The following is a 57,671-nucleotide window of genomic DNA, read 5'->3' as shown; positions in this document are numbered from 1 at the left end:
TATGCCGGACTCGCCGAGGGCGACGCGCATGTCATTCGTAACGCCGGCGGACGCGCATCGGATGACGCCATTCGCTCCCTCGTGATTTCACACAAGCTGCTTGGGACGCGGGAATGGTTCGTCGTTCATCATACCGACTGCGGGATGCAACTCTTTACGGGAGAGATCATCGGCGACTTGCTTGCGGATAATCTCGAAACGGCGGAGCATGATGGGAAGAAATGGTTTAACCCAAAGCATGGCGGCGGTTCAGTTGCCGGGCAATACGTTCATTGGCACACCTTCGAAGACAACGCGAAAAGCGTGACAGAGGACGTATTGAGGATTCGCCATCATCCTCTCGTCCCCGGACATATCCCGATCTATGGCTTCATCTACGATGTCAAAACGGGACGGCTCGACGAGGTTGCCGATGCCACGGCCGCCGGCAAGCCAAAGGCTTGATCCCGACATCCGCTAAATCTTCACACGACGCGGATTGGCGACACCAGGCAATGGCTGTACGTGGATCCCCGCGCCGAGATGGTTGCGGCGAAATTCTCGTCGCAACCGCTCCCCGTCTGCAACGACATGAAACGTTGGAACCTGGCTCTGTTCGGCACGATCGCAAAAATCGTCTAGACTGGTGGGCTATCGCGCTGAACCAGACCGTTAATCCGTATCAATACATCGATCTAGGTCGTCTTTTCAGCCGCGCCGGTGGCTCCATCATCGACATGTAGATCAAGCATGTCGGCGCCCGCCTAAATCGCCCCAAACGGGATTTAGTCAGCAAATCCCGCTCCGGGCAAAATAGCGTCCGTCTTCCGGAAAATAGGGTGCTTTTTATATCCGGCATTTGCGAGCCAACCGGCCGGGGTCGGTCTTTCTTTCTGGAAACGCCGATACAGCACGCCAAACCAAAGTAACAGGGCGAGGAATGCAAACGGAACGTGGCTGCCGACCGTGAGAAGCTGTGCATAGGGTGAGACCAACAGCCCGGCTACCGAGGCTAATTCAAGCCCGTCCCATCCGTCACGCCAGTTGCGTGCCAGCAGCGGAATAATGGACAGCATCAGCAGCGGCGTGTCGTAAGACAATGAGTACGGCGTTGCAAGCAAGGTCCCCGCAGCCAGCAGCGCCAGTCGAAGATCAAGCCCCCCATCATCTTTTCGCAATTCCGGTTTGTTTGACCTACGCTGCCAGAAAACCTGGATGATTACGGTCAGAACCGCAATTGTTACGGCTGCCTGTAAAACGCCCGCGAGAGCGGCCGGCATTCCAGCTCCCTGCAACGCGACATAGGGACCGAGTGCAAGTTGCCGTATCTGATCGTAGCCCCTGCCCACAAATTGGCCGAATAGCTGGCTCATGCGGAAGTAATCCGTCCAGATCGCGGTCCCAAGCCACATCGTCGAGAGAACAATCAGGGAGAGGACGGTTGTCGCTGCGGCCGCGATCACGCGCCACTGACCGGACGCTATTAGCGCGAAGGGCATCAGCAGCCCCATCTGTGGCTTGATTGCCAAAAGGCCGATGCAAATTCCTGCCAGAACAGGACGCGTTGGCCAGAAATACGCCGCCCCGAGAAAGAATACGGCAATGAACGCACCCGTCTGTCCGCTAAACAGATTGGCACTGAGAAAGGGCAACGAGAACGCGATAAGGACGGCGTAAGCCTGTATTCGCCGCCAGCTATTCTCGCAAGCTGGATTGGTGCGATAAGCCAAGCCGGAGCGTTTCGCCAACAAAACGATCAAAGCAAAATAGAACGCCAGCGGAACGAGCGACCAGGCCAGGACCGCCTCGTTGTACGTCGCATCGCCCAACAGCCATAATCCAACTAAGGTGAATGGTGGATACACGAACCAGGAGATGATGCCTGTCGTATGCGTCGACAGGATTCTCTGCCTTGTATCAGGATCGTAAATAGCGGCGATGTCGCCGTGCCGTACCCGATGTGCCGCATTCCAAAAACAGATGAAGTCGCCGCCGAAGCGCGAGCCATTGGACATTTCGTGGAAATACATGATCAGATTGACGCTGGCCTGTGTCGCCAGGCACATCGCAAACAACAGCAGCAATGGTCTCTGCAACGGGCTCATTGGCCGGAATTTTAACTGCTGTTCCTTGCCGGGGGCTTAAGAAGGCACCTCGAATTGACCAGAACCCTCTCCCGGCAACTTCGTGATGGCATCAATCCGCCAGGCATTTCTCTTCACGCAACGCAATTGGCATTGGTCCCGCGGCTTTGGCACACGACAGAAACGTCGGTACACCAACTTAATAAATTTTAATTCGTGATTTCGGTGCCGCGCCGCTACGAGCAATCGCGATTGATTTTTCTCACGTGTAACGTGGCTTCCCCCGTCAAAGGTCATCAGTCGTCTTGCGTCTGCTTCGGAGCGAACGAAAGACCTATGTCCGGATCGGCGCCGAGCTGATGCTGATCGAGGGCTACGCGCGAAGCCTGCTCCGGTTTCGCAGTCCGACGAAGCCCTGCTGATCTGCCAGCCGATCGAGTGAGCACGGATCAGTTGGCCCCGAACACCGCCTTCCACGGCGGCGCCAGATATTTCGCGAACACGGACGCCGGCACCGCGAGCCGAAAATCGCCGAGCACGTGCGGCCAAGCCTGGCCCGCGCCATACAACAGCACGATGCCGTTGGCGGTGGTCTGTCCCTTGGCGTAGGTCAGCGCATAGTTCTTGAGCTTGTCGGGATCGGCGCCGATGCCGTCCTTGGCGACATCGGCCTCTGGTCCCGGCTGCTGGCCGCTGCGCTGAACATAGGTTTTGGTCCAGGCTTTTGCGGCGGCATCCGCGATCGCGCCGAGCGCCGCTTTGACCTGATCCGGCGCAAACAGCGCCTCGACCGGCACCGCACGGTTGGCGTGTTTGTCCCAGACCAGCGTCTGGAAGGCCTCATTGGGATGCGCGCCGCCGGTATCGGCGTTGGTATCGGCCGAAAGGCTCACGACCGCCTCGCTCTCGAAGGTCACGCGCCACACCGTGTCGATGCTGTAGGGATGGAAGCTCGGGTTGTCCTGCTTGTCCTCCTTGGCGTCGCTCTTGGCCTGATCGGCATCGCTCTTGTACAGCGCCAGGATTTTTTCCTTGAGCGGCGCGATCGTCATCGCGGTCGCGGGTATCCGCAGATGCAGTTCATAAAGCGGCGACTTTTCCGTCGCGTCATAATCGGCGCCGAACGCGGGCGCCGTGGCCGATGCCAACAAGACAAAGGCCGCGGCGAATGATTTCATCATCAACTAAGTCTCCTCAGGGTCCGACCGAAAAGCGGTCGATAGAATCGGGTCACCGAAAAGTTCGTCATGCCCGGGCTTGTCCCGGGTATCCACGTATTTGCCGAAGCAAAGCAAAAAAGACGTGGATGGCCGGGACAAGCCCGGCCATGACGAAAGCGATTGATCGGCGCGATCAGGAACAGGTCGTGTCCATATTGGTGCAGGCCTGTCGGGTCCAGCCGCTGCCTTTCCTCACATGCACTTTCAGAAACTCGCCCCAGCAGCCCAGCAAATCCACTTGCTGTTCTCCCGGCGCGTGGAGGTCGACCGGCTCGCTCTTGACGTCGTGATCGCGATAGATCGCGCCATCATTTTGCATCCCGCTGACGCCGACCACGCTTTTATGCAGATACCCCTTGCCGTGGAAAAGGGCTTTGCCGTCCGGCCCGAGATCGGCGTTGATGAGGTTGGCGCGATCAATCTCATACCAGTCACCGAGCTGGCCGGTGACGTGCACCGCGATCCAGCCCTCGGCATTGGGATTGCTCAGCGACGCGATCACCGTCCCGCCGGGGGTGGCCCTGACATGGGTGCCCTTGGGATCGGTGTCGATGATGTCGACGTGGACGTCGCAGGCCTGCCGCTCGGGGGCCTGGGCCAGACAAACGGCGGTTGGCGTCAGCGCCAGAAGCGCCGTGGCGAAAGCGGACAGAAGTTTCATTGCGATGTGATCATCCAGAGTTTCGATCGGCCCGCGGCGGTGCTACCTTCCGTTGGTCGGCATCCGCCGCGATCCGGTTCGAAACGCGCACCAGAAAATTCAATGCGCCAATCGCACGGTCTTTCGGCGCAGCGTCACCGCCTGCGCCAGCGTCTCCAGCACCTTGACCGTGGTGTCCCAATCGATGCATCCGTCGGTAATGCTCTGGCCGTAACGAAGCGCCCGGCCCGGCATATGCGTCTGCCGGCCGCCAACCAAATTGCTTTCGATCATCATGCCGATGATGCAGCGGTTGCCGGCGGCGACCTGATCGGCCACCGCATCGACGACGTTGGGCTGGTTTGCCGGATCATAGCCGCTATTGGCATGGCTCGCGTCGATCATGACGCAGCGCTGCAATCCCGATGCCTGCAGCGCGCGACAGGCGGCTTCGACCTCCGCGGCACCGTAGTTGGGAGCGTCGCCGCCGCGAAGAATGACGTGGCAATCCGTGTTGCCCGTCGTCGAAGCGATCGCCGATTGACCGTCCTTGGTCACCGCCAGGAAGTGATGCGGCTCGGCCGCGGCCTTGACCGCATCGACCGCGATCTTGACCTTGCCGTCGGTACCGTTTTTGAATCCGATCGGACAGGACAATCCGGAGGCCAGTTCGCGGTGAACCTGGCTTTCGGTGGTACGCGCGCCGATCGCGCCCCAGGCGACCAGGTCGGACAGATATTGCGGTGCTACGATATCGAGAAACTCCGAGCCGACGGGCAGACCGATCTCGTTGACCTCGAGCAGCAGCTTCCTTGCGATCCGAAGGCCGTCATCGATCCTGAAACTGCCGTCGAGATCGGGATCATTGATCAGTCCCTTCCAGCCAATCGTGGTTCGCGGTTTTGCAAAATAAACCCGCATCACGATTTCGAGTTCACCGGCGAGACGATCTCTGAGGACTTTCAGGCGCTGTGCGTATTCCATCGCCGAGAGCGGGTCATGGATCGAGCAAGGGCCGACGACGACCGCGAGCCTGTCGTCGTTGTGATGCAGTATACAGCTTAGCGCGGCGCGCGAATTGGCAACCGTCTCTGACGCGAGAGGCGCCTGCGGGAATTCGCCGATCACCCGTCTCGGCGTGATCAGGGCCTTGATTTCTCGGATGCGGACATCGTCGGTGGAGGGGGTCACGTGAAGTCTCCTTGGGGAGCGGCGGAGTCTTCCGGCGGCACAAAAAAGCCGCCAGGAAACCGGGCGGCTGGTTGAACACGATTGGCTTGATGTCAGATCAAACGCGTGCCTTCCGCTGCCCGGGGCTTTGGAAATAATAAAACCAGCTATAAAACAGGTTTGCGGCGTTGATCATGACGGGCGCTGTCTATCGCACGGCGAGGCCGCTGTCACGGCTTTTTATGGCGGGAGCAGTCGGCGCCTCTAAGGTGTCACTTATGCGCCACCGGCGGCGTGCCGTGGGTATGGAACGACTCGATGGTCTTCAGCCCCCAGGCCTGGCCTTTCTTGCGCTCTTCCTCGGTCCACACGATCGGCTTCCAGTCCGGCGCCAGGATGAGCCGGGCCCCGGCATTGGCGACCTCGACCCGGTTGCCGCCGGGCTCGTAGACGTACAGGAAGAACGTCTGCTGGATCGCGTGCTTGTGCGGGCCGGTCTCGATATAGACGCCGTTCTCCAGGAAGATATCGGCGGCGCGCAGGATCTCCTCGCGGCTGTCGAGCGCGTAGGTGACGTGATGAAACCGGCCGGGCGTGCCGGAATGATCGCGCGAGTAGGCGAAATCGTAGCTCTTGTTCGACATCGTCATCCACATCGCCGCTTCCGTGCCGTCGTTGAGCACGATCTGCTCGGTCAGCCGCAAGCCCAGATAGTCCTCGAAGAAGATCCGGTTCGCTTTGATGTCGACCGCGAGGCAATTGAGGTGATCGAGGCGGCGGACGTTGACGCCGCGCGCCGGAAAGCGCTGCGCCTGGTTTTTCAGCGCCGGCTTGAGCTCGGGCGGCGGCTGATACCATTCGGTCTCGTAATACAACTCGACGATGTGGCCGTCGGGATCGCGGCAACGAAACGCCGGCCCCTGCCCCATATCGCCATCGGTCCAGCCGATATCGAAACCCGATCCCTTCAGCGCCGCGACCCGCCGCTCCAGCGCCTGCGGGCTTCGGGCGCGCAGCGCCATATGCTCCATCCCGGAGGTGTTTGACGCGGTGAGTTTCAGCGAATAGCGCTCGTAATCGTCCCAGCCGCGCAAGTACACCGACTCGCCCTTGCGCCCGCTGATCGTCATGCCCATCACATCGACAAAGAATTTCAGGCTCTCGTCCGGCTTCGGCGTCAGCATTTCGAGATGGCCGAGATGGGCAAGATCGTAAATCGGTTCGGGATTCATCGTTGCGGCATCCTTTCCAACAGCGGACGCGTGACATCGTCGAACAACTCATCCACCGTAAACGCCCGCGGAATAAGTCGCTGCTGCACGCAATAGTCTATGATCATTCTTAGCGAACGGCGGGTATTGTCGTTCGGATAGCGCGGTGTGGCGTCCTTTGCGGCCTCCTGCAGCAGCCGATGCACTTCACGCACCGCACCGGGATTCCGCTCCGACAACTCCTGGCTCACCACCACCATATGGTTGATCGGCAACACGGCATATCTGGCGAACCAGGACAGCTCTTCCTTCGAGCGGTCAGGGAAGAGCAGCTTCAAATCGGGATGCTCGGATTTCTCGCCCAGCACCGCGTCGAGTTCGCCATCGACCAGCATCTGGAGGATTTCCTTGCCGGCAGGCGCCCGCTTCGTGGTGTCCCGGTATTCGGCAACATGGGCGTCCTCAAACGTCACCCAATCGATCGAATCGAGATCGACGCCATGCTCATTGGCGAGAATCCCGCGAAGCCACGCCCCGGTCGCGGTGGTGAAGGAGCGAATGCCGACGCGCTTGCCGTTGAGGTCGCCGGGTTTCAGCGTGCCATGCTTCGCATTGTAGAGCGCATGTCCGTGCTGGAATCGCGCCACCACCACATTCGGCAACAGCACCATCGGCTTGCCGACCGATTTCGCCATCAGATAGGTAACGATCGCCATCTCCGAAACGTCGAAGGCGCCGTCGCGCACCATCGGCTTGAAGCCCTTATTGGTCGGCGAATACTCGGCGAAATCAAACGAAACCAGATCCGATGTGATCGATCCATCCTTCAGCGCGGCCGTATTGGGGTGGGTGCCAAGCAAGGTGCGCAGCCGCGTCGTCATTTCAATCGGTCTCCGGTCGATCGACATATCCCAGCGAAGTTAATCCACCCCCGCATCAAACGCAAAGTTCGATACAAAATCACGGGCCGAGCCGGCGGCGACGCACTATGGCTGCTCACATTCTAGTCACTTGTCGTGGTCACTTGGCGTTGGCCGGCGCATGCGGATCCCACAGATCGGCGCGCCAGTGCAAGGCAACCGCCGCCAGCATCGCAAGCCCCACGGCGACGTAGAGCGTCGCGGTGGCGACAAACCCGACCTGGTCGATCAGGCTGCCGGCGGCCATCAGCCCGAACGGCAGGCCGTAAATCGTCAGCATCCGCACACCCATCACCCGGCCACGGAAACGTTCGTCGGCGGTCCGCATCAGGATGACCGCGATCGTGATCATGGACATGCTTTGCGAGATACCCGCCAGCGTCAGGCTGACGATCGCGGTCGGAACGCTCGGCATGCGCGCGAATACCAGCAACCCGACGTACCACATCGCGGTCGCGCAGATCATCAGCCGCGCGACCCTGACCCTGCCGATCAGGCTCAGCGTGACCGAACCGATCAGCGAGCCGATCGCGAAACCGGCCGAGAGATATCCGAGTATCGTCTGGTTGGCGCCGTAGATCTCGCGCGCGATATAGGGCAGCAGGCCGTTGGTGAAGGGGTATGCGGTCAGGTTGGTGATGAACGCGATCCAGATCCCCGCCCGCATGGCCGGCGATATCCAGACGTGCGAAACCCCTTCTTTGAGGTCGCGCAGCGGCGAGCGCCGCAACGCCCGAACCGCCATTTCAACGGCAGGGCGGCGTTCCGCAGGCACCACGACGCACAGCGTCAGCAACGTGCTGATCACATACAGGCTGACGATCACGACATAGGCCGGCCCGAGGCCCGCACCTGCGAACAATCCGGCGCCACTCAAGGCGCCGGCGATGCGCGCCAGATCCATCGTCGTGCGCGAAACCGCGATCGAACTGATCAATTGATTCGACGGCATGATGGTGGCGACCAGCGCGCCGCGCACGCCGAGATCCGACGGGCGGACCAGGCCCATCAGCGCCGCGATCACCAGGACACAGGAGGCATCCAAATGACCGGTCAGGACCAGCGTCAGCAGCGTGGCGGCAAGCACGATGTAGGACGCCCGCATCACCGCGAGCAGGTCGCGGTGGCCGATGCGGTCGCCGATCACGCCGAACAGCGGCGCCAGCAGCGTCCCGGTGTAATTGAGCGAGGCAAACAAAGTCAGCAGCAGCACCGAGCCGGTCTCGACCAGCACGTACCAGCCGAGGATGATCGTCTCCATCTCGAACGCCCACGACGTCAGGAGGTCGGACGGCCACTGGAAACGATAATTCCTGATACGGAACGGCGCGAGCGCGGAAGGCCACGCGAACTCGCTCAAAACTCGACGCCGCGGCTCATCGCGCTCCACCCTGCCCTGTTTCTTGTTATTTCAGCAGACCGATTTCCAACGCATGGAAAACCGCCTTCTGGAAGCCGGCACAGCCTAACGTTGGTATTACGCATGTCAATCAGGCCGAACGCTGGTCGACGAGCGCAGTCATGCATGGCCACTTGTCATGCTGTTCATTCGCCACGCCGGCGCAACGAAACGAATGCAGCGCGCTCATATCGGGATTGAACTTCGTTTCACGGGCCGATAGCCTGTTGTCTCTGCACAACCGAGGGAGAGGCATCTATGGCGAAGAAAGCGAAGAAAGCCTTGAAGAAAAAAGCTTCGGCGAAGAAAGCATTGGACGGCCGGCACCGCGACAAGACCGGCCGGATCGACAAGAAGCACGGCAACACATTGGTCGGCACATTGCGCAAGACTTATGGCGAGCATTTCGCCAAAGACCGCCGTTCAACCCTTATGTTAAAAACATTGCTCAAGGAGACCGGCACGGAATCCCTGCATGCCTACCTGGCCAAGCATCACAAATCGAAATAGCCAGGATTTTAAAAGGCAGAATCGAAACAGGAAGATTCCTGGAGGTGTCGCAGACACCTCAACATCTGCTTCCGTGGTATGTCGAAGTACCACGGAAGCAGATGTCTCGGAGCGGGACGACCGCGGCAAGCTCGTAGCTATGACGTTTTCGACTGAAGTAGGTACCGGTTCGCATCAGGAAAACGCGTCACAAAATAAGGTCTAGTCGATCAGTTCGACCTTGCCATCGCTCAGGCGGTAGATGCCGCCGATGACTTTCAATTTACCCTCTGCGACCGCGACGCTTAGGATCGGCGTCGCCGATCTGAGTTTGACGACATTGTCGACGACATTTCGCCTGATCGCATTCTGGAGTTGGTCGCCGGGCTGATCCATGCTCGCCTTCACCGCCGGAGCGATGTTGCTGACAAGCGACGGCAGATGGCCCGGCAGCGTGGTATTGTCCTTGAGTGATTTGATCGTTGCGCTCACCGCGCCGCAGCTTTCGTGCCCCAGCACGAGCAACAGCGGCGTGTTGAGGATCGCAACGGCATATTCCAGGCTTGCGACGGTATCGTCGTTGGCGAAATTACCCGCGACGCGACAGACGAACAGATCGCCTCTGCCGCTATCGAAAGCGTATTCGGGGGCGATGCGCGAGTCGGCGCAACTAAGGATTCCGGCGTATGGATTCTGGCCCCCTACCAGCGCCTCGCGTTCGACCTTGAAATCGTGGCGGCGCGAGACGCCATCGACATAGCGAACATTCCCCTTCATCAGCCGATCCAGCGCCGCATCCGGGGGAAGCTCGTTCTGCGGTTTGGGCAATGCCTTGGTGTCCTTGGCGAACGCCGGCGACCCCAACGCTAAACCGGCCGCCGCCCCGCCGACCGATTGGAGAAAGCGGCGCCTTGAGGTTGCCGCGAACAACATGGCCTCGTTAGCGCGACATCGGGTGCACATGGCAGCGTTCCCCCTGCTGGTCGGCATTCATTGCAGTCAGGACACGATACCCGTTCCAACCAAGACAAGCATCCGTATTTCGCGGTCCGCGAACCGATTCCTACTCGTCACCCAGGAAATGAAGGATGGCGAAATTGAATTGTTTGGGGTCCTGAAAAAACGCAAAATGGCTGACATTCGGCAGGATCAGCAGCCCCGCATGCGGGATCGTCGCCGCGATGGCCTCGGTGTGATCGCGCTTGATGGCCTCGTCGTGATCGCCGTCGACAACGAGGATCGGCGTGTCGATGGCCTTTAGCTGCGCATCGCTCCAATTCGGCTGCTCGGCCCACATTCGGCTGATCTGCTCGACGAACGCGTCGTAGTCTCCAGGCGTTGCCGAGAGCGTCCTGTACTCCCGGCCGGCGCGCTCGATATAGCCGGCAAAGGTCGGATTCTTCTCGACGCCGTCCTTGACGCCCGACACCGTTGTGTTCGCCGCAAAGGCGAAGATCTTGCCGATCCTTTCCTTGTGGCGCATGGCGAGATCGATGCCGAGAATTCCGCCGTCGCTCCAGCCCACAATATCGGCTTTGGGGATATCGAGACTGTCCATCAACGCGACGACATCGTCCGCCATCAGATCGTAGCCATAGGGCCGCGTATCGCGCGTGCTGCGACCGTGACCCCGGCTGTCCATCAGGATAACGGTATGATGCGCCGCGACCTCCGCAACCTGGTTGCCCCAATAATCGGTGTTCGCCAGCCCGCCATGCAGGAAGATCACCGGCGAGCCATGGCCGTAGATCGCATAGTAAATGCTGATGCCGTTGACTTGCGCGTGGCCGGCGCGGTCGGCCACGATCGGCGCAGGCGTCGGCGGCAATGTCTCCCATCGTTCACCGGCCAGAGCGGGCCAATTGGCAAGGACGCCAACCAAGGCGAGCAGGAACCGGTGCATCATCATGGCTTCCTCGAAATCTTGGTAAATCAAACGTTAAGCCGAAACTGCCGCCCCGGTTAAGGATTGGTCGCAAGACATCGGTTTTTTTGGCGATATTCGGCAATAAAGCCGATGGATCGCCCCATCAGGCCATATGCCGACCAAGATGTCACAGATTTTACCGAGTCGAGACCATGCCGACTTAACCGTTTCTCCAACCCCACCCACCATAGTGTGGAGGGCAGAATGCGCATCAGATGACGGGCTTCTTACTGTGACATCATTTGGACGGGTAATTTCGGTGCGCGGATCCCTCGCCCGGGTCGGACTGCTGGCGAAAAACCAGATGGGCGTCTCGGAAGTCAGGGCCACCGTCGGGCGCTTCGTCAGCATCCGCTGCGCGAACTCGACGATCGTCGCCATGATCACCGAAGTATCCTGCGAGAACCTGCCGGCGTCGGACAACTACATCGCCATCGCTTCGGTCGATCTGCTCGGTGAAATTCTCGGCATCGCGGACCGCCCGAAATTCCAGCGCGGCGTCACCAACTACCCGACCATCGGCGATACGGTCGAGTTGATCAGCAATCAGGAACTTCGCACGGTCTATGCGCCGTCCGGATCGGACCAGATCAATGTCGGTACCCTGCAGCAGGATCCGTCCGTCATCGCCTATGTCGATATCGAAGAAATGCTTTCCAAGCACTTCGCGGTGCTCGGCTCGACCGGCGTCGGCAAATCCAGCGGCGTGTCGTTGCTGCTGAACGAAATCCTCAGATCGCGCCCGAACCTGCGGGTTTTCCTGCTCGACGTTCACAACGAATATGGCCGCTGCTTTGGCGACCGCTCGCTGGTTCTCAATCCGCGTAACCTGAAACTGCCGTTCTGGCTGTTCAATTTCGAAGAGATCGTCGACGTGCTGTTCGCCGGCCGGCCCGGCGTTCCCGAAGAGCTCGACATTCTCGCCGAAGTCGTTCCGATGGCGAAGGGCATCTATACCCAGTACCAGAATGCCGATCGGGTCGGATTGAAGCGGATCGATCCCAAGACCATCGGCTATACCGCGGACACGCCCGTCCCCTATCGCCTGGTCGATCTGATCTCGCTGATCGACGAGCGGATGGGCAAGCTGGAGAACCGCTCGTCGCGCATCATCTATCACAAGCTGATCTCGCGCATCGAAACCGTGCGCAACGACCCGCGTTATGCCTTCATGTTCGACAACGCCAATGTCGGCGGCGACACCATGGCGGAAGTCATCAGCCATTTGTTCCGGCTGCCGGCCAATGGCCGGCCGATGACGATCATGCAGCTTGCCGGCTTCCCCGCCGAAGTCGTCGATTCCGTGGTCTCGGTCCTGTGCCGCATGGCATTCGATTTCGGGCTGTGGAGCGACGGCGTGTCACCGCTCTTGTTCGTCTGCGAGGAAGCCCATCGCTACGCCTCCGCCGACCGCAATATCGGCTTCGGGCCGACCCGCAAGGCGGTGTCGCGGATCGCCAAGGAAGGCCGCAAATACGGCGTGTATCTCGGGCTCGTGACCCAGCGCCCCGCCGAACTCGACGCCACCATCATTTCGCAATGCAATACGCTGTTTGCGATGCGCCTCGCCAACGACCGCGACCAGGCGCTGCTGCGCTCGGCGGTGTCGGATGCCGCGGCAAACCTGCTGTCGTTCGTTCCCTCGCTTGGCACCCGCGAAGTGCTTGCCTTCGGTGAAGGCGTGGCACTGCCGACCCGGCTGCGTTTCAAGGAAGTACCGGTGCATCAACTGCCGCGCAGCGAGGCCACCATCTCGACGGTGCCGTCCGCATCCAGCGGCCACGACATGCATTTCGTCAGCGCCGTGCTCGAGCGCTGGCGCGGCGCCACGTCGCATCGCGACGTGCCGAACGATCCCACCATCAATGAACGGCCCGCCGCGCGCACGGTCGAGGCGCCGATGCTGCAACCGTCGCTGGGTCTCGATCCCGACCGCTTCTCGCTTCTGAAGAAGCCGCTGCGCTGAGCGCCCAAAGCCACCACCAAAGCGGCGCGCCCGCCCCTGCGCGCGCTTTGCGGCAACACCGTCATCGACTATGGTCTGTGCGCGCCCGCATCCCGCAGGCCGCGCGCCGGAATTTCCAGAGATGAACCAGACCCCGAAACGCTTCCCAGCGCCCCCGATCGACACGCTGCCGGAGGACATCCGCAGCCGGCTGCTCGCGGTGCAGGAGAAATCAGGCTTCGTGCCGAATGTGTTCCTGACGCTGGCGTATCGGCCCGACGAGTTTCGCGCCTTCTTTGCCTATCACGACGCCCTAATGGAGAAAGACGGCGGCCTGACCAAGGCCGAGCGCGAAATGATCGTGGTCGCCACCTCCAGCGCCAACCAATGCCAGTATTGCGTCATCGCGCACGGCGCGATCCTGCGGATCCGGGCCAAGAACCCGCTGATCGCGGACCAAATTGCCGTCAACTACCGCAAGGCCGATATCACGCCGCGCCAGCGTGCCATGCTGGACTTCGCCATGAAGGTCAGCCTGGACGCGGGCACGATCTCCGAACAGGATTTCGCCGATCTCGCCAGCCACGGCTTTACTGACGACGACGCCTGGGACATCGCCGCGATCTCGGCGTTCTTTGCCTTGTCGAACCGGATGGCCAACGTCACGGCCATGCGACCGAACGACGAATTCTACCTGATGGGGCGCCTGCCGAAATAGCTTGCGCCCGCAAAGTGATTCTTTTTTGACGCGTTTTCTTTACGCGAACCGGTGCCCACTTCGCTGGAAAACGCTTTAATCGTCCGACGCCGGTCCGCACCAGCCGGGCAAATAGATCGCGTCCTTGCTTTTGGCAAAGGACATCGACTTTTCCATCGCCCTGGCGAAATCCTCATCTACGCTCTTGCGCGACATCCTCCGGCGCAGGAAATCGGCCCACAGGAATTCGCTGAATGGCGTGGTATCCTTGGCAAAGCCCCCGGCGCGGCGCAGCTCGCCGGCAAGGCTGCGGAACGGATCATCCTTGAGCCCGGTGATCGATTTCGGAATATCCTTGTAGCGCCGGCGCTCGCCCTTGGCGTCGTAGGGATAGACCCATCGCTTGTCGTCCATCACGCTCCAGAACGCATCGGGTTCGACCATGGTGAGATCGCCGATCACGGTGACGAGAATGTCCTTCACCCCCTCCTCGTGAAGCGCGCGCGCCAAATGATGATGATCGACCACATAATGGTTCTTGTCCGGGCCGAGCACCACCGGGATCATATGTGTCCCCAGCATTTCGCCGCGCTTTTTCGCCGATTTGTGTTCGCGCCAGCGCTTGCGCTTCTCCTTGACCTCCCGCATCCCGACCGTCATCTGGGTCGGACGGAGCGTGAGGATCGGGATCGGCCGAAGGATCGGTTCGCGCGTATTCGCCATAACTTGAACCTCTGATCTAGGACTGGGCAAAATCTCGTTTAAATCGCCGCGATTATGCCATGATGCGACAGGCAATTAAATACCTTTAGAGCGTTTTCGAGCCAACGGGTCGCGCGAATGCGCGCCCGATGACAGGCTCCGTGGATACCGGTTCGCGTCAAGAAAACGCGTCAAAACAAGAGTCTAGAGCCCGGTTCTGATTCCATCAGAACCGGAAATGCTCTAGGCGAGCGCTTCAAGAGATTTGGTCGATGTTCAGGCGGCGGAACGGACGAAAATCGAACGAACAGTTCATTCGATTCGGCGATCGCGAAATCATTATCAGCGAGGGCCTTCATCTCAGTTTCTGGGCCGACATCAGCCATCGTTGCATGACCGCCACATGGCCTGCCTTCGTCGGCGGCGCCGCGCTGGTGTTTGTGGTCTTCAACGCGATCTTCGCCTGGCTCTACTGGATCGGAAATCAGCCGATCGCCAACGTCCCCGGCGGCGCCTATATCGACTATCTCTATTTCAGCATCGAGACGCTTTCGACCGCCGGTTACGGCGACATGCACCCGCAGACCCATTACGGGCATTTCATCGCCGCGGTGGAGTTGTTCACCGGCATCTTCTCGATGTCGTTGATGACCGGCCTGATTTTCTCCAGGTTCTCGCGCCCCAACGCGCGGCTGTTGTTCGCGGACAATCCGGTGATTTCAAACCACGACGGCAAGCCGAGCCTGATGATACGTTTTGCCAACGAACGTCACAACGTCATCGCCAATGCCACCGCCAAATTGTGGCTGCTCAGAAACGTCGTGACCCTGGAGGGCCAAACGCATCGACGGTTTTACGAATTGCCGCTGACGCGAAGCGAGCATCCCGCGCTGGCGCTGAGCTGGACGCTCTACCACACGATCGACGAAAACAGCCCGTTCTATCAGCAGACCGCGAAAGACCTCGATGCAACGAGCACCTCGCTCGTGGTGGTGGTGTCCGGGTATGATGTTGTTGCAGCGCAAACGGTCCACGCCCGAAGATCGTACGACCACGCCGACATCCTGTTTGGCCGCAGCTATGTCGATATCCTCGGCCCCCAGGCCGACGGCCGTTTGAGACTGGACTATGGCCGCTTCAACGAAACCATCGAGCAGGCATAGCTGGTTGTATCTCGATCACCTTTTAGTTGGTGCCCTATAACCACAACATTTTCTGTGACACGCGCCGCGAGCGTGCTAATTTACAAACAGGATTCACGGAGCTGGCAGCAGTGAAAAACCAGCGGCCCATCACGGCGGAAGACGAGCATCGCGTGCTGCAATTCCGGCCGCGTAACCCCGCTCTGACGCCGGGGTGGCGGAAGGATCCGGGCGCCGATACGCCGCTGAAGGGCGCCGGTCGGGAGCCGAACGACCTGTCGCGCTATGAGCGGCCCCGGGATGAGCCGGACGACTTTCAGCATCGCATCCTGGCAAATATCGCAGCACTTGCCTTTACCATCGCCCTGACGGCAATCGGAATATGGCTCGCCATGAGCATCCAGGACCTGCGCCGGACTCAGGATTGCGTCCTGATGGGACGCCACGACTGCGTGCGCATCGCCACACCGTCGATCTAGAACAGCGACCTCGGCGGTCTTTTTGCCGGCCGGCGGCCGCAGCCACACCGGGCGCTGCCGAAGCATCGCAATTCCTGTCACGCGGGTGTCGGAAATATCTCATATCACAGTCAAAACCCGCTTTTAGCAGGGCCTTCACATGCGGCGCATCATCGAGAACCTGAAGCTTGGCGACCGCGCGATGCGGTACAGCCATTTCGTGCCGCGGCTGTATAATTACTGCCTTTCCCTCGGTTTCGAACGCCAGCGGATGATGCCGTCGCGGGCGTTCTGCTCGGACGAAAGCCAGGGCTATCCCGTCATTCTGCTGGCGCAGCATTTCGGCACGTTTCCCTTCGACCACGGCCGGGTCGGCGGCAAGGTCGCGATCAACCGCCACGGGCCGCATTCCCATCACGGCGAGGACCTGATCATCGTCCAGGCCAGCCATGTCGGCTACGACGCCGATACCAGACGGTTCGGCGTCTACCAGCGCCCGCGCACCGCCGGCCGCGAGTTCGGCGACAGTTGCGGCAAGATGTGCGCGGTGCTGCATTGGTATCAGCATGAATACCAGCAGGCCCGCGATCACGTGCTGTGCGGCCGCATCGAGGGCGTGCCGACGGTGTTCATCGACAACCAGTTCCTCGATGAACGACGCCACGAGGGCCTGTTTCTGAATATGGACCGGCTGATCGATCACAGCGACGAGCCGCTCAGGGTGCTGAGCACATCAAAGGCGTTTCCGGCCGCAGCGTCTTTTGTGGGCAGCCTGCCCGCAGAAACCTTTGGCGACAAACCGCAGCCAATCGGCTCCCGGCTGACGCCGGCCCTGTTTCATTTTCGCCGCACCCCGACCGAAGGGCGTGAAGGCCACGACGTCCTCGAAGCCGCTCTGGGTCCGGCGATGCCGACGTTGGTGACGTCATCGGAGCCGGCGCTGGACGCCGCGCGCTACCATACCCAGCTCGAATTCGATCGCACCTATCGCAGCATCCTGCACGAGCCGGCCTACCGCGGTAAAAACCTGCTGTTCATTTCGGGACTGAATATCGACATCTCGCCGCCCGAGGGCTTGCCGTTCCCCCTCACCAAATTCATTCCCTGGGCGGCCTATGTCCGGCTTCGTGACGGCCAGAGCTTCCTGCTCGAACAGGACGAACTGACCGAGACACTGCGGGCGCAGTCGCTGGAAAATCCCGACCGGATGTCATTCGATGCCGCGATCCACAAAATGACCGAGGCCGACGGCGTCACCTTCTCGCCCGGACTTTGACCGGCAAGAAGATTAGAGCAGAAACCGCTTGGCGGAAAAGATGATCAGGCCGACGAGGCCGCCGACCAGCGTACCGTTGATCCTGATATATTGCAGGTCGCGTCCGACCTGTAATTCCAGCCGGTTGACCAGCGTTTCGCTATCCCACCGCTCCACCACTTGGGCGATGAAGTTGCCGATTTCGGCGCGGCGCGGTGCGACCAGGCGCAGCAAGGCGATCGCGACCCATTGATTGATCGCGGTCTTGATCTTCTCGTCCTGCGCCATCCAGCCGCCGAGCGCGGACAATCCGCGTTCGAGCCCGTCAGATAGCGGATCGATATACGATGTCGAGCCCGCGCCGATCCTGGTTTCGATCCGGATCCAGAGCTTGCCGACCTGCTCGGCGACCATCGGGTTGCCCAGCATCTCGGCCTTCAGTTCTTCGCCGCGCCCGATCATCTCCGGATTCTCGGCGAGGTCCTTGATCAGCCGCTCGATTGCTGCGCCAAGCTCGAGGCGCCAAGGATGACCGGGATTGCGCATCTCGTCGAGCAGCTGCGACACCCCGCTCATGATCTTGTCGGCGACGATGCCGTCGACCCATTTCGGGATGAAGCGCGAGGATTTCTTCGCAACTGTAGCCTTGATGACGTCGCGATTGTCGACAAGGGCTGTGGCCGCGATCGAGATGGCCTTTTCGACCAGCGCCTGGGTCTCGCCTTGCGCCCAGAACAGCGACAACAATTCCGACGCGAGGGGTGCTGCCGGGACGGCTTCGATGCCGTGGCGTATCGCGCGGGTCAGGAATCCGCCGAGCTGATCGCGCGGCAATGCCTGCAGCATTTCCGGCAGCGCCGTTGCAGCCCGCCGCGCGATGCGCCGTGTGTTCTCGGGCTCCGACAGCCAGCGGGCGATCCATCCGGCGGTATCGATCTCGCGAAGCTTGGCCTCGAGCACCAATGGAGACAGAAAGTTGTTGGAGACGAAACGGCCGAGCGCGCCGCCGATGCGGCCCTTGTTGTGCGGCACGATCGCGGTGTGCGGTATCGGCAGGCCGAGCGGATGGCGGAACATCGCGACCACCGCGAACCAGTCGGCGCAGGCCCCGATCATGCCGGCTTCGGCGAAGGCCTGCAGATAGGCCAGCCAGGGCCATTGCACCGGCGCGAACGAGGTCGCGATGAAAATGACGAACATCAGCCCCAGCAGCGCGGTGGCGAGAAAGCGCATCCGGCGCAGATCGCGCAGCCGGGTATCGGGGACGGGATTCAACACCGGCGTGCTCAGCGGCGGCTTTCGTTTCGCCGCTTGCGGCGTGTCTGAACTGGACACCTCAGCCAATAGCCTGCGCCGGTCTGGTGGAGATATCGGCATAGAGCTGGCGGACCGTGGCGCTGCCATAGGTGCGCTCGAGCCGGCGCAGCGCGAAATGACCCTGCGCGATCCGCTGGAAGTGATCCATGAAAATCACATTGACGGTCGCCCCGCCGACCGCGCCGAGAATCGGTAACGCGCCCGCGGCAGCCTTGTCGGATACGACGAGGCCAAAGCGCGACACGATCTCGCTGACCAGGCTGGTCACCACGGGGGCCGACACGTCGACCGCGCCGCGCTCGGCGACGAACGCCGCGATCTCGCTGGTGTATTTGTTGAGCAAGGCACGGGCGGCGTAATAGCCGATATCGATTTGCTGCCCGGCCGGACGCTTGGCCCCGAATGCGAACACTTCGAGGCACGCCAGCCGCGCCTCGATCTGCGACAGATCCTCGCCCTCGTGCCGCGCGATCGCGGCGATGGCACGGAGCATGAAGGTGGTGGTCAACGGCAGCTCGAACGGAAGCGCCGCGAAACCGATCAACCCGCTGACCCCGCCGGTGACGCCCGCCAGAAACGACGAGAATCCGGTCAGCGGCGGCAGCGTCGCGTCCTCTTCAAGCGTGTCGATCGCGACATCGAGGCCCTTCATGACCGCGGAGCGTACCATCGCGCTCAATTGGCCGTTGGCGAATTTGGGCAGGATACTGAGCACGCGATTGACCGGCACGCCCGCGTAATCGGCCAGCCGCGCGGCGAAATTCGGGTTTTCGAGGTTGTGCACCGCAAGCTTGAGGGCTTCGCGATCGGGCTGGGAAAGAACCGTGGCGAGTTCTGCGATCATTGGTAGCGCAGGATTGGCCGGATACCGTTCATGCTGGCCAGAATGGCCGAGCCGTTGCTGATCAGCGCTGTGACCTCGGGCGTGATCAATCCTCCGGGCAACGCCAATCCGAGCGCCAGCGTGTTCAATCCGGCGACGATCGCATAATTCTGCTTGATCAGCCTGACAGCGCCTTGCGAAATCTCGACCGCCTTGACGAGGCGCCACAGCGAGTCCTCCATCAGGATGATATCGGCGGACTCGTGCGTCACTTCCGCGCCATGCTTCATCGCGATGCCGACATCGGCAAAGCTCAGCGCCGGAGAATCGTTGATGCCGTCGCCGACCATGGCGACGCGGCGGCCCTCGCGCTGCAATTGCTGGATGATGTCGGCCTTGTCGGCCGGCAACATGTCGGCGAAGTGCCGCGTCAAGCCGATGTCGCGGCACACCGCGCGCGCGACCACCGCATTGTCGCCGGTCAGCATGATCGTGTCCTTGATGCCGAGGGCGTGGAGCTTCTGGATCACGGGTTTGCTCTCGGCGCGAATTTCGTCCGAATATGGCACGAGGCCGGCGAGTTGGCCATCGACCGCGATATAGAGGCAGGAATAGCCCTTCTCGTCGAGCGCGCTGCGGTCGGACGCCGACATATCGATCCTGATGTCGCTCTCGCGCATGAAGCGCGAATTGCCGACATGCATGTAATAGCCGTTGACCTGCCCCTCGACCCCGAGCCCGAGCCGGTAGGTGGTTTCGTCGCATGGCGGAACGTTGACCGCGAGTTCGCGCGCGCGGTCGCGCAGCGCCTGCGCCACCGGATGGGTCAGACGGGTTTCCGCCGCGGCGGCAAGGCCGAGCAGATGGTTGGGGGTGATGTGATTCTGGTAGGAGATCACATCGATCACCGCCGGCGTACCGTGGGTCAGCGTGCCGGTCTTGTCGAACACCACGGTGTCGATACCGGCGAGGCGCTCCATATGGCCGCCGCTCTTGATGATGATGCCGGCGCGCGCGGCGTGCGTCATCGACGACAACACCGACGTCGGCGCCGCGACGCGAATACCGGTGCCGTAGTCGACGATCACAAGCGAAAGGAACCGGTTGAAATCGCCGGTCAGGGCCGCGGTGCCGACCGCGAGCCCGAGCGTCGGCGTCACCAGCCGATCCGCAAAGCGCTCCGCATGGTTCTGAATCCGGGTGTCGCCGATCGGCGCGGACTCGACGAGATGCACGATCTGGCCGGCGGTGGTGTCCGAACCGACGCGCAGCGCGCGGATCGTGATCTGGCCTTCGCGGATCACGGTGGCCGCGAAAGCCGCCTCCCCCTTGCCACGGCTGACCGGCAGGCCCTCACCGGTGATGGTCTTCTGGTCGATGGTGGCATGTCCGTCAATAATTTCGCCGTCGACCGGGATCATCTCGCCGGGATAGACCACGACGAGATCGCCGGCGGTAAGCTCCGCCGCCGGAATCGAGACCACCGCGCCGTCCACGATAATCCAGGCACTCTTGGTCTGGAATTCCAGCAGATCGCTGATCGCCCGGCGCGAGCCCGCCGCGGTCAGGTCACGGATCCAGTCGCCAAGCTTGATCAGCCAGGTGACAATACAGCCGGCGAGCGGATTGCCCTGCAGCACCGAGGCGCTGATCGCCAGCGTATCGAGCACATCGATGTTGAGCCTGCTCTCGGTGTCCCACACCTTCCAGGCGCGCTTGGCGATCGGCCAGGCGTTCCACAGCATCAGCGGCATGTTGGCGGCGAACACCACCGGATTGGCGCTGAACGCCATCACCAATGACAATGTCGGCAGCGCCAACGGCATCTGCTTCGACACCGCGGGCGGCGCGGCGGACGCACCCGAACCGGCGGGGGCGCTGGCCGCGAGCGCCTTGATCTGCTCGACCGAGGCGTTGCGGAAACGCTCCAGCAGCAGCCGCAGCACCGGTTCCTGGGCCGGATCATATTCGAGCAGCAGGCTGGCGCAGTCGTAATTGATGCGCGCGGCCTTGACCCCGGCTTGTACGCCGAGCCAGCGCAACACCGCTTCGGCCAGCGAGCGCTTTCGGCATAGTTCGGGAACATTGAGCCGAAGCCGGCCTGGCATTGCGTGACGGACGGAAAAGTTCATTCAATCAATCCAGATCACGATGCGAGTTCTCAGGTCGTCTTCTCAGGTCGTCGCGGCGGCCGCGGCTTCGGCCGCCTCAGCCTCGGCTTCTTCAGCCCGGGCCTCCGGGCTGTTGGCTTCGATCAGATGGTTCAATCCGAACATCGAGAGCGTGACCCAGACCGGGGTCGCGGCATTGGCGCCCACCTCGAGGATCGTGAAGCCGGCAATCGCAGAGGCCAGCACGATCTTGAGGTCGATGGTGTTGCTGGTGGCGGCCTTGATCTGCTTGTCGGTGGCCTTGAAGAAATCGACGATCACCCTGGCGGTATGGGAATTCTCCGCGAGAAATTCCGCCTCTTGCGAAATCTTGCTGGCGAGCGCGTCGATCTCGTTGGTTGGCGGCGGCTGGTGGTGGCCGCCGGTGTGGTGCTGCAAATGGCCGTGAAATTCATCGTGCTGGTCGACGTCGTAATGCAGCACGACACTGCCGGTTGCCGGGTTGACCTCGACCTGTTCGACCCCCGGGATGACCATGAAGGTCTCCTTGATCTGCTCGAGCAGTTCGGGATTGGCCTTGGCCGCACCGACCTTCATGCGGATCCGGCCCGGTACCTGATGCGCGATCTCCAGTTTCATCTTGGTCATCAATGATCTCAGGCTCGGTAAGGCGTCTCGGTCAGGCAATTCCGCCGACGCCGCTCGGGCATCACCAAGGCAATGTCAGCGGTGCAAGGCCCGCTCCACCGAGCGGACCCTGCTCAGGCGCGCGATCGCAGGATCAGGCGGCCGGACGTGACGCCGCGCCGCTGTTGGCCGCGGTTTCGTTCTCGGCCTTCACTTCGGCGACGACGTCGTGGACCTGCTCGCGAGCTTCCGCGAACATCTCCTTCGACTTCTGCGCGAATTTGTAGGTGCCGCGCACCGTCGACTTGAACAACGGATTCAGCGAGCTCGCAAGCTTGGGCAGATATTTCGGCGCAGCCATCGCGGCCACACCGAGCACGAGGCCGGGCAACAACGCGGCCTCGAACAGCGCCGCGCCGGCTGCGATGACGACGACAGTCGCGACCGTCTTGTTGATGCCCCCCTCATGGGATTCATCGTGCTCGCTGGCGCCGTCCGTCTTGTCCGCTGCGTCGTGACCATTCTGGGCCGGATTCATCCTGAAAGTCCTTATGTTACACAGACCGCCAAAGGCCACAGGCGCGAGAGAGATATGTGCGCGGACCCGACATGGATGGTCTATCGGCCAATTAAAAAAGGTTTATGACAGCGATATGACACCTCTTTTACGTGTGTCCAAATGCCGCCCGGCCGGACCGGGTCGGAGCGGTATTATGAGCTTGGTTTTCAGGCCTTTGCGGCTGGCTCGATCAGATCGAGCGACAGCCGGTGTCCGCAATGCGGGCAGATTTCGCGCGATATTTCGACCGGGACCGGTGCGTGATGCTCGCGGCGTGTCTTGAGCTGTTCGAGAAATCCGACGGTGATGACGCCCGAGAACAACGCCAGCGTGCCAATACCGACGATCGAAACGAGGCCGCCCAACAGCTTGCCGGCGGCGGTCGCCGGCACCATGTCGCCGTAGCCGACCGTGGTCAGGGTTTCGATCGCCCACCACATCGCCGCCGGGATCGAATTGAACACGGCGGGTTGTTCTTCTCCCTCGATCATGTAGGCGAGCGCGCCGCTGACCGTCAGAGTGAGGCAAAGGATGAAGAGCAACGCTCCGATCGATTGCGCCTCGTCCCTGAACACCGACCACAGCAGGCTGAAGACCTTGGAGTGTCGGGTGAGCTTGAGCATTCGCAACAGGCGAAGCAGCCGAAGCACCCTCAAATCGCCGGCACCCAATATGCCGAGCATGGCGGGCAACACCGAAACCAGGTCGATCAGGGGAAAGAAGCCTCGCATGTAACGCAGCCTGCCCCACAGCGGATGACCGAAGCGCCCGCCGTGAAGGTCGACCGCGGTCCAGACCCGAAGCAGATATTCCGCGGCGAAGATCGCGGTGGCGGCGCGCTCGGCGCCCAGGAAAAACACCTCATAGCGGGCGCGGATCGGCTCGACCGTCTCCAGGATCACGGCAGCGACGTTCAGGACGATCAGCAGCGCCAGCAGCAGGTTGAACAACCGTATGACCCGGTTGCGCGGCGCGTCGTCGTCGAACAAATGACTGAGGCGGCGGCGCCAAGAAGACCAATGCCCAGAATTCGGACGCGACGGGATCTGGCAATCTTGCACGCGCGCGCCCTCCCTTCTGGAGCTGCGCGGATCATACGAAACAATTATGACGGCACGCCTTGCGATTGCCGCGTCTTGCGATGGACGTCCTGCGCGGGGGACCCTTGCGGCCTGTCCGCTGCCTGAGAGGCCGTGAAACAATCGACGCCGTCATCCCCGGGATGAACGCAATTGCGTTCATCCCGGGGATGACGCTGCCTGTTGTTCTGTCAACGAAGCATTGTAGGGGTGCAGAAGGCGTCATCCTGAGGCGCACCTCGCTGCGGGCCGGCCCACCTGGTCCGGCGCGGTTGAACAAGGCGAGCGGTGGACGCCGAAGGTTGCTGTCACATCCCCGCAATACAAGTTTTGCAATGGTCGGATACGCGACGTCGCACGACCGCCGAGGGAAGCCACCATGACCGCATCCGAACTAACCGCCGAAGCCGCGCTGCGCGAGCGCATTCGCCAGGATATGGCCGATACGCTTGACGAGGAGCTTGAGCTGGAACTCGACGATCACAGGCTCGACGCCGCCGTCGACGACGCGCCCGATCCGTCCGGCCGCGACATCGTCGACCGCAAGGTCTATTTCAAGGAGCTGTTCCGGCTGCAAGGCGAGCTGGTGAAGCTGCAGGATTGGGTCCAGCACGAAAAGAAAAAGGTCGTCGTCCTGTTCGAGGGGCGCGATTCCGCCGGCAAGGGCGGCGCCATCAAGCGCATCACCCAAAGGCTCAATCCGCGGATTTGCCGGGTCGCAGCCCTTCCGGCCCCCAGCGAGCGCGAGCGGACGCAATGGTATTTCCAGCGCTATGTCTCGCATCTGCCGGCCGGCGGCGAGATCGTGCTGTTCGACCGCAGCTGGTACAATCGCGCCGGCGTCGAGCGCGTGATGGGCTTTTGTACCGAACAACAGTACCAGGAGTTCTTTCAATCGGTGCCGGAGTTCGAACGCATGTTGATGCGTTCCGGGATCATCCTGATCAAATACTGGTTCTCGATCACCGACGAAGAACAGCAATTCCGCTTCACCATGCGGATTCAGGATCCGCTGAAGCAGTGGAAGCTGAGCCCGATGGACGTCCAGGCGCGAAGCCGCTGGGAGCAATACACCAAGGCCAAGGAAGCGATGCTGGAGCATACCCATCTTCCGGACTCGCCGTGGTGGATCGTCGATGCCGTGGACAAGAAGCGAGCCCGGCTCAACTGCATCTCCCATCTGTTGGATCAGATTCCCTATTCCGAGGTGCAGCACCAGCCCGTCGTGTTGCCGCCCAGGGTCCACAACCCCGATTATCACCGCGGACCGATCCCGCTCGACATGTTCGTCCCCAACCGGTACTGAACCGCCGCGCGGATTTCAGCACCCGGGCAACGGCCGGCAAGCTTACAATCGCCAGACTGCCGCTTTCGGGGCCACCCGGGCGGCCTTCCCTTGAATGTGCCCCGCGCCACCCCACGGCCCACCTCCATTGAATTGGGGGCGGGCCTCCGTTATACGGGCAGTCGACTCCGGATGGTGGACAGGGCGTTTTCCGGACCCGGTGCCAGGCCGCTTGGCCGCCATTGAATTTATCCTCAATATATCAAAGGCTTAGTGATGTCATCCACATTCGATCAAGTCGCTACGATTATCGCTGAAACCTGCGACATACCGCGCGACACGATCACGCCGGAGAGCCACGCCATCGACGATCTCGGAATCGACAGCCTCGATTTCCTCGACATCGCGTTTGCGATCGACAAGGCGTTCGGGATCAAGCTTCCGCTGGAAAAATGGACCCAGGAAGTCAACGACGGCAAAGCCACCACCGAACAGTATTTCGTGCTGAAGAACCTCTGCGCCCGCATCGACGAACTGGTCGCCGCCAAGACCCCGAGCGCTTAATCGCGCATCATGCACCTCGAATATTTCAAGCTGATTGACCGCATCGTCGAACTCGATATCGGCGAGCGCCGGATCACGGTCGAGGCGCAGGTTCCCCGAACCAACACGATCTTCGAGGGGCATTTCCCGGGCTATCCGATCATGCCCGGTGTTCTCTTGATCGAAGCGATGGCGCAGAGTTCCGGCTGGTTGCTGATTGCGCTGACGAAGTTCGAGCGGATGCCGTTTCTGGCAGCGGTCAAGGAAGCCAAGATGCGCAGCTTCGTCAATCCGGGCGATCTGTTGAAGATCGATGTGAGTCTGGTTCACGAAGGTTCGGGCTATGCGATTACCCAGGCGAAGGTACGGGTTAACAACGAACTGAGGTGCAACGCGACGATCACGTTCGGGGTTATCCCATTCCCGAATCCCGATCTGCGCGGACACATGGAAGCGGAGGCCAAGCGCGTCGGCTTTCCGCATGAGGCGATTCCCACGACGAGCCCAATTTCCACGGACGAGCCCCGGCAATGACTGAGACGAAATCTTCAAATCCGGGATCCGCGGAAGTCTGGATCACCGGCATCGGGCTTGCCACGTCGCTCGGTGAAGGCCTGGACGCGAACTGGGACGCGCTCAATCAGCGCCGCATCAATGTCGATGAGAGCGGCTTTGCGCCGTATGTCGTTCATCCCTGGGCGCCGGTAAACTTCGACACCCAGATCCCCAAAAAGGGCGATCAGCGCCAGATGGAAGCCTGGCAGCGGATCGGCACCTATGCCGCCGGGCTCGCGCTGGATTCGGCCGGCGTCAAGGGCAACAAGGAAATCCTGGGGCGGATGGACATGATCGTGGCCGCCGGCGGTGGCGAGCGCGATCTCGCGGTGGACACCGGCATTTTGCAGGCCGAGGCCAAGGGCAATTCCGCGCCCGGCTTTCTCAACGAACGGCTGATGAACGATTTGCGGCCGACGCTGTTTCTCGCTCAGCTCTCGAACCTGCTCGCCGGCAATATCGCCATCGTCCACGGCGTGACCGGATCGTCCCGCACCTTCATGGGTGAAGAAGCCGCCGGCGTGAATGCGGCGCGTATCGCGCTGACGCGTATTGCCGCGGGCCAGAGTGACATCGCATTGATCGGCGGCTCGCAAAACAGCGAGCGCAAGGACATGCTGGTGCTCTACGAGTTCGACGATTTCAACCTCAAGGACAAATTCGAGCCGGTCTGGGCACGCAGCCCGAAGACCGGCTTTGCGCTCGGCTCGGCCGGCGTCTTTCTCGTCATCGAATCCAGAACCCATGCGGAAGCCCGCGGGGCGAAGCCCTATGCACGCCTGACCAACGTCGTGGCCGATCAGTCGCGCCGCAAGAGCCCCGGCGAGGTGACGGCAACCCTCGAAACATTGTGGTCGAAGCTCGGCAAGCTTAACGACAACGGCGCCATCATTACCGGTGCGACCGGCGCCCAACCGGTCACGTCCGAGGAACTGGCGTTTCTGCGCCACCACCCGGATTTCGCGGTGCGGGCCATCGGCACCGCGTTCGGCCACACCATGGAAGCGCAGTTCCCGCTGGGCTTGGCGCTTGCAGCGATTTCCGTCTCGCGCGGCGCGTTGTACTCCCCGAACGATCCCACCGCGCTGGAGGTTGAAATGTCGAAGCCTCCGACCCAGATTGTGGTGATCGGAGCCGGTCACTGGCGCGGCGAAGGCATGGCGCTTGTCGAAGCGGTCAAGTGAGCACGACGCGGAATTGGCGGGGAAAACATGACAGCTACGCGCGATAAATTCGGCAGGCCAATCGTTGTCGTCACCGGCATGGGCGTGGTGACGTCGCTCGGCATCGGCAAGAGCGACAATTGGGCAAAGCTCACCGCGGGTGAGTCGGGAATCCGAACCATTACGCGCTTTCCGATCGATGGCTTGAAAACCTCGATGGCCGGAACGATCGATTTCCTGCCGGTCGAAACCGCTTCCTCGACCGATCTTTCGGAGCGGCTGGCCGACCTCGTTACCGAAGAGGCCATCGCGCAATCCGCGATCGGGACCACGGCCGATTTTCCCGGACCGCTGTTTCTTGCGGTGGCGCCGGTTGAGATCGAGTGGCCGCAACGCTTGGAACTCGGACGCGATGCCGGAAAAGCCGAGTATGATTACGACGATCTGCTGAGGGTCAGCGGCGGCGGAAAATATGTCGGCTATCACCGGCGCTTTCTGTTCGGTTCGGTGGCGGACTATCTTGCCGAGAAGTACGGCACCAAGGGATCGCCGATTTCGCTTTCGACGGCCTGCGCATCCGGCGCAACTGCGATCCAGCTCGGCGTGGAAGCGATCCGCCGCGGCGAAACCGATGCCGCGTTGTGCGTTGGGACCGACGGCTCGGTCAATCCGGAAGCCCTGATCAGGTTCTCATTGCTGTCGGCGTTGTCGATGCGAAATGATTCACCTCACACGGCGGTGCGGCCGTTTGCCAAGAACCGCGACGGTTTCGTCATGGCGGAGGGCGCTGGCGCATTGGTGCTGGAAAGCTATGAGGCTGCAACCGCGCGCGGCGCCAAAATCCTCGGCGTTGTCGCCGGCTGCGGCGAATTGGCGGACTCCTTTCATCGCACCCGTTCCAGTCCCGACGGCAAACCGATTATCGGATGCGTGCGCAATGCCCTGTCGGACGCCGGCATTGTCCCCGGCCAGATCGATTACATCAATGCGCACGGCACCGGTACGCCGGAAAACGACAAGATGGAATATCTCGGCATTGCCTCGGTGTTCGGAGACCAAACCGGCAGCATTCCCGTCTCTTCCAACAAGTCGATGGTCGGCCACACGCTGTCCGCCGCCGGCGCGGTCGAGGCGGTGTTCTCGCTGCTGACGCTCGAGCACCAGCGGATTCCGCCAACCATCAATTACGACGTTCCCGATCCCGCCATTCCGTTCGACGTGGTGCCCAACAAGGCGCGCGACGCCCGCGTCACCGCGGTGATGTCGAATTCGTTCGGCTTCGGCGGCCAGAACGCCTCGTTGATCCTGACCCGCGAGCCGATTTAATCCACGGACCTGTTGGTCCACGGGCTTTTTGTTCCACACGTCTCGGCACACCACGGCGCCCAACCGGCGATAGGCGGCTCACGCCGGAACAGAACGGATGCATCCCCTGCTCGCTCGCACCAAGGCTCGTCTTCGCACCGGCGCAAAATCGCTCGGCGGCGCCGCGGTCGGCGCCGTCACCATCGGCATGCTGCGCACCACGCGCTATTTCGACCCGATCAAGACCGCCAATTTGTTCGGCCGCATCACCCGTTTCATCGGCCCGAAGCTGCGCGAGCACCGGATCGCACGGGAAAACCTCGTCGCCGCGTTCCCGGAAAAATCGCCCGAGGAAATCGACACCATCCTGGCGGGGGTATGGGACAATCTCGGCCGCTACGGCGCCGAATTCGCCCATCTCGATCATGTCTGGGACTATGACACCACCAATCCCGGCAACGGCCGCGTCGAATTCGATCCGCGCAGCGCCGAATTGTACGACCGCCTGCGCGACGACGGCAAACCCGCATTGTTCTTTGCAAGCCATCTCGGCAATTGGGAATTGCCGGCGCTGGCGGCGGCCGCGCACGGCCTCGACGCCGCGATCCTCTATCGCCGGCCGAATATCGCCTCCGCCGAGCGCATCATCGAAGAACTGCGCAACGTCAAGATGGGCACGCTGATTGCGGCCGGCCGCGACGCGCCACTGCGGCTGGCGCAAGCCCTGCAAAACGGCCAGCACGTCGCGATGCTGGTCGACCAGTATTTTACCAATGGCGTCGAGGTGACGTTCTTCGGCCGCAAGACCCGGGCCAATCCGACGCTGGCGCGGCTGCGGCGGCAGGTCGAGTGCCCGATTCACGGGGTGCGGATCATTCGCCTGCCCGGTCACCGTTTTCGCGCCGAACTGTCCGAGGAAGTCGAGCCGGTGCGCAACGCCTCAGGCGAGATCGATATCCAGGGAACGATGCAGGCCGTCACCAATGTGGTCGAGGGCTGGATCCGCGAATATCCGGAACAGTGGCTCTGGCTGCATCGCCGCTGGCGGTAGAGGCGCCCTCGGGGCCTGTGAAGCTATCCCGGACGTCATCCTGAGGTGCGAGCTCTTGCGAGCCTCGAAGGATGATGTTCAGCTCGGTGCTTGCGGCCATCCTTCGAGGCTCGCCGAAGACGGCGAGCACCTCAGGATGACGGCGTCGATTGTTTCACGGCTCCTCTTCGTGAGGTCGCTGTATGCCGCCGTCACCTACCCGTCTTCACCTTGGTCCAGAGCCGGTTGATGATGCGCTGGGTGGCCGGGTCGCGCGCGGTGATCACGAACAGCTTCTTCAGCGTCGCATCGTCGGGATAGATGTTCTTGTCGTCCAGGATTTTGGGATCGATCAGCTTCTGGCTCGCCAGATTGCCGTTGGCATAAGATAGGAAATTCGAATTCTTCGCCGCGACGTCGGGCCGGTAGAGATAATTGATCAGCTCATAGGCCTCCGCGACATTGCCGGCATCGGCCGGGATCGCAAGATTGTCGAAAAACATCTGCGCCCCCTCTTTCGGGATCGCGTATCCGATTTCGACGTCGCTGTTGGCTTCAGCGGCGCGGCTGCGCGCCTGCATGATGTCGCCCGACCATCCCACCACGAAACAGATCTCGCCGGTGGCGAGCGCACTCAGATATTCCGATGAGTGAAACTTGCGAATGGAGGGCCTGATCTTCGCAACGAGATCGGCCGCCTTCTCCAGATCGGCCTGTTGGGTCGAATTGGGATCGAGCCCGAGATAACCTAAGGCTGCCGGGAAAATATCATCCGGCGAATCCAGCATGTGGACGCCGCAATCTTTGAACTTTGCGAGGTTCTCCGGCTTGAAAACGATGTCCCAGCTGTCGATCCTGGCGTCGGGGCCCGGGATTTTCTGCACCGCCTTGACGTTGTAGCCGATGCCGGTGGTGCCCCACATGTAATTGGCGGCATAGACATTGCCGGGATCGTAGGTGGCGAGCCGTTCGGTCACCACCGGCCAGGCATTGGCCAGATTTGGCAGTCGGGACTTGTCGAGTTTCTGGAACACATGCGCGGTAATCTGGCGCTGCAGGAAATAGGCGGTGGGAACGACGAGGTCATAGCCGGATTTTCCCGCCAGCAACCGGGTCTCCAGCGTCTCGTTGGCGTCGAAAGTGTCGTAGACCACCTTGATGCCGGTTTCCCTGGTAAAATCCTCCAGCACGCCCGGCGCCACGTAGTTCGACCAATTGTAAAAATTGACGGTGCGCTGCTGTGCGCTCGCAGGCAGCGCGGCCGCCGCCAGGATCGTGGCCAGCGCCGCGACACATCGAACCCGAGCCAAACGCAAGCCGCGCATCATGGGCCAATCCTTAGCGGCGATGCACCGCATCCGACAGCCGCTCCAGCGCGGTGTCGAGCGTCGCATCGTTCTTGGCAAAGCAAAACCGCACCACCGACGTCACGGCATCCTGTTCATAGAACGCCGACACCGGGATGGCCGCGACCTTGTAGTCGGTCACGATGCGCCGGCAAAAGGCTTCGTCGGTTTCGTTCAGTCCGAGTGGCGACAGATCGACGGTGAGAAAATAGGTGCCCTGCGAGCCCAGCACCGGAAAGCCGATCCGCTCCAGCCCTTGCGTGAGGCGGTCGCGGCTGCGCGCCAGATCCTTGCGCATGTCGTGAAAATATTCCGCCGGCTTGCCGAGGCCGTAGGCCACCGCGGCCTGAAGATTGGGAGCGGTCGTAAAGGTCAGGAACTGGTGCACTTTCGCCACCACCCGCAGCAGCGGCGGCGCGGCGCAGACAAAGCCGATCTTCCACCCCGTCAGCGAAAATATCTTGCCGGCGGAACCGACCTTGATGGTGCGCTCGCGCATTCCCGGAATCGTAATCAGCGGAATATGTTCGCGGCCGTCGAAGGTCACATGCTCCCAGACCTCGTCGCAGATCGCGACGCTGTCGAACTCCTGGCAAAACCGCGCCAGCAATTCGAGGTCTTCGCGCGGATACACCACGGCGGCCGGATTGAGCGGATTGTTGAACAGGACCGCCTTGGTCTTGTGATTGAATGCGCCGCGCAGCATCTCCTCGGAGAGCCGCCAATGCGGCGGCTCAAGCCTCAACAGCCGCGGGATGCCGCCGGCCTGGCGGATGATCGGCAGATAGGAATCATACACCGGCTGGAAAACGATCACCTCGTCGCCGGGCTCCACCACCGACAGGATGGCGCTGGTGAGCGCTTCGGTGCCGCCCGAGGTCACCATAACCTCGGCCATCGGATCGAGCTCAAGCCCATGCCAGCGGCCGTAATGCGCGGCAATCGCCTGCCGCAACTCCGGAATGCCCATCATCGACGGATATTGGTTATAGCCGTCCATCGTCGCATCCGCCGCCGCGCGGCGAATATCGTCCGGCCCCGGATGGTCCGGAAAGCCCTGGCCGAGATTGATGGCGTTGTTGTCGCGCGCGAGCTGCGACATCGCTTCGAAAATGGTGACGGGAAGGTCGGCAAAGACCTTGTTCATCGAAATCATGGAGCGATCAGCCACCGCTCTTGGTCGGCAATCCCGCGGCCTTCCAGCCCAGGACGCCACCGGCCAGATGCTTGTCGTAGGGCAGGCCCGCGGCCTGCGCCGCCAGCGACGCCGTCACCGAGCGCTTGCCGGAGCGGCAGGCGAACACAACCTGCTTGCCCTGCGGATCGGGAATATCCGAGGGATCGAAGCTCGACAACGGAACAACCACGCCGTCCGGATAGGCCTCGGCAGCAACTTCGTTCGGTTCGCGAACGTCGACCAGAAAATATCGTCCCTCGGCGATGCCCTTCGACACCTCGTCCGGCGTTAAGTCGTGCACCTGATGATCCGCCACGCTAGTCCTCCCAACGATCCATTTCTGTGGGGCCAATCGACCGCGCCGACCGCCCTGTTTCGGCGGCCAAAGTCGCCTCTCGCGCGGTGAAAATCAAGCGCTAGAACAGCAGTTTGGGCATGCTCGGGCGACGCTAAACCGTGACCTGCGTTCCCACTTCCACCACCCGTCCGGTCGGAATCTGGAAATAGTCGGTGGCGTCGTTGGCGGTGCGGCTCAGCGCGATGAACAAATGATCCTGCCAGCGCGGCATGCCCGAATGCGCGGCCGGCTTCAGCGCGCGGCGCGACAGGAAGAACGACGTCGACATGATGTCGAAATGCCAGCCGAGCTTGCGGGCGATCGCCAGCGTCTTCGGCACGTTCGGCGATTCCATGAAGCCGAACCGCAGCGTGACGCGGGAGAAGGTGGCGCTGATCTCCTCCATCCGCACCCGTTCCGACGGGTCGATCCGCGGCGTCGGCGCGGTCTCGATGGTGAGGATGACGTTCTTTTCGTGCAGCACCTTGTAGTGCTTCAGGCTGTGCATCAGCGCGGTCGGCGCCGAGGCGGGATCGCTGGTCAGGAACACGGCAGTGCCGGACACCCGCTGCGGCGGCCGCTTCTCCAGCATCGCCACCAGGTCGGCCAGCGGAAACTCCAGCTTGCGCGATTTTTCGAACAGCAGCCGGCTGCCGCGCCGCCACGTGTACATCAAGAGCATCACCACCGCGCCCAGCGCCAACGGCACCCAGCCGCCCTCGAGCACCTTCAGGAGATTGGCGGCAAGGAAGGTCAAATCGAGGAACAGGAACGGCGCGATCAGCGCGGCGGCGGCGATCGGCGACCATTTCCAGACCCGCCAGATCACGACGAAACCCATCATCGCCGTCACCACCATGGTGCCCGTCACCGAGATGCCGTAGGCCGACGCCAGCGCGCTCGACGAGCGGAACATCAGCACCAGCAAGGTGACCGCGACCAGCAGCAGCATGTTGATGCGCGGAATATAGATCTGGCCGGAATGGGCTTCCGAGGTGTGGCGGATCTCAAATCTCGGCAACAGGCCGAGCTGGATGGCCTGACGGGTCAGCGAATAGGCGCCGGTGATCACGGCCTGGCTGGCGATAACCGTCGCCGCCGTGGCCAGACACACCATCGGCAGCAAGGCCCAGTCCGGAAACATCAGGAAGAACGGGTTCTCGACCGCATGCGGATCGCCGATCAACAGCGCGCCCTGCCCCAGATAGTTCAGCGCCAGCGACGGCAGCACGATGAAAAGCCAGGCGGTCTGGATCGGACGTTTGCCGAAATGCCCAAGATCAGCGTAGAGCGCCTCGGCGCCGGTGACCGCGAGGAACACCGCGCCAAGCGTCACGAACCCGATGATGCCGTGATGCAGCATGAAGGCAACGGCATGCACGGGATTGAGCGCGAACAATACTTCGGGATGCCGCAGGATCGGGTTGATCGCCGCGATCGCGATCACGGCGAACCACACCGTCATGATCGGCCCGAAGAACGCCGCGACCTTTGCCGTGCCGCGCGACTGTACCGCGAACAACGCGAACAGGATGACGACGGTCAGCGGCACGACATAGGGATCGAAGGTCGAGGTGACGAGCTTGATGCCTTCGATCGCCGAAAGCACCGAGAGCGCCGGCGTGATCACCGCATCGCCATAGAACAGCGCGCCGCTGATGATGCCCAACAGCACGATCGCGCCGGCGCCATGGCTGACCGCGCGCTGCGCCAACGCCATCAGCGCCAGCGTGCCGCCCTCGCCATGATTGTCCGCGCGCAGCAGGATCACCACATATTTCAGCGTCACCACCACGATCAGCGCCCACAGGATCAGCGAGACCACGCCAAGCACGGCCTGGGGGTCGACGACGGCGGTGGGGCCAGAGCCGGAGGCGGCGATCACGGCCTCGCGCAGCGCGTAGAGCGGGCTGGTGCCGATGTCGCCATAGACGACGCCGATACTGCCCAGCATCAGCGCCTTGAAGCCGGCGGTGGAGTGGGCGCTGCCATGACCGTTGGCCGCCGTCGTTTCCGAGGCGGGGACTGCAATATCGGTGGTCATGGGAATGGCGGCCTCAAAAATGCTTCACTGCACAATAGCAAAGCGACGCGGCTTATAGCCCTGCGTTTAGAGCATGGCCTACCCTGATTTTGGGCCCGCGCCATGCAAAAACGCATAACTCTTCAGTTGCAACTTAGATCACAGTCTGGGTTGAGGCTCAAATTCAAATCGTGAGCGAGCCGTTCAAACGGTGACCCGCTTAGATAGTCACCTGAGTCCCCACCTCAACCACCCGGCCGGTCGGAATTTGGAAGTAGTCGGTTGCGTCGTTGGCCTGGCGGCTCAGCGCGATAAACAAATGATCCTGCCACTGCGGCATTCCCGACTGCGCCGACGGCTTCAGCGAGCGCCGCGACACGAAGAACGATGTCGCCATGATATCGAACTGCCAGCCGAGCTTGCGCGCGATCACCAGCGCCTTCGGCACATTCGGAGATTCCATAAAGCCGAAACGCAGCCGGACGGTGGCAAATTTATCGCTGATGGTTTCCATCCGCACCCGATCGACCAGATCGACGCGCGGGGTCTGCGCGGTTTCGATGGTCAGGATCACGTTGTGTTCGTGAAGCACCTTGTTGTGCTTGAGATTATGCAACAGCGCGGTGGGGACGAAATTGGGATCGCTGGTCAGAAACACCGCGGTGCCCTTCACGATATGCGGCGGACGCTTTTCGAGGCTCTTGATCAGCTCCCGGAGCGGGACTTCGGTGCGCCGGGTCTTGGCGATCAGGATCGCAGCGCCCCTGCGCCAGGTCCAGATCGTGATCGCCATCGCGAGGCCAAACAACAGCGGCACCCAGGCGCCCTCGAACAGCTTGAGCAAATTGGCGCTGAAGAACGTGGTATCGACGACGACGAACGGAACGATCACGGCGGCCGCCGTGGCGGCGCGCCAATTCCACAGTTTCCAGATCACCACAAAGCCCATGATGCCGTCGGCCACCATGGTGGTGGAGACGGCGATGCCGTAGGCGGAGGCGAGCCCGCTCGAGGTGCGGAACAGCAGCACCAGCAGCAACACGCCGATCAGCAGCAGCCGGTTGACGCGCGGCAGGTAGATCTGCCCGGCATGCGTCTCCGATGTGTAGCGAACCTCCAGGCGCGGCAGCAGACCGAGCTGCACCGCTTGCTGGGTCAGCGAATAGGCGCCGGTGATCACCGCCTGGCTCGCAATGACGGTCGCGGCGGTCGCCAATACGACCAGCGGCAATAGCAATATTTCCGGCACCATCCGGTAAAACGAGTTCTCGATCGCGGCCGGATTGGACAGCACCAGCGCACCCTGGCCGAAATAGTTGATCATCAGCGAGGGCAGCACGAAATAAACCCATGCGGTCTGGATCGGCTTGCGTCCGAAATGACCCAGATCGGCATAGAGCGCTTCGCCGCCGGTAACCGCGAGGAATACCGCGCCCAGCGTCACCATTCCGATCGTCCCGTGCGACAATAGGAACTCTATTCCATACAACGGATTGATCGCGGCCAGCACCGATGGATCGTCGCTGATATGGACGACACCCATGATTGCGAGGCAGGCGAACCATGCGATCATCACCGGCCCGAACGCCGATGCCACCCGCGCGGTGCCGATGCGCTGAACGGAGAACAGCACCACCAGGATGAAGACCGTCAGCGGCACCACGTAATGCTCCAGCTCCGGTGCCGCGAGCTTGAGGCCTTCGACCGCGGACAGCACCGAAATGGCCGGCGTGATCATGGAATCGCCGATAAACATCGAGGCGCCGATCACCCCGAGCGCCAGCAACGGCCAGCTTCGCCGCCCCAGTGCGCGTTGACCCAGCGCCATCAGCGAAAGCGTGCCGCCCTCGCCGTTATTGTCGGCCCGCAGCAGCAGCAGCACGTATTTCGCCGTGACCACGACGAAAAGCGCCCACAGGATCAGCGAGAGAACGCCGAGCACGATGGCCCGCGTGATCGGCTGGCCTTGCGCCGCCGCGCCGACGGCCTCGCGAAAGGCATACAGCGGCGACGTCCCGATGTCGCCAAAGACCACGCCGACGCTTCCGAGCGTCAGGGCCCAATAGCCGGTCGTGATCGACCCTTCCTGAGCTTCCGCTGATGTAACGCTGACGGCCATTGCGCGGGAAAACGCCCTATCGATTGATTTGATCCGGTCCGGCCATCAACGCGTGCTGGAAACCCGCCGACCGATCGGGCGCGCATTCGCGCGACCCGTTGGCTTGAAAACGCTATAGCACCGTCGGCCGTGCCCGACGTGACGCCGGAGCCACTCCCCGCCGAATAATACACGGTATTATAGTAACGCGGTGGATTATGGCTGCAGGTTCGGCGGCAGCGCCGGATCCTCGCGCATCAGCGTGATAGTCACGCGGCGGTTCGAGGACAGCGAAGGATCGTCGGGAAACAGCGGCTGGGTGTCCGCCTTGCCCGAAACCGCGAAGATATGGGACGGCGGCAGCCCTTCGTGCTCCAGAATCTGGCGAACCGCGTTGGCGCGATCGGCCGAGAGATCGAATGCGCCGTAATCGCTTTGCGACGGCACGAAGCCCGAGGCGGTATGACCGACGATCGAGATGCGCAGCGGCGTCGCCTTGAGCGGCGCGGCAAGCTTCTCGATCAGCCGGCGGGTGCGATCATACGGCACCTTGGAGCCGTCGGCGAACATCGAGCGACCATCCTGATCGACGATTTCCAGATTGAGACCCTCATTGGTCTCCTCGAACATGATGTGCTTCGAAATCTCGGTCAGTTCCGGCATGTCCTGCAAGGCCTGGCGCAACGAAGCCGAGGCCAGCGCGAACTCGCGATCTATCTTGAGCTTGGCGCCGGAGACCTTGGCTTCCTCGTTCTGATCCGGGGTCGGCGTATTGGACGATTCCTCGGGATTGATGTGCGCGACATTCTTCAGCTTCGGTCGCGTCGGCAGGCCGTCGGACTCGACGATGCCGGAATAGCGCTTGTCGGTCTGCACGCCGAAGGCATCCCGCATCGAACCGGCGACGATCTTGAGCTTGTTGTTGTCCATGGTGGAAAACGCGACGAGCATCACGAAGAAGCTCATCATCAGGCCCATCAGGTCGGCGAAAGTCACGAACCAGCCGTGCCCTCCTCCGTGCGCGTCGCCACGTTTCTTCTTGGCCATGGTGGTTGTTCCGGACCGGGAGCGGTCGCCTTACGCCGGGACCGGCTCGGCTTCTTCGTGGCGGTGTTTTTCCGGCAGATAGGCCAGCAGCATTTCCCGCACCAGCGCCGGGCTCTTGGAATCGCGGATCATCAGGATGCCATCGATGATCAGCGTGCGGTTGGTCTCCTCGTCGAGCAGCTTGCCGTGCAGCTTGTCGGCGAGCGGCAGACAGAACAGGTTGGAGACCAGCGCGCCGTACAGCGTCGCCAGCAACGCGGTCGCCATGAACGGGCCGAGTTTCGACGGGTCGGTCATGTTGGCGAACATCTGCACCATGCCGATCAGGGTGCCGACCATACCGAACGCCGGTGCGCAGTCGCCGATGGCGCGGTAGATCTTGCCGCCTTCGTCCAGATGCATCAGGAAATTGTCGCGATCGCGCTCGAGATTGTCGCGGATGAATTCGAGATCGTAGCCGTCGGCGACATAGCGGATTCCCTTGGCGAGGAACGGCTCGTCGGTCTCGACTTTTTCCAGCCCGACCGGCCCCTGTTTGCGGGCGATCTCGGCGATACGCGCCAGTTCGTCGACCAGGTCGCGCGCCGACAGCCGGCTCATGGTGAAGGCGAACTTGGCGCCGAGCGGCAGGCCATGCATGATCGCCATCAGCGGAAAGCGGATCATGGTGGCGGCAATCGATCCGCCGAAGATGATGATGACCGCGTGCTCGCTCCAGAACATCTCCAGATTGCCGCCCAACAGCATGATGATGGTGATGACGGCGACGCCGCACACCAGCCCAACCAACGTCATGATATCCATGGGGAGACTCCAACGCGTACGCGAGTTTCCGGCCATCCTGGACGGAAGCGCGGCCCAGTCCGAGCCGCGTGAAATGACCCTACGGTCGCGCCATTAAAGACGCGTTACCGAATTTGGTAGGCATAACAATTGGTTAACAAATGACTGAGAATCGCGACACGGCGATCGAACGGACGGCCGAGGTCGCGTCGCTTGGAGCGTTTTCGAGCCAACGGGTCGCGCGAATGCGCGCCCGATGACAGGCTCCGTGGGCACCGGTTCGCGTCAAGAAAACGCGTCAAGACAAAAGACTAGAGCCCCGTTCCGATTCCATCGGAACGGAAAAGGCTCTAGCCGCTAGACGCCGAGATAGCGTTGCAGGACTTCCGGCTGCGCCTTGATTTCCTGCGCCGGGCCTTCGTGAACGATATGGCCGTTGTTGACGATGTAGATGCGCTGGGCCAGCGACAGCGTCGCTGCCAGATTTTGCTCGACCAGCACGATGGTCTGGCCGGCCGCCGCGAGATCGCTGCACGCCTTCATCAGGTCGCGCACGATGATCGGCGCCAGCCCTTCGAAGGGTTCATCGAGCAGGATGATCTTGGGATCGCGCACCAGCGCGCGCGCGATCGCCAGCATCTGCTGCTCGCCGCCGGACAAATCGGTGCCGCGGTTGCCGCGCCGCTCCTTGAGCCGCGGAAACATCTCGTAGACGCGGTCGAGCGGCCAGCGCTTGGGGGCCGTCAAGCCGGCGATGATGAGATTTTCCTCGACATTGAGGCTGCCGAAAATCCGGCGATCTTCGTGCACGAGCTGCATGCCGGCTTGCGCGATGGCGTGACTCTTGCGCCCGGCGATATTGACCCCGTCGAACATCACGGTGCCCGCGCGCGGCGTCACCACGCCCATCAGGCTCTTCAGCGTCGTGCTCTTGCCGGCGCCGTTGCGGCCGAGCAGCGCCACGACCTCGTTGCGCTCGACCCGCAGCGAGATGTCGAACAGGATATGGGAATCCCCGTAATAGCTGTTCAGGCCGTTGACCTCGAGCAAGCTCATGCGTCGAGCACTCCATGCACGCCGCCCAGATAGGCTTCCTGCACCGCGGTGCTGTTCTTGATTTCGTCGGGCGTGCCCTCGACCAGGACGCGGCCCTCCTGCAGCACGGTGACGCGTTCGGCCAGCTCGAACAGCGCATCCATGTCGTGATCGATGATGATCATGGTGCGATCCCGGCTGATCGACTTCAAAAGCTTGACCGTTTCGACCCGCTCGCGCGGGCTCATGCCGGCCAGCGGCTCGTCCAGCAACAACAGGCTCGGCGACGTCGCGAGCGCCAATCCGATTTCCAGCCGGCGCTTCTCGCCATAAGCGAGCTCCGATACCGGCGTATCGGGCCGCGACGACAGGTTGACCAGTTCCAGCGTGCGTTTCACCAGTTCGGTCAATCCCGGGATGCTGTCGACGCTGCGGAACAGATCGAGCCGGAATTTGCCGCGCAATTTGGCCAAGGCCGCGATCACGACGTTCTCGCGCACCGTCAGTCCGGTGAACAACTGGTTGACCTGATAGCTCTTGGTCAGGCCGTGCTGGCAAACGTCGGTGACGCTGGTGCCGGTGATGTCCCGCCCCTCGAATAGGATCGTGCCCGAGGTGGGGTGAACTTCGCAGGTCAGCATCTTGAAGAAGGTCGATTTGCCGGCGCCGTTGGGACCGATGATGCCGCGCAACTCGCCATAGTTGACCGTAAAATCGATGTCGCTGTTGGCGACCAGGCCGCCGTAACGCTTGGTCAGGCCGGTGGCTTGCAGGATCGGACCGGTACGGCCGTCGCGAACCGACGATGGCTTCGGTGTGTCCGCGACCAGCGCTGCCATGACTTCTGCGGCATCGGCCACCGGGACGGGCGAGGATTCCTCCGGCTCGGCATGCTTGGCACTCTTGCCGGTCAACCGGCCATAGAGATCTTCCAGGCCGCCGATAATGCCGCGGCGCAGGAAGCACACCAGCAGCACGAAGATCACGCCGAGCACCAGCTTCCAGGCCGCGCCCAGTCCGAGGGCCGCCTGCAGGAAGTCTTGCAGGAACAGCCAGATCGCGGCGCCGACCAGCGGGCCGAACAAGGTGCCGCGACCGCCGATCGCGGTCTGCATCACCAATTGCCCTGAGGTATCGAAGGTGAACGCGTCCGGCGGCATGAATGCCTGCAATACGCCGAGCAGACCGCCGGCAAACCCGGCATAGGCCGCCGCGATCACGAATGCCGTGAGTTTGTAGGCGTGGATGTTGTGGCCGACGGCGGTAGCCCGCAGCGGATTGTCGCGGATCGCGCTCAGGACCGCGCCGACCGGCGAGCGCACGATGCGTAGCGCGATCACGACGCCGATGAAGTAGCACAGCGCGAGGAATTGATAGAGCGACCAGCCGGTGGTGAAGTGGATATTGACGAAGCCGAGATCGAAGCTCGGCGTCGGCACGCCCGGCAAGCCATTCTCGCCGCCGGTCCAGGCCGACAACGGATTGAACTCGACGAAAAAGAACACCTCCGCGATCGCCACCGTAATCATCGAGAAGTAAATGCCGGTGCGCCGCAGCGCGATCAGTCCGACCAGATAGCCGACCGCCGCGGCCGCGATCATGCCGATGATCAGCGCCAGCACCACATTGGGAAATCCGGCGCGGGTCAACAGATAGGCCGCGACGAAGCCGCCGGTGCCGTAGAAGGCCGACTGGCCGAACGACAGCAGCCCGGTGAAGCCGAACAGGATATCGAAGCCGAGGCCGAACAGGCCCCAGACCAGGATCCGGTTCACGGTGTTGGGGGCAAAGCCGAGATGCGGCAGCACGAACGGCGCAATCACGAGGCCGATCGCCGTCAATGTCTCGATCAGGAAAGGACGTTGCTTGAGCATCAGATGACCACGTTCATTCGCGGCCCTGCGTGCCGAGCAGGCCATGCGGCCGGACCACCAGCACCAGCACCATGGCCGCGAACAGCATGACGTAGGCGTAGCCGGGATTAAACATCGAGGTGATGCTGATGATCTCCCCGGCGATCAGGCCGCCGAGAATGGCGCCCGGAAACGATCCAACGCCGCCGATCACCACCACCACGAAGGTTTCGACCAGGATGTCGTCGCCGACACCCGGCGTCAGCGAGACCACCGGCGCGTTGACGATGCCGGCAAAGCCGGCCGCCATCGCGCCGATACCGAATACGATCATGAAGACGCGGTAGACGTTGATGCCGAGCGAGTCGACCATCACCGAATCTTCGATGCCGGCGCGCACGATCATGCCGAGCCGGGTGCGGTAGAGCACGACGAACAGGGCACCGAGCGCGGCCGCGACAATGCCGACCACCGCGAGCCGATAGGTCGGATAGAACATGAATCCGAGCGAGGTGATGCCCTGGAACAGCGGCGGCGGCGGCACCAATTTCGAGTCGCTGGAGAACACCAGCCGCACCAGTTCGACGAAGCAGATGCCGAGCCCGAACGTGACCAGAAGCTGGTCCTCGTGCGGGCGGTGGTAGAAATGCCGGATGATGACGCGCTCCATCACCACGCCCACGATCATCACGAACAAGGAGCCGGCGATCACCGCGACGATGAACGACCCGGTATATTGGAAGGCGACATAGCCGGCGTAGCCGCCCAGCATGAACATCGCGCCGTGCGCGAGGTTGAGCACCCCGAGCGTGCCATAGATGATGGTCAGCCCGGAGCTGATCAGCGCCAACAAAGCACCGAGCGCCAGACCGTTGAAAACCTGCGAAATGAAATTCGGCCAATTAATCATGAAAGACGATCGCAGGACCCGCTTGAAGGCAATGTGGTTGTACGGCGGAGGAAGGCATCAGTGCCATCTTAGCCCGTGCCTAACCTAAAAATGGCGCCGCAGGAAGTGCCCCGCGGCGCCAAACTTCAGATATCGCTCAGGTGTAGTCGCCGAGCTGGCAGCCGAAGGCGTCCGGCTTCTGCATCAGGCCTTCGCCGGGAACGATGTCGAGCACGTCGTAATAATCTTCCTTGCCCTTCATGTCCTTTTCCAGCTTGCCCTTGACCAGGATGACGGGGCGCACGCACTGGTGATCTTCCTTGCGGTAATGCACGTCACCGACGAGCGAGGGAATGACCTCTTCCTTCTCGTAGGTCTTGATCACGTCAGGCGGATAGAAGCTGCCGGTCTCTTCGACCATGCGCGCCCAATGCGCGAAGCTGACATAGGAGTTCGCCGCGCCCCACTCCGGCTTGTAGCCATACTTCTTCTCGAACGCCTCGTTGAACAGCTTGGCGAGCGGATATTTGTCCTCGATGGCCCACCAATAGTCGGTCGCCGAGTAAACGCCCTGCATCAGGCCGCCGGTTTCGCGGGCCAGGAACGGTACCTGGTAAGGCACGATCAGCTTCATCTTGTCGAGCACGCCGAACTGCTTGGCCTGCTGGATCGACAGCACGGCGTCGTGGCCCCAATTGACGTTGATCAAGAGATCGGCGCCCGAATTGGCGACGTTGAGCAGATAGGACGAGAAGTCGGGCGCGCCCAGCGGCGATACCTGGTTCGTCACGGTGGTCCAGCCGGCCGCAGCCGTATTGTCCTGCATCGACTTGGTGACGGTGTGACCGTAGGTATAGTCCGGCGTCAGGTAAGCGACCTTCATGTTCTTGCCGAAGGTCTTGATCAGCGTCGGGCTGATCGCGGCCGCCGCGGTCTGGCCGTAGAAGCTCTGGCGGAAGCCGTAGCGCACGCAATCCTTGCCGGTGGTATCGTTGGAGCCGGAGATGCCGCACACGAACAGCACCTTTTCGCGCTGCGCTAGCTTGTTCAGGGCGACCGCCACGGCGCTCGAAGTGCCGCCGGTGATCATCATCGCCTTGTTCTCGCTGATGAAGCGCTGCTGCGCCTGCACCGCTTCGTTCGGCTTGGCGGCGGAATCCGCGACGCCATACTTCAATTCCTTACCGAGCACGCCCTTGGTGGTCTTAGGCGAGATCTTCTTGATCAGCTCGTGGCCGCTGTTGATGTGCTCGATCGCGAGTTCATAGCCCTTGAGCTCGTCCTCGCCCTGCACCGCATAGGTACCGGTGCGCGGCACGGTGATACCGATGAAAACCGAGGAGCCGGACGAACCGGCGGGATAGGTCCCGATCGCCGGTTTGTCGTCGGCGAAGGCCGGCAATGCCATGCCCGCGGGGAGCATCGCGCCTCCGGCTAAGCCAGCCGCCGACTGCAACAGCTTGCGACGAGAAACCACGAGGCCGGAATCCTGTCCGGCGATAGTTTTTTTCATGACCGATCCTCCCAATATTTATTGTGACGCATCCGACGATAGCCGGACGTTCAGATGATGCAGCGCCGACGCGGCGGCCCTCGTTGATGGGGCGCGAATGCGGGCTTGCTCGGCAGGCATATCGCTTCAGGGGATGTCGCCCTGTCAATGTCACTTTCGTCGCACAGCGGCGGCCGCTCCGCGGGCGAAGTACCTCATTTCATGAGACACTTGCCCGCATATTGTGCATCGCGGGGTGAGCGGCGAGCGACCGCCGGCTGAAGCAGCCATGCCCGGACGATCCGTCGCGCCGCAGGGGCCGAACTATCCGCTTGAATTAAGCCGGCGGTTGGTGAATTTGGCTGCAATTAAAAAATCGTCAGCGCGCCGGGCCATTCACCTTCCCGGAAAATGCGCTCTTGGGGGATCGAACGGGCGTGGACGGCACCATTTTCCTATTCCTGCTGCAGGACGGCATCATCAACGGTGCGGTCTACGCCCTGGTTGCGATCGCCACCGTGCTGGTGTTCGCGGTGACGCGGGTCATCCTGGTGCCCCAGGGCGAGTTCGTGGCGTTCACCGCGCTGACCATCGCGGCACTTGAAAACGGCAACGTTCCCGCAACGCCGTGGCTGTTGCTGGCGCTGGGCGGCCTGGCGGCGGCCTCCGAAATCGTGCGCCACGTATCCGAATTGAGCTGGCGGCGCGTGGCCAGGATCGCGCTGTTCGACCTGGCGCTGCCGGTGGCCCTGCTGCTGCTGACGCGAACGCTAGCGCCGATGAAACTCGGGCAAGCCGTCAACATTCTGCTGGCGATCGCGCTGATCACCCCGATGGGGCCGATGATCTACCGCATCGCCTTCGAGCCGATCGCCCATTCCAGCGTGCTGGTGCTGCTGATGGCGGCGTTCGGCGTGCATTTTTCACTGACCGGATTGGGCCTGTTGTTTTTCGGCCCCGAAGGCTCCGGCACCACGCCGTTATCGTCGGCGTCATTTTCGCTCGGCGATCTCGTGATATCCGGCCAAAGCATCGCGGTCCTGATCGTTACCGCGGTTTTGCTGGTGCTGTTCGCGCTGTTTTTCGGCCGCACGCTGCTGGGCAAGGCGCTGCGGGCCTGTTCGTCTAACCGCGTGGGCGCGCGGCTGGTTGGCATTCCGACATCCGCCGCGGGGCAAATCGCCTTCGCCCTGGCAGCCCTGCTCGGCGCCGTCTCCGGCGTGCTGATCGGCCCGCTGATGACGGTGTTTTATGATTCGGGCTTCCTGATCGGATTGAAGGCCTTTGTCGCCGCGATCCTCGGCGGCCTCGTCAGCTATCCGCTGACGGTGCTGGCAGCGCTCGGCGTCGGATTTGCCGAAGCCCTGTTTTCGTTCTGGGCCAGCAACTTCAAGGAAGTGCTGGTGTTCACCTTGATCATTCCGGTTCTGGCCTGGCGTTCGGTCTATGCGCCGCATGCCGAGGAAACCGAATGAAATTTTCGCGCGGTCCCATCATTCCCGCGATCTGTGCGCTCGCGATCCTGGTCGCGCCCTTTACGGGGCTATTGCCGGATTACTGGATCACGCTGTTCAATTATATCGGCATTTCCAGCTTGGTCGCGATCGGTCTCGTGCTGTTGACCGGCGTCGGCGGCATGACGTCGTTCGGACAGGCGGCCTTTGTCGGCTTCGGCGCCTACACCACCGCAGTCTTGACCACGCGATTCGGCATCTCGCCATGGCTGACGCTGCCGGCTTCGCTGATCGTGACCATGGCGGTGGCCGGCCTGATCGGCGCGATCACGGTTCGGCTGTCCGGTCACTATCTGCCGCTCGGCACCATCGCCTGGGGCATCGCGTTTTTCTATCTGTTCGGTAACCTCGACTGGCTCGGCGCCCATGACGGGCTGGCCGGCATCCCGCCGCTGCGCCTCGGCACCCATCCGCTGATCGATCCGCGCGACTATTTCGTCGTGGTCTGGATCGCGGTCGTAATGGCGGTGATCGCCACCCAAAACCTGCTCGGAGGCCGCATCGGCCGCGCCATCCGCGCGCTCCGGCGCAGCACCCGCGCCGCGGAGGCATTCGGGGTCAACACCGCCGCCGCCAAGCTGATGGTGTTCGTCTATGCCGCGATGCTCGCGGGCCTCGCCGGCTGGCTCTACGCGCATTTTCAGCGCTCGGTATCGCCCGGCCCGTTCGGCATCACCACCGGCACCGAATATCTCCTGATGGCGGTGTTGGGCGGCGCCGGACGGGTGTACGGCGCGATCCTGGGCGCTGCCGGAATCACGTTTCTGCGCGACCAGTTGCAGAATTTCCTGCCCTGGCTGATCGGCAATACCGGCAATTACGAAACCATCGCCTTCGGCGCCGTGCTGGTGCTAATCCTGCAAACTGCCTCCAGCGGCGTGTGGCCTATTCTGTTTGGACCGCCGCCGCCGCCAGCCCCGCCAACGCCGCGCGGCGGCAAGACGACGCCGGAGCGGACCCTGCCCGCGCCGGGAACGGCGCTGTTGCAGGTACAGGATGCAAGAAAGGTTTTCGGCGGCCTCGTTGCCGTCAACGACGTCAATTTCGACGTCCAGAGCGGCCGCATCATCGGACTGATCGGCCCGAACGGCGCCGGCAAAAGCACGACCTTCAATCTGATCACCGGCGTGCTGCCCCTAAGCTCCGGCCAGATCCAGTTCGAGGGTCACGCGCTGCGGACGCAGACCCCGCAACGCGCCGCAGCCCTTGGTTTGGGTCGTACCTTTCAGCACGTCGAAATCGTCGCCGACATGAGCGTGATCGAGAACGTCGCGCTCGGCGCGCATCTGCTCGGCCGTGCCGGCCCGCTGCGCGCGATATTGCGCCTCGATCGCGCCGAGGAGGCGTTGTTGTTTGCCAACGCCAAGCGCCAGCTCGACCGCGTTGGCCTCGCCGATGTCGCGTTCAAGCCGGCCGGCACGCTCGCGCTCGGCCAGTTACGACTGGTCGAGGTCGCCCGCGCGCTGTGCCTCCATCCGGTGTTGCTGTTGCTTGATGAGCCCGCCGCCGGATTGCGCGTCGGTGAAAAGAAAGCGCTGGCGCGATTATTGCGCGAAGTCCGCAGCGAGGGGCTCAGCGTGCTCCTGGTCGAGCACGACATGGATTTCGTCATGAGTCTCGCCGACCGGCTGGTGGTGCTCGATTTCGGTACCCGGATCGCCGAAGGAATCCCCGCCGACATCAGGCAGCACCCCGCGGTGCTCGAGGCCTATCTCGGAGGCGTGTCGTGACCGCGCCGCTATTGGATGTCCGCAACCTCTGCGTTTCCTACGGCCGTGCCGAGGTGGTGCATGATGTCTCGATCGCCGTGACGGCGGGCGCGCTGGTCACCGTGATCGGCTCCAACGGCGCCGGCAAGACCACGCTGCTCAACGCCATCATGGGGTTGTTGAAGGCCAGAGGCGGCATCGGATTCCGCGGCAATGATGTCAGCGCGGTCGCGCTGGAGAGCCGCGTGCAGTCCGGCCTCTGTCTGGTGCCGGAACGCCGCGAACTGTTCGCCGACATGCCGGTCGAGGACAATCTGCTGCTCGGCGGCTTCCGGCGATCCCGCGCCGAGCGTAAAGAAACCCTGGAGCAGATTTTTGTTCGTTTGCCGCGACTGAAAGAGCGGCGGCAGCAACTGGCGGGCACGCTATCGGGTGGCGAGCGCCAGATGCTGGCGATGGGCCGCGCGCTGATGGCGCGGCCGGTGCTGTTGATGCTGGACGAGCCCAGCCTCGGGCTGGCGCCGCGCATCGTCCGCGACGTCTTTCATATCCTGACCGACCTGCGCCAGACCGGCGTTTCAATCCTGCTGGTCGAACAGAACGCGCGCGCGGCCCTTGAAGTCGCCGACTACGCCTATGTGATGGAGCTCGGCGCCATCACCACGCAGGGCTCGCCGCAGCAAATCGCCGCGGACCCCCGACTGGTCGAAAGTTATCTCGGCCTCGGCGGCAATGAGTACTAGACTGGCGACCAATCAAATCAACAAACACACCGGAGGGAGACGTCATGCTGGGAAATCATAAAGGCTGGATGATCGCGCTGGCAACCGTCGTGTTGGGCGCCGGCAGCGCGCAGGCGCAGATCAAGGTCGGCATCACCATGAGCGGCTCCGGACCGGGCGCAGCGCTCGGCCAGCCGCAGACCAAGACGGTCGCGGCATTGCCGAAAGAGATCGCCGGGCAGAAGATCACTTATTTTGCGCTCGACGATGAATCGGACCCGACCAAGGGCGCCCAGAACGCCCGCAAGCTGATCGCGGAAGAAAAGGTCGACGTGCTGATCGGCTCCTCGCTGACCCCGGTCAGCCTGCCGCTGATCGATATCGCCGCTGAATCCAAGACGCCGCTGCTCTCGCTCGCCGCCGCCGCGATCCTGGTGACGCCGATGGACGAGAAGAAGAAATGGGTATTCAAGGTCGTCCCGAACGACGACATCATGGCCAATGCGATCCTCAAATTTATCGCCTCATGGGGCCTCAAGACGCTGGGCTATATCGGCGTGTCCGATGCCTATGGCGAGGGCTATTACAAGGTGTTGAGCGAGACCGCGCCCAAGCTCGGCATCACGCTGACCGGCCACGAAGTCTATGCGCGCAGCGACGCCAGCGTGACCGGACAGGTGCTCAAGATCATCGCCAGCAAGCCCGACGCGGTGTTCGTGGCATCCGCCGGCACGCCGGCCGTGCTGCCGCAGAAGGCGCTGCGCGAACGCGGCTACAAGGGGCCGATTTTCCAGACCCACGGCGTTGCGACCGAAGAGTTCATCAAGCTCGGCGGCAAGGATGTCGACGGCGCGATCTTCACCGGCGAAGCCTTTACGGTGGTGAACGACCTGCCCGCCGACAGTCCGTTCCGCAAGACCACGGCGAATTTCATCGACGCCTACAAGGCCGCCAACGGCGGAGCCACGCCCTCGATCTTTGGCGCCCATCTCTGGGATTCGATGACGCTGGTCGAGCACGCCATTCCGGCCGCGCTGAAGGTCGCCAAACCCGGCACAGAGGAATTTCGCGCCGCGCTGCGCAGCGAGATCGAAAAGACAAAAGACCTCGCGCTCAACAACGGCCTCTCCAACATGACGCCGGACAATCACAACGGCTACGACGAGCGTTCGGCGTTCGTGATCATGGTCAAGGACGGCGGGTTTCATTTGGTGAAGTGAGTAACGACATAGGTCGTCATGCCCGGCCTTGTGCCGGGCATCCACGTCTTTGCAGCGCGTCCAAAAAGGAAGACGTGGATGGCCGGGCATAGGCGAGCGGAAGCGACGCCGTCCTTCGGACGGCTATGCCCGGCCATGACGAATAGTATGCCCCCACTAACCCAGCCCCGTCAGCTCCAGGCTCAGCGCGCGCAACTTTTTGCGCGCTGTCACATCATACGCCTGCGGGTTGGCCTGCGCTTCGTACATGCCGTTGAAGAACAACCCGCTTCGGCCGGCCATGTCGTCGCCGGCCGCCAGATGCAGGATCGCCGCGCCGCCCTGCTCCACCGTCGAGATCGGCGTGATGCCGCCTTGCCGCACCATCGTGGTATTCATGTAGGTGGCCGGGTGCAGGGAATTGACCGTGACGCCAGATCCCTTCAGCTCATGGGCCAGATCGATGGTGAACATGATCTGCGAGAGCTTGCTCTGCGAATAAGCTCGCCCGCCATTGTAACCCCTGGTGATCATCACGTCGTCGAAATCGATCGGGTGCTGGCCGAGCGACGCGACATTGACGATCCGCGACGGCGCGCTCGCCTTGATCACGGGCAGCAACAGATACGCCAGCAGGAAGCCCGAGAGGTAATTCACCGCGAAGCGCAACTCGTGGCCGTCCGCGCTGGTCTGGCGCTCGGCGCCCAGCGTGCGCGAACCGATCCCGGCATTGCTGATGAAGACATCGATCCGCTTGTGATCGGCAAGAACCGATTCCGCGAGTTGCCGGGTTCCGGCCAGCGACGACAAATCCGCGAGGTAGAACGTCGGCTCGGCGTGCCCTTGCCGGCGAATCTCGTCGGCAAGGTTTTTCGCGCGCGCCTAGTCGCGGCCGTGGATCAATACCTTGGCGCCGGCGGCTGCTAGCTGGGCGGCGACATAGCGGCCGACGCCGTCGGTCGAGCCCGTGATCAAGACTGTCTTGCCGTCCATCTTCATCACGGTGCTCCCCTCACTTACATCAATGAATCTCGGCCGACTTCTTCAGCGCCGCCTTCAGCTTCTCGAGCGTGAAATCGGGGCTGCGCGCGATTTCCAGGATCGGGGTCTCGCGCCGACCGCAGAGCTCGGCCGCATCGGGAATCTTCGCGGCGATATCATGCGGAATCACGATAGCGCCGTGGCTATCGGCGTGAATCAGATCGTCATTGCGCACGGTCATGCCGGCGACGCGGACTTCGCCGCCGAAATTCTCGGCGTGAACCCATGCATGCGACGGCCCGATCGAGCCAGCCAGCGCCTGAAACCCCGGCGCCCATTGCGGAATGTCGCGGATCGATCCGTCGGTGATGACGCCGAGACAGCCCAGCGCCTTGTGGACGTTGCTCTGCACTTCGCCCCAGAACGCGCCGTAACCGACATCGGGACCGTCGATGTCCTGAATGACGGTGATCCGCGGCCCGTGGCCGGTGCCCATATATTCGTAATATTCGATCCGCCGCTTCGACTGTTCAGCGGCCGGGAGGTCGGATTTCAGCACCGAGCGGATCGTCACCGTGCGCGCATAACCGACCATCGGCGGCAGATCGGGAAACGGGCAAACCAGCGGCTTGGTGGTGTAGCCGATCAGCCGGCGCTCCGGCGCCACGACCTCCATCGCGTTGCAGATCGTCGGCGTGTCATAGCGACCCAACGCCTCAAGCAAGGAAGCGGGCAGCGGCGCGGATGCGGAATTCGTCACGGCGTTCTCTCCTGATTTTCGTAGGGCAGTATTTTCAAGGCGCGGCCGATTTTGTTAAGGCCGCCCACGCCAGCGCTATAGCCGAGATTGGGAACGGACCCAACTCGGCAATCGCTCATGGCTGCTATTTGGCGGTGATCCCTCGGATATCAGCCAGGCCGTTCAGTTCAGGCGTGCCGGCCGATCGTCCGGGTCCGGCCCGGGCGCCGGCGTCGCAAAGGGCGCGGTGGGATTTGCCGGAGCGACAGCGGCCGGCATCGCGGCTTGTGCGGCGGCCCGGCGCTCATGGTCGCGGTAGGATTTCCATCCCACCGGCAGGCTCAGCAGATACAGCACCGTGCAGGCCGACAGAATGTGCCAGGGATAGCCGACCAGAAGCGCGATGAAGAAAATCACCGAGACGAAAACCGGCAGCACCATTTCCGGTGGCACCCGCATCCGCACGGTCTTGCCGGAAAACACCGGCAGCCGCGACACCATCAGGAACGCGATCAGGAGCGTGTAGAACGCGGTCACGACCGCCGGAGGCTTTGGGATCGTCAGGAACGCCAGATAGATCGGCAGCAACACCGTGATCGCGCCGAGCGGCGCCGGAACGCCGGTGAAATAATTCGCGGCAAACGGCGGTTTGTCGGGATCGTCCATGGTGGCGTTGAAGCGCGCAAGCCGCAAGCCGCCCGAGATCGCGAACACCATCGCCGCGATCCAGCCGCCATTGCCGAGCTCATGCAGCTGCCAGAAATACAGGATCAATCCGGGAGCGACGCCGAAATTGACGAAATCCGCCAGACTGTCGAGCTCGGCGCCGAATTTCGACTGGCCCTTGATCATGCGCGCCACCCGGCCGTCGAGGCCGTCGAGCACCGCGGCGAACACGATCGCGGCCACCGCCAATTCCATCCGTCCTTCGGTGGACAGCCGGATCGCCGTCAGCCCGGCGCAGATCGCCAGCAGCGTGATGACGTTGGGCACCAGCATCCGCACCGGGATCGGGCGAAACCGGCGACGGCGCAATTCGGGATTTCTGGGATCGGCAGGCATCTGCATCATCAGCGCAATATAGCAAATGCCGGGCCGCCCCGCCATTGTGGCGGGAAGCGGGCGAAGCGGAGCGCGCCGATGGTTAATCCGCCCGAAAAATCCGCCCCGAGTCGCTGAGCCTGAAATCGGCCAGAATCGTCTCGCCGGCCACCGCGGTCTGGCCTTCCGAGACCAGCGCCGTGGTTCCCTCGGGCAGATAGACGTCGAGCCGCGAGCCGAACCGGATCAGGCCGAATCGCTCGCCGGCGCCGAGCTGCTGGCCTTCGCGAACAAACGACACGATCCGGCGCGCCACCAGGCCTGCGATCTGGATCACGCCGATGCGGCCGTTGTTCGGCGTCGAGATCACCAGCGAATTGCGCTCATTGTCTTCGCTCGCTTTGTCGAGTTCGGCGTTGATGAAGGTGCCCGGCCGATAGGCGATCCGATCGATCCGCCCCGCCACCGGACTGCGGTTCACGTGGCAGTTGAACACGCTCATGAAGATCGATATCCGCGGCAGCGGCCGGTCGCCGAGACCAAGCTCGGCCGGCGGCACCACCTGCCCGATCATCGAAACGCGGCCGTCGGCCGGCGCCACCACGATGCCTTCCCGCACCGGCGTGACCCGGACTGGATCGCGAAAGAACAGCGCGCACCAGATCGTCAGCACCGTGCCGATCCAGCCGAGCGGCGTCCAGATCCAGAACAGAATGAGGCTCGCCAGCGCAAAGCCACCGATGAACGGATAGCCTTCACGATGAATGGGCGGAATCTGCGCGCGGATCGAATGGCCAATGGACATCAGGTTTCACTTCGCTCTCCCTCCCCCCTTGTGGGAGAGGGTGGCGCGCCGCCAAGCGGCGTGCCGGGACAGGGTGCGCGCGAGCGGCAAGTATCGTTTTCAAGTATCGTTGAGAGGATACCGCGATACCGCCGATGTCACGCAGCCCTTCATTATTCCAGAACCCTAGGAGGCGAAACCCCTGATCTTGGAATGATTTTCCGGGATTCTCCTCGCGAAAGCTTAGAGCCCGTTCCCGGTTGACACGGAGCATGTTCCGTCAGAGATCGACAATGGCCCGACAGACTCAAATGTCTCTCCGTTCAAGCCCTTCCAGAGAATTGGCTTCCCACCTTCGTGGCCGATGATTCCAGATACGTCGCAAGTCTGGAAACTTGAACCAAAGGTGATTTGCCCCATGAATGCGCCGCTGACAGTTCTTCTTTGAAAGATCAGTCTGCCGTTTGCAAAGTGCCACAACGTTTCGCCCGGTGCCCGTTCCTGGACAACAGAACCTGTCTGCGCGCTCTGGGCCGCCCGCGAGAAAATCCGGCCGGCTGAGCTGACATAGATAACTTGTGTGACACGCCTGGTCGCCGATACGACGCGGCCGCTTTCAGTCCTTGCCGAGCCGCCCATGTTGAACGAAACGTTGACTGTCCTGCCGAGGAGCTGAGCGGGGGCTCCGGCAGCAAATGACGGCGCGGCAATAAAAAACGCCATGCCAAGCGCCAAGTAGAATTTCATATCGAGTCTCCAACTCCAAGAAGTCGCAAAATCAGTCATTCGCAATAACTTTTGCCATTGAATGCGAAGCACTTTCCGCCGCCGGACGGGGCGGATCGGCGAGGCGCAGGGTCCTTCGCCGCGGTCCGCGCTTTCGGGGCCGGTTCCTGGCGTTTCTCACAGGCCCCGCTGGAGTTTAAAAAGAAGCCGCCGGCGCAACCGATCTGAACGCAGCGATCGCCATCCGCGCGTTGTCCCTTTCCGCAAACCAGCGGACACACGCGATCGGGCTTGCTGCGGACGGCATCCAGGGCATCGAGGCTGGCCAGCTTGACGTCGAACGCTGTCTGCGCGTTCTTGTTGAAGAGATCGAGTGCCTTCCTGGAGCCGTCGTCCCAGGTTCCGGTGGCTTCTGCGGCATCGCAACCGACCCGTTTCAGATGGGCCTGTAGCAGGCGTATGATATCGGCCTGATCCATATGTGCGGCGGGCGCAGGGGGCGGTTGAATTGCCTGGCTGGGATCCAGCGACGCCACCTTCTCGGCATCGGCTCTGGCTGCAACCTTCGCCTCTTCAACCTGACGCTGGGCGTCTGCGATCGCCTGGCGTTTGGTGTCCTCGACTTGCTGCCGGGCCGCGTCGGCCTGCTGCTGTGCGATCTCCACCTGGCGCCTGGCGTCGTCCAGTTCCTTTTTCGCCTGTTCCGCAAGCTGACGTCGCGCGTCTTCGAGATCCTTTTTGGCTTGCTCGGATAATTTTTGTTTGACCTCGGCGGTCTGACGCAAACTCTGCTCTTCAAGCTGCCGGCGAAGTTCGACAGTCTTCTGCGCGGCCTGTTCCTCGGCGTCGCGGCGCGCTTCATCGGTCTTGGCCGCAACCTTCGCCTCTTCAGCCTGACGCTGGGCGTCCGCGATCGCCTGGCGTTTGGTGTCCTCGACTTGCCGCCGGGCCGCGTCGGCCTGCCGCTGTGCGATCTCGACCTGGAGCCTGGCGTCGTCCAATTCCTTTTTCGCCTGTTCCGCAAGCTGACGTCGTGCGTCTTCGAAATCCTTTTTGGCTTGCTCGGATAATTTTTGTTTGACCTCGGCGGTCTGGCGCACACTCTGCTCTTCAAGTTGCCGGCGAAGTTCGACAGCCTTCTGCGCGGCCTGTTCCTCCGCGTCGCGACGCGCTTCATCGGCCTTGGCTGCAACCTTCGCCTGTTCAACTTGACGCTGGGCGTCTGCGATCGCCTGGCGTTTGGTGTCCTCGACTTGCTGCCGGGCCGCTTCGGCCTGCCGCTGTGCGATCTCCACCTGGCGCCTGGCGTCGTCCAGTTCCTTTTTCGCCTGTTCCGCAAGCTGACGTCGCGCGGCTTCGAGATCCTTTTTGGCTTGCTCGGATAATTTTTGTTTGACCTCGGCGGTCTGGCGCACACTCTGCTCTTCAAGCTGCCGGCGAAGTTCGACAGCCTTCTGCTCGGCCTGTGCCTCGGCGTCGCGGCGCGCGTCATCGGCCTTGGCGCGGGTCTGTTGTGCGGACGTCAGCTTGTCATTCTGCGCGCGGGCGAGATTTGAATAATAACCGGTGGCGTGACCTCTGAGAAAGGAGTCCCAGGCCTGCTTGGTGCCCACCTGAGCGGCCAGCTCATAGTCGACCCGCGCCTGTGCTTCCGCATCGACCGGCTTGCTCGCGGCGGGCACCAGCGCCATGGTTTCGCCGCCCAGCGAGCCATAAACGAATGGCTCCTGGCGGTTCGAGGTGTTCTTCAGGACATCGTCGCGAACGCGGCCGAAGGCCAATCGCAGGTCGAGCCCGGGTTCGGTGATGTATTTGACCAAAGCGGTCGCGAACGGGCTGTTTTCGCCGTCACCATCACTGGCGACGGCGCCGGCCTTGGCAGCGAACGCGACCAGTGTGTCCGACATTGCCGGTTCGATCTTGGCAAGGCCGCGCCCGATCGAGCGGCTGGCGACGCTGCGCTTCATGGTCGTCGAGAACGGGTTGTCGCGGCAGGCATCGAGGATGACGAGCTTAAGCCGCTTGGCCGACTCCAGCGCCTTCAATATCCGGTCGAGCGAAATCGTCTCGTCCTCGATGTCGAAATCGCTGGTGAGTTTGGCGTCCGCCGGGATCAGGTAATTCGTGCCGTCTACCTCGATGCCATGGCCGGCGTAATAAACCACGGCGATGTCCGCATCGCGCGACGTCTCGGAGAATCTACGTATGGCGCGGCGCAGGTCGGCGATGCCCAGATCGCGTTCGCTATCGATGACGTCAAAGCCGGCATTCTTGAAAAGCGCAGCCACAGCGTCGGCGTCGCGAGACGGATTAGTCAGCTTAGGTACCTGCTGGTATTTGGACATCCCAATGACCAGCGCGACCCGTTTGTCGGCCAGCGCGGCGTCTGCGGAAGCACAGAACAAAAATGCCGTCAAAAACAGCAGCGCGGACCGCATCAAAGGCCCCCAACAACAGTATCGTTGAGCCATACCAAGCAAAACTCCAGCCGGCAAGTTGTCGGGCGAGGTGATCGAAGCTTTCAAATGCAGGTAGCAGTTCCCGAAACCTTGTAAGTGAGATAACTCACAGTCGCCAGCAGAACTGTCGGCTCAAGCTTGTTGCTGACGGGACGCGCCAATGTTTGCTTCCGACGGCACGGACCGCGGCCTTCGGAATATGCTGCAAGTGCTCTATTTTCCTCGCCCCCTCCCCGGGTTGGTCATTTGGAGGACCGCATCGATGATCCGGCATCTTGGATGGATCTTCACCTGCATCGGTTGCCTGGGATCGGCGGCCGCCTCGGCGGAGAAAGTCGGCCCTGGCCCGATGTGTATTTATAACAGCAGGTCGTTCAGCGACGGGGCCTACATCTGCGTCCAGAAATCCCTGATGTTGACATGCGCTGTCGAGGGGAGCCACGCGACGTGGAAACCCGTTCTCGATGGAGACCTGAGGGAGCGGTGCACGATGGCGATGACGCTCGATGACCCGCTACGCACGCACACCCACAGGCGACACGCCATTCTTCGCAAAGACCATCCGGTAGCCGAGGGGCCCGCGAAGTGCTTCACGTTCAATGGCAACCAGTATTGCGAATGAGGCCAGCCGGCTTGATTCTCGCGCCTGCACGCTTCAAGAGTTCGATGCGGGAAGCGAGATAGTCGCGTTCAATTGGCAAACGCGTTCCCTTCCTGCAGCTGACAACTGGCCGCGCCCGCGCTTAGCGAACGGATCTCGAAGTGTCGCCCATCCGTGCGGGTAAACTTGGCCACCTCGACGCCAGGCGTCTTGCCGACCACGATCTGGGCAGAACATCCTGATCCCGTCACGGCGATACTGATCTGCCGCGCGGCTTCTCCGAAATTGGCTCTCACCACGATACCCGAACTGGTGAAGGTGGCGGCGTGCTCCCCACCGCCAAACGACGAGCCCCCTTTTCCGACGCTCTCGTGGGTGCCAGCCCCGCGTCCCCCGCCGGCATGCAATCGGGTGAAACCCCTGCCGGCCGAACTGACATACATCGTCCACAGGTACGGCACGGAAACGTCCCGGAATTCACCCCCATCGCGGCTTTGGTTATGCTCTTCGCTCCAGGACACGGTGAATGTCTTGTTGCGTAAATTCTCGGGCGCGGCCGCTGTGGCCGATGAGGCGCAAATGGCCACTAAAGTACCCGACAAGAGAAGAAACCTGATCGTCTGCATCGACCCCTCGCCCAAGTTCATCGAAAGCCAGGAAAAACCCAGCGTGAGCAAATAAGCCCTCAAAACGGACATTGTTCAAGGCGGTCGGCACTTCCTGCGCCAACGACAGAAATGGCCTTGAAACAAAAATCGCCTTGGGCGCTCGGAAGAGCAGGCCTGACACCCGATTGTGTCTGCATGTGTCTGAGCCAGCTCGGTGATGCTAGCGGGCGAATGGATTGCCCTCGCTAACGGAATTTGGGCGTTCGATCCCTGCCATCCACGGACACCTCAGCGCGACATCCGCCCCGTGTTCATTTGTATGCCTTCAGATGTTTGCAAGCAGGGCTGAGCGCTGAATTGCAGACAGATTTTGAGGATTTGCATTTGCAACTTGCTCGTAAAATTGCTGGGCCGCACTGATAGCCTGCTCTGTCACACCGCTTGATTGAAGGGCCGCTATCACTTCGGCACTAGCCTCAGTGGACGCCAGACTCGATGCTGCTGGTCCTTTAGAAAATCCGGCGAGTTGCCCAAATTGCGCAGCTGTCATCCCGTCTGGCAAAGTAGCGGTGCGCGCAAAATCGAATTTGTTGAAGCGCTTCAATCTGATTTGCCGTGTTTATCCCTTCACACCTCCACGGCATTTCTGATTTTCAGAAATTGTCCTTGACTCTTGACCCAAATCACCTGCTTATTCTTTGCCATCCTGTCCCGAGATGAGGGGACGTTGGCCATCGTCACTGACGTTGGGGCGGGGAGCGGTGGACGCGGATGCGCTTTTGACGAACAGCGCGTGATGCGGACGGCGAAGTCGTGTGGTCCTGACGCCCCAATGGCAGGTGTCAAATTCCTAAGAAGCACGCTTCTTGGGGA

Annotated in this window: 52 protein-coding genes and 1 pseudogene (1 of these 53 only partly in view); 18 read left to right on the top strand and 35 right to left on the bottom strand. The window is 62.0% G+C overall.

Annotated elements, in window-relative coordinates; genetic code table 11:
- Positions 1-444, top strand: partial view of a beta-class carbonic anhydrase gene (locus tag GSQ88_RS22865; protein ID WP_159010368.1) — the 3' portion only. It extends 144 nt beyond the left edge of the window; only the last 444 of its 588 coding nucleotides appear in the window; its start codon lies beyond the left edge, outside the window; it ends in the stop codon at positions 442-444.
- 320 nt (positions 445-764) lie between these two features.
- Here the strand turns inward: GSQ88_RS22865 and GSQ88_RS22860 are convergent, their stop codons facing one another.
- The 7 genes from GSQ88_RS22860 to GSQ88_RS22830 all read right to left on the bottom strand — a co-directional run bounded on the left by GSQ88_RS22860 (position 765) and on the right by GSQ88_RS22830 (position 8,584).
- Positions 765-2,063: a glycosyltransferase family 87 protein gene (locus GSQ88_RS22860; protein WP_159010028.1), complete on the bottom strand. Its 1,299-nt coding sequence runs from the start codon at positions 2,061-2,063 to the stop codon at positions 765-767.
- Between the two features lie 449 nt (positions 2,064-2,512).
- Positions 2,513-3,244 carry a DUF4163 domain-containing protein gene (locus tag GSQ88_RS22855; RefSeq protein WP_159010027.1) on the bottom strand — a complete coding sequence of 244 codons (732 nt, stop codon included), beginning with the start codon at positions 3,242-3,244 and terminating at the stop codon, positions 2,513-2,515.
- A 172-nt stretch (positions 3,245-3,416) separates the two neighbouring features.
- Positions 3,417-3,944 (bottom strand): hypothetical protein, encoded by a 528-nt coding sequence (locus tag GSQ88_RS22850; RefSeq protein ID WP_246784937.1) that lies wholly within the window; start codon positions 3,942-3,944, stop codon positions 3,417-3,419.
- 99 nt (positions 3,945-4,043) lie between these two features.
- The gene (locus GSQ88_RS22845; protein ID WP_159010026.1) at positions 4,044-5,114 is read right to left on the bottom strand and encodes a 3-deoxy-7-phosphoheptulonate synthase; all 1,071 of its coding nucleotides are present in this window, start codon (positions 5,112-5,114) and stop codon (positions 4,044-4,046) included.
- A 251-nt stretch (positions 5,115-5,365) separates the two neighbouring features.
- Positions 5,366-6,325, bottom strand: coding sequence for a catechol 2,3-dioxygenase (locus GSQ88_RS22840; protein ID WP_159010025.1), 960 nt, complete (start codon positions 6,323-6,325; stop codon positions 5,366-5,368).
- On the bottom strand, positions 6,322-7,185 hold the full coding sequence (locus tag GSQ88_RS22835; RefSeq protein WP_159010024.1) for an ABC transporter substrate-binding protein: 864 nt from the start codon (positions 7,183-7,185) through the stop codon (positions 6,322-6,324). The genes GSQ88_RS22840 and GSQ88_RS22835 overlap by 4 nt, the downstream gene beginning before the upstream one ends.
- Positions 7,186-7,324: 139 nt before the next feature.
- Entirely contained in the window at positions 7,325-8,584 is a 1,260-nt protein-coding gene (locus GSQ88_RS22830) for an MFS transporter (RefSeq protein ID WP_159010023.1), read from the bottom strand.
- 297 nt (positions 8,585-8,881) lie between these two features.
- Between GSQ88_RS22830 and GSQ88_RS22825 the strand changes: the two genes are divergently transcribed.
- Positions 8,882-9,133, top strand: coding sequence for a hypothetical protein (locus tag GSQ88_RS22825; RefSeq protein ID WP_159010022.1), 252 nt, complete (start codon positions 8,882-8,884; stop codon positions 9,131-9,133).
- Between the two features lie 201 nt (positions 9,134-9,334).
- On the opposite strand, the gene GSQ88_RS22820 is transcribed toward GSQ88_RS22825, so the two are convergent.
- Together GSQ88_RS22820 and GSQ88_RS22815 are read right to left on the bottom strand one after the other, a co-directional pair.
- Entirely contained in the window at positions 9,335-10,045 is a 711-nt protein-coding gene (locus GSQ88_RS22820) for a carbonic anhydrase (RefSeq protein ID WP_246784935.1), read from the bottom strand.
- 130 nt (positions 10,046-10,175) lie between these two features.
- On the bottom strand, positions 10,176-11,015 hold the full coding sequence (locus GSQ88_RS22815) for an alpha/beta fold hydrolase (RefSeq protein WP_159010366.1): 840 nt from the start codon (positions 11,013-11,015) through the stop codon (positions 10,176-10,178).
- Positions 11,016-11,271: 256 nt separating this feature from the next.
- On the opposite strand from GSQ88_RS22815, the gene GSQ88_RS22810 reads away from it, so the two are divergent.
- Both GSQ88_RS22810 and GSQ88_RS22805 read left to right on the top strand, forming a co-directional pair.
- A complete protein-coding gene (locus GSQ88_RS22810) occupies positions 11,272-13,005 on the top strand; it encodes an ATP-binding protein (protein WP_159010020.1) in 1,734 nt (577 codons plus the stop codon).
- 121 nt (positions 13,006-13,126) lie between these two features.
- On the top strand, positions 13,127-13,702 hold the full coding sequence (locus GSQ88_RS22805; RefSeq protein WP_159010019.1) for a peroxidase-related enzyme: 576 nt from the start codon (positions 13,127-13,129) through the stop codon (positions 13,700-13,702).
- A gap of 75 nt (positions 13,703-13,777) precedes the next feature.
- On the opposite strand, the gene GSQ88_RS22800 is transcribed toward GSQ88_RS22805, so the two are convergent.
- Complete coding sequence (locus GSQ88_RS22800; protein WP_159010018.1) at positions 13,778-14,404, bottom strand: ParB-like protein; 627 nt, start codon at positions 14,402-14,404, stop codon at positions 13,778-13,780.
- Positions 14,405-14,655: 251 nt separating this feature from the next.
- Here GSQ88_RS22800 and GSQ88_RS22795 point away from each other — a divergent pair, with 251 nt between their 5' ends.
- The 3 genes from GSQ88_RS22795 (at position 14,656) to GSQ88_RS22785 (ending at position 17,259) form a co-directional block, all read left to right on the top strand.
- On the top strand, positions 14,656-15,546 hold the full coding sequence (locus tag GSQ88_RS22795; RefSeq protein WP_159010017.1) for an ion channel: 891 nt from the start codon (positions 14,656-14,658) through the stop codon (positions 15,544-15,546).
- Between the two features lie 110 nt (positions 15,547-15,656).
- Positions 15,657-16,004 carry a hypothetical protein gene (locus tag GSQ88_RS22790; protein ID WP_159010365.1) on the top strand — a complete coding sequence of 116 codons (348 nt, stop codon included), beginning with the start codon at positions 15,657-15,659 and terminating at the stop codon, positions 16,002-16,004.
- 139 nt (positions 16,005-16,143) lie between these two features.
- The gene (locus GSQ88_RS22785; protein ID WP_159010016.1) at positions 16,144-17,259 is read left to right on the top strand and encodes a hypothetical protein; all 1,116 of its coding nucleotides are present in this window, start codon (positions 16,144-16,146) and stop codon (positions 17,257-17,259) included.
- Positions 17,260-17,271: 12 nt separating this feature from the next.
- Here the strand turns inward: GSQ88_RS22785 and GSQ88_RS22780 are convergent, their stop codons facing one another.
- The 6 genes from GSQ88_RS22780 to GSQ88_RS22755 form a co-directional block, all read right to left on the bottom strand.
- A complete protein-coding gene (locus GSQ88_RS22780) occupies positions 17,272-18,573 on the bottom strand; it encodes a DUF445 domain-containing protein (protein ID WP_159010015.1) in 1,302 nt (433 codons plus the stop codon).
- Between the two features lies 1 nt (position 18,574).
- Complete coding sequence (locus GSQ88_RS22775) at positions 18,575-19,399, bottom strand: EcsC family protein (protein ID WP_159010014.1); 825 nt, start codon at positions 19,397-19,399, stop codon at positions 18,575-18,577.
- The gene (locus tag GSQ88_RS22770; RefSeq protein WP_159010013.1) at positions 19,396-21,510 is read right to left on the bottom strand and encodes a heavy metal translocating P-type ATPase; all 2,115 of its coding nucleotides are present in this window, start codon (positions 21,508-21,510) and stop codon (positions 19,396-19,398) included. The genes GSQ88_RS22775 and GSQ88_RS22770 overlap by 4 nt, the downstream gene beginning before the upstream one ends.
- Positions 21,511-21,552: 42 nt before the next feature.
- Entirely contained in the window at positions 21,553-22,137 is a 585-nt protein-coding gene (locus GSQ88_RS22765; RefSeq protein ID WP_159010012.1) for an HMA2 domain-containing protein, read from the bottom strand.
- A 133-nt stretch (positions 22,138-22,270) separates the two neighbouring features.
- Positions 22,271-22,654 carry a DUF5132 domain-containing protein gene (locus GSQ88_RS22760; RefSeq protein ID WP_159010011.1) on the bottom strand — a complete coding sequence of 128 codons (384 nt, stop codon included), beginning with the start codon at positions 22,652-22,654 and terminating at the stop codon, positions 22,271-22,273.
- A gap of 188 nt (positions 22,655-22,842) precedes the next feature.
- Complete coding sequence (locus GSQ88_RS22755) at positions 22,843-23,664, bottom strand: ion transporter (RefSeq protein WP_159010010.1); 822 nt, start codon at positions 23,662-23,664, stop codon at positions 22,843-22,845.
- A gap of 469 nt (positions 23,665-24,133) precedes the next feature.
- On the opposite strand from GSQ88_RS22755, the gene ppk2 reads away from it, so the two are divergent.
- The 6 genes from ppk2 to GSQ88_RS22725 all read left to right on the top strand — a co-directional run bounded on the left by ppk2 (position 24,134) and on the right by GSQ88_RS22725 (position 29,656).
- Complete coding sequence (gene ppk2, locus GSQ88_RS22750; RefSeq protein WP_159010009.1) at positions 24,134-25,060, top strand: polyphosphate kinase 2; 927 nt, start codon at positions 24,134-24,136, stop codon at positions 25,058-25,060.
- A 255-nt stretch (positions 25,061-25,315) separates the two neighbouring features.
- Positions 25,316-25,603, top strand: a complete 288-nt coding sequence (locus tag GSQ88_RS22745; RefSeq protein WP_159010008.1) for an acyl carrier protein — start codon at positions 25,316-25,318, stop codon at positions 25,601-25,603.
- A gap of 9 nt (positions 25,604-25,612) precedes the next feature.
- A complete protein-coding gene (locus GSQ88_RS22740; RefSeq protein ID WP_159010007.1) occupies positions 25,613-26,116 on the top strand; it encodes a 3-hydroxyacyl-ACP dehydratase FabZ family protein in 504 nt (167 codons plus the stop codon).
- Positions 26,113-27,321 (top strand): beta-ketoacyl-ACP synthase, encoded by a 1,209-nt coding sequence (locus GSQ88_RS22735; protein ID WP_159010006.1) that lies wholly within the window; start codon positions 26,113-26,115, stop codon positions 27,319-27,321. Before GSQ88_RS22740 ends, GSQ88_RS22735 begins: the two co-directional genes overlap by 4 nt.
- Before the next feature lie 27 nt (positions 27,322-27,348).
- A complete protein-coding gene (locus tag GSQ88_RS22730; protein WP_159010005.1) occupies positions 27,349-28,626 on the top strand; it encodes a beta-ketoacyl-ACP synthase in 1,278 nt (425 codons plus the stop codon).
- Positions 28,627-28,723: 97 nt separating this feature from the next.
- On the top strand, positions 28,724-29,656 hold the full coding sequence (locus GSQ88_RS22725; RefSeq protein ID WP_159010004.1) for a lipid A biosynthesis lauroyl acyltransferase: 933 nt from the start codon (positions 28,724-28,726) through the stop codon (positions 29,654-29,656).
- 191 nt (positions 29,657-29,847) lie between these two features.
- On the opposite strand, the gene GSQ88_RS22720 is transcribed toward GSQ88_RS22725, so the two are convergent.
- From GSQ88_RS22720 to GSQ88_RS22665, 11 genes are all read right to left on the bottom strand, one after another.
- On the bottom strand, positions 29,848-30,960 hold the full coding sequence (locus tag GSQ88_RS22720; protein ID WP_159010364.1) for a polyamine ABC transporter substrate-binding protein: 1,113 nt from the start codon (positions 30,958-30,960) through the stop codon (positions 29,848-29,850).
- Positions 30,961-30,973: 13 nt separating this feature from the next.
- Positions 30,974-32,137 carry an aminotransferase gene (locus GSQ88_RS22715; protein WP_159010003.1) on the bottom strand — a complete coding sequence of 388 codons (1,164 nt, stop codon included), beginning with the start codon at positions 32,135-32,137 and terminating at the stop codon, positions 30,974-30,976.
- A gap of 7 nt (positions 32,138-32,144) precedes the next feature.
- The gene (locus GSQ88_RS22710) at positions 32,145-32,474 is read right to left on the bottom strand and encodes a rhodanese-like domain-containing protein (protein WP_159010002.1); all 330 of its coding nucleotides are present in this window, start codon (positions 32,472-32,474) and stop codon (positions 32,145-32,147) included.
- Positions 32,475-32,607: 133 nt separating this feature from the next.
- The gene (locus GSQ88_RS22705) at positions 32,608-34,539 is read right to left on the bottom strand and encodes a potassium transporter Kup (protein WP_159010001.1); all 1,932 of its coding nucleotides are present in this window, start codon (positions 34,537-34,539) and stop codon (positions 32,608-32,610) included.
- 199 nt (positions 34,540-34,738) lie between these two features.
- Positions 34,739-36,637, bottom strand: a complete 1,899-nt coding sequence (locus GSQ88_RS22700) for a potassium transporter Kup (RefSeq protein ID WP_159010000.1) — start codon at positions 36,635-36,637, stop codon at positions 34,739-34,741.
- 195 nt (positions 36,638-36,832) lie between these two features.
- Positions 36,833-37,663, bottom strand: coding sequence for an OmpA/MotB family protein (locus tag GSQ88_RS22695; protein ID WP_159009999.1), 831 nt, complete (start codon positions 37,661-37,663; stop codon positions 36,833-36,835).
- A 30-nt stretch (positions 37,664-37,693) separates the two neighbouring features.
- The gene (locus GSQ88_RS22690; RefSeq protein ID WP_159009998.1) at positions 37,694-38,467 is read right to left on the bottom strand and encodes a motility protein A; all 774 of its coding nucleotides are present in this window, start codon (positions 38,465-38,467) and stop codon (positions 37,694-37,696) included.
- 336 nt (positions 38,468-38,803) lie between these two features.
- Positions 38,804-39,502: an ABC transporter ATP-binding protein gene (locus tag GSQ88_RS22680; protein WP_159009997.1), complete on the bottom strand. Its 699-nt coding sequence runs from the start codon at positions 39,500-39,502 to the stop codon at positions 38,804-38,806.
- Positions 39,499-41,355 carry a branched-chain amino acid ABC transporter ATP-binding protein/permease gene (locus tag GSQ88_RS22675; RefSeq protein WP_159009996.1) on the bottom strand — a complete coding sequence of 619 codons (1,857 nt, stop codon included), beginning with the start codon at positions 41,353-41,355 and terminating at the stop codon, positions 39,499-39,501. Before GSQ88_RS22675 ends, GSQ88_RS22680 begins: the two co-directional genes overlap by 4 nt.
- 13 nt (positions 41,356-41,368) lie before the next feature.
- Positions 41,369-42,244, bottom strand: a complete 876-nt coding sequence (locus tag GSQ88_RS22670; RefSeq protein WP_159009995.1) for a branched-chain amino acid ABC transporter permease — start codon at positions 42,242-42,244, stop codon at positions 41,369-41,371.
- A 136-nt stretch (positions 42,245-42,380) separates the two neighbouring features.
- Entirely contained in the window at positions 42,381-43,736 is a 1,356-nt protein-coding gene (locus GSQ88_RS22665) for a substrate-binding protein (protein WP_159009994.1), read from the bottom strand.
- Between the two features lie 416 nt (positions 43,737-44,152).
- On the opposite strand from GSQ88_RS22665, the gene GSQ88_RS22660 reads away from it, so the two are divergent.
- From GSQ88_RS22660 to GSQ88_RS22645, 4 genes are read left to right on the top strand one after another with little or no spacing between them, the layout of a single operon-like run.
- On the top strand, positions 44,153-45,190 hold the full coding sequence (locus GSQ88_RS22660) for a branched-chain amino acid ABC transporter permease (protein WP_159009993.1): 1,038 nt from the start codon (positions 44,153-44,155) through the stop codon (positions 45,188-45,190).
- Positions 45,187-46,959: a branched-chain amino acid ABC transporter ATP-binding protein/permease gene (locus tag GSQ88_RS22655; RefSeq protein ID WP_159009992.1), complete on the top strand. Its 1,773-nt coding sequence runs from the start codon at positions 45,187-45,189 to the stop codon at positions 46,957-46,959. Before GSQ88_RS22660 ends, GSQ88_RS22655 begins: the two co-directional genes overlap by 4 nt.
- On the top strand, positions 46,956-47,681 hold the full coding sequence (locus GSQ88_RS22650) for an ABC transporter ATP-binding protein (RefSeq protein ID WP_159009991.1): 726 nt from the start codon (positions 46,956-46,958) through the stop codon (positions 47,679-47,681). The genes GSQ88_RS22655 and GSQ88_RS22650 overlap by 4 nt, the downstream gene beginning before the upstream one ends.
- Positions 47,682-47,725: 44 nt before the next feature.
- Entirely contained in the window at positions 47,726-48,880 is a 1,155-nt protein-coding gene (locus GSQ88_RS22645) for an ABC transporter substrate-binding protein (protein WP_502706761.1), read from the top strand.
- A 156-nt stretch (positions 48,881-49,036) separates the two neighbouring features.
- Here the strand turns inward: GSQ88_RS22645 and GSQ88_RS22640 are convergent.
- The 6 genes and pseudogenes from GSQ88_RS22640 to GSQ88_RS35775 form a co-directional block, all read right to left on the bottom strand.
- A pseudogene (locus GSQ88_RS22640) lies at positions 49,037-49,858 on the bottom strand (SDR family NAD(P)-dependent oxidoreductase).
- A gap of 22 nt (positions 49,859-49,880) precedes the next feature.
- Entirely contained in the window at positions 49,881-50,600 is a 720-nt protein-coding gene (locus GSQ88_RS22635; protein WP_159009990.1) for an RraA family protein, read from the bottom strand.
- Between the two features lie 162 nt (positions 50,601-50,762).
- Positions 50,763-51,641, bottom strand: a complete 879-nt coding sequence (pssA, locus tag GSQ88_RS22630) for a CDP-diacylglycerol--serine O-phosphatidyltransferase (protein ID WP_159009989.1) — start codon at positions 51,639-51,641, stop codon at positions 50,763-50,765.
- 82 nt (positions 51,642-51,723) lie between these two features.
- Positions 51,724-52,425 (bottom strand): phosphatidylserine decarboxylase, encoded by a 702-nt coding sequence (locus GSQ88_RS22625; protein ID WP_159009988.1) that lies wholly within the window; start codon positions 52,423-52,425, stop codon positions 51,724-51,726.
- 222 nt (positions 52,426-52,647) lie between these two features.
- Positions 52,648-53,151, bottom strand: a complete 504-nt coding sequence (locus GSQ88_RS22620) for a hypothetical protein (protein ID WP_159009987.1) — start codon at positions 53,149-53,151, stop codon at positions 52,648-52,650.
- Positions 53,152-53,186: 35 nt separating this feature from the next.
- Positions 53,187-55,475 (bottom strand): caspase family protein, encoded by a 2,289-nt coding sequence (locus GSQ88_RS35775; RefSeq protein ID WP_246784985.1) that lies wholly within the window; start codon positions 55,473-55,475, stop codon positions 53,187-53,189.
- Positions 55,476-55,851: 376 nt separating this feature from the next.
- Between GSQ88_RS35775 and GSQ88_RS22610 the strand changes: the two genes are divergently transcribed.
- Complete coding sequence (locus GSQ88_RS22610; RefSeq protein ID WP_159009986.1) at positions 55,852-56,211, top strand: DUF1496 domain-containing protein; 360 nt, start codon at positions 55,852-55,854, stop codon at positions 56,209-56,211.
- A 68-nt stretch (positions 56,212-56,279) separates the two neighbouring features.
- Here GSQ88_RS22610 and GSQ88_RS22605 read toward each other — a convergent pair whose 3' ends face one another.
- Positions 56,280-56,816: a hypothetical protein gene (locus GSQ88_RS22605; protein WP_159009985.1), complete on the bottom strand. Its 537-nt coding sequence runs from the start codon at positions 56,814-56,816 to the stop codon at positions 56,280-56,282.
- A gap of 307 nt (positions 56,817-57,123) precedes the next feature.
- Positions 57,124-57,402 carry a DUF4951 domain-containing protein gene (locus tag GSQ88_RS22600; RefSeq protein ID WP_159009984.1) on the bottom strand — a complete coding sequence of 93 codons (279 nt, stop codon included), beginning with the start codon at positions 57,400-57,402 and terminating at the stop codon, positions 57,124-57,126.
- Positions 57,403-57,671 lie beyond the last annotated feature (269 nt).

The organism is Bradyrhizobium sp. S69, from assembly GCF_009766005.1.
Taxonomy (GTDB): domain Bacteria; phylum Pseudomonadota; class Alphaproteobacteria; order Rhizobiales; family Xanthobacteraceae; genus Bradyrhizobium.
This window is presented reverse-complemented; position numbering and strand designations above follow the sequence as displayed.

Bases quoted from the DNA above. Each gene is read 5' to 3' on its own strand.
- GSQ88_RS22855 (WP_159010027.1), bottom strand. From the start codon at position 3,244: ATGATGAAATCATTCGCCGCGGCCTTTGTCTTGTTGGCATCGGCCACG.
- GSQ88_RS22850 (WP_246784937.1), bottom strand. From the start codon at position 3,944: ATGAAACTTCTGTCCGCTTTCGCCACGGCGCTTCTGGCGCTGACGCCA.
- GSQ88_RS22840 (WP_159010025.1), bottom strand. From the start codon at position 6,325: ATGAATCCCGAACCGATTTACGATCTTGCCCATCTCGGCCATCTCGAA.
- GSQ88_RS22835 (WP_159010024.1), bottom strand. From the start codon at position 7,185: ATGACGACGCGGCTGCGCACCTTGCTTGGCACCCACCCCAATACGGCC.
- GSQ88_RS22825 (WP_159010022.1), top strand. From the start codon at position 8,882: ATGGCGAAGAAAGCGAAGAAAGCCTTGAAGAAAAAAGCTTCGGCGAAG.
- GSQ88_RS22820 (WP_246784935.1), bottom strand. From the start codon at position 10,045: ATGTTGTTCGCGGCAACCTCAAGGCGCCGCTTTCTCCAATCGGTCGGC.
- GSQ88_RS22815 (WP_159010366.1), bottom strand. From the start codon at position 11,015: ATGCACCGGTTCCTGCTCGCCTTGGTTGGCGTCCTTGCCAATTGGCCC.
- GSQ88_RS22805 (WP_159010019.1), top strand. From the start codon at position 13,127: ATGAACCAGACCCCGAAACGCTTCCCAGCGCCCCCGATCGACACGCTG.
- GSQ88_RS22800 (WP_159010018.1), bottom strand. From the start codon at position 14,404: ATGGCGAATACGCGCGAACCGATCCTTCGGCCGATCCCGATCCTCACG.
- GSQ88_RS22795 (WP_159010017.1), top strand. From the start codon at position 14,656: ATGTTCAGGCGGCGGAACGGACGAAAATCGAACGAACAGTTCATTCGA.
- GSQ88_RS22785 (WP_159010016.1), top strand. From the start codon at position 16,144: ATGCGGCGCATCATCGAGAACCTGAAGCTTGGCGACCGCGCGATGCGG.
- GSQ88_RS22775 (WP_159010014.1), bottom strand. From the start codon at position 19,399: ATGATCGCAGAACTCGCCACGGTTCTTTCCCAGCCCGATCGCGAAGCC.
- GSQ88_RS22770 (WP_159010013.1), bottom strand. From the start codon at position 21,510: ATGAACTTTTCCGTCCGTCACGCAATGCCAGGCCGGCTTCGGCTCAAT.
- GSQ88_RS22765 (WP_159010012.1), bottom strand. From the start codon at position 22,137: ATGACCAAGATGAAACTGGAGATCGCGCATCAGGTACCGGGCCGGATC.
- GSQ88_RS22760 (WP_159010011.1), bottom strand. From the start codon at position 22,654: ATGAATCCGGCCCAGAATGGTCACGACGCAGCGGACAAGACGGACGGC.
- ppk2 (WP_159010009.1), top strand. From the start codon at position 24,134: ATGACCGCATCCGAACTAACCGCCGAAGCCGCGCTGCGCGAGCGCATT.
- GSQ88_RS22745 (WP_159010008.1), top strand. From the start codon at position 25,316: ATGTCATCCACATTCGATCAAGTCGCTACGATTATCGCTGAAACCTGC.
- GSQ88_RS22740 (WP_159010007.1), top strand. From the start codon at position 25,613: ATGCACCTCGAATATTTCAAGCTGATTGACCGCATCGTCGAACTCGAT.
- GSQ88_RS22735 (WP_159010006.1), top strand. From the start codon at position 26,113: ATGACTGAGACGAAATCTTCAAATCCGGGATCCGCGGAAGTCTGGATC.
- GSQ88_RS22730 (WP_159010005.1), top strand. From the start codon at position 27,349: ATGACAGCTACGCGCGATAAATTCGGCAGGCCAATCGTTGTCGTCACC.
- GSQ88_RS22725 (WP_159010004.1), top strand. From the start codon at position 28,724: ATGCATCCCCTGCTCGCTCGCACCAAGGCTCGTCTTCGCACCGGCGCA.
- GSQ88_RS22720 (WP_159010364.1), bottom strand. From the start codon at position 30,960: ATGCGCGGCTTGCGTTTGGCTCGGGTTCGATGTGTCGCGGCGCTGGCC.
- GSQ88_RS22715 (WP_159010003.1), bottom strand. From the start codon at position 32,137: ATGATTTCGATGAACAAGGTCTTTGCCGACCTTCCCGTCACCATTTTC.
- GSQ88_RS22705 (WP_159010001.1), bottom strand. From the start codon at position 34,539: ATGACCACCGATATTGCAGTCCCCGCCTCGGAAACGACGGCGGCCAAC.
- GSQ88_RS22700 (WP_159010000.1), bottom strand. From the start codon at position 36,637: ATGGCCGTCAGCGTTACATCAGCGGAAGCTCAGGAAGGGTCGATCACG.
- GSQ88_RS22695 (WP_159009999.1), bottom strand. From the start codon at position 37,663: ATGGCCAAGAAGAAACGTGGCGACGCGCACGGAGGAGGGCACGGCTGG.
- GSQ88_RS22690 (WP_159009998.1), bottom strand. From the start codon at position 38,467: ATGGATATCATGACGTTGGTTGGGCTGGTGTGCGGCGTCGCCGTCATC.
- GSQ88_RS22680 (WP_159009997.1), bottom strand. From the start codon at position 39,502: ATGAGCTTGCTCGAGGTCAACGGCCTGAACAGCTATTACGGGGATTCC.
- GSQ88_RS22675 (WP_159009996.1), bottom strand. From the start codon at position 41,355: ATGCTCAAGCAACGTCCTTTCCTGATCGAGACATTGACGGCGATCGGC.
- GSQ88_RS22670 (WP_159009995.1), bottom strand. From the start codon at position 42,244: ATGATTAATTGGCCGAATTTCATTTCGCAGGTTTTCAACGGTCTGGCG.
- GSQ88_RS22665 (WP_159009994.1), bottom strand. From the start codon at position 43,736: ATGAAAAAAACTATCGCCGGACAGGATTCCGGCCTCGTGGTTTCTCGT.
- GSQ88_RS22655 (WP_159009992.1), top strand. From the start codon at position 45,187: ATGAAATTTTCGCGCGGTCCCATCATTCCCGCGATCTGTGCGCTCGCG.
- GSQ88_RS22645 (WP_502706761.1), top strand. From the start codon at position 47,726: ATGCTGGGAAATCATAAAGGCTGGATGATCGCGCTGGCAACCGTCGTG.
- pssA (WP_159009989.1), bottom strand. From the start codon at position 51,641: ATGCCTGCCGATCCCAGAAATCCCGAATTGCGCCGTCGCCGGTTTCGC.
- GSQ88_RS22625 (WP_159009988.1), bottom strand. From the start codon at position 52,425: ATGTCCATTGGCCATTCGATCCGCGCGCAGATTCCGCCCATTCATCGT.
- GSQ88_RS22620 (WP_159009987.1), bottom strand. From the start codon at position 53,151: ATGAAATTCTACTTGGCGCTTGGCATGGCGTTTTTTATTGCCGCGCCG.
- GSQ88_RS35775 (WP_246784985.1), bottom strand. From the start codon at position 55,475: ATGTCCAAATACCAGCAGGTACCTAAGCTGACTAATCCGTCTCGCGAC.
- GSQ88_RS22610 (WP_159009986.1), top strand. From the start codon at position 55,852: ATGATCCGGCATCTTGGATGGATCTTCACCTGCATCGGTTGCCTGGGA.
- GSQ88_RS22605 (WP_159009985.1), bottom strand. From the start codon at position 56,816: ATGCAGACGATCAGGTTTCTTCTCTTGTCGGGTACTTTAGTGGCCATT.